59 protein-coding genes (1 of these 59 only partly in view) are annotated in these 56,391 nt (G+C 56.7%); 25 read left to right on the top strand and 34 right to left on the bottom strand.

What is annotated here, in order from left to right; all coding sequences use genetic code 11:
• Window positions 1-331, top strand: the 3' end of a protein-coding gene (locus BM205_RS00300; RefSeq protein ID WP_092411689.1) for a universal stress protein. The gene continues 506 nt to the left of window position 1, outside the view; the window shows 331 of its 837 coding nt (coding positions 507-837); the start codon falls outside the window, past its left edge; the stop codon is at window positions 329-331.
• A gap of 102 nt (window positions 332-433) precedes the next feature.
• On the opposite strand, the gene BM205_RS00295 is transcribed toward BM205_RS00300, so the two are convergent.
• Together BM205_RS00295 and wrbA are read right to left on the bottom strand one after the other, a co-directional pair.
• Window positions 434-967 carry a DsbA family protein gene (locus BM205_RS00295; protein WP_254783668.1) on the bottom strand — a complete coding sequence of 178 codons (534 nt, stop codon included), beginning with the start codon at window positions 965-967 and terminating at the stop codon, window positions 434-436.
• A 57-nt stretch (window positions 968-1,024) separates the two neighbouring features.
• Window positions 1,025-1,645, bottom strand: a complete 621-nt coding sequence (gene wrbA / locus BM205_RS00290; protein ID WP_092411687.1) for an NAD(P)H:quinone oxidoreductase — start codon at window positions 1,643-1,645, stop codon at window positions 1,025-1,027.
• A 332-nt stretch (window positions 1,646-1,977) separates the two neighbouring features.
• Here wrbA and BM205_RS00285 point away from each other — a divergent pair, with 332 nt between their 5' ends.
• Entirely contained in the window at window positions 1,978-3,591 is a 1,614-nt protein-coding gene (locus BM205_RS00285; RefSeq protein WP_092411686.1) for an MFS transporter, read from the top strand.
• A 59-nt stretch (window positions 3,592-3,650) separates the two neighbouring features.
• Here the strand turns inward: BM205_RS00285 and BM205_RS00280 are convergent, their stop codons facing one another.
• Together BM205_RS00280 and BM205_RS00275 are read right to left on the bottom strand one after the other, a co-directional pair.
• Window positions 3,651-4,244: a TVP38/TMEM64 family protein gene (locus tag BM205_RS00280; protein ID WP_254783667.1), complete on the bottom strand. Its 594-nt coding sequence runs from the start codon at window positions 4,242-4,244 to the stop codon at window positions 3,651-3,653.
• Between the two features lie 28 nt (window positions 4,245-4,272).
• A complete protein-coding gene (locus BM205_RS00275) occupies window positions 4,273-4,593 on the bottom strand; it encodes a DUF190 domain-containing protein (RefSeq protein WP_092411685.1) in 321 nt (106 codons plus the stop codon).
• Between the two features lie 221 nt (window positions 4,594-4,814).
• On the opposite strand from BM205_RS00275, the gene BM205_RS00270 reads away from it, so the two are divergent.
• The 6 genes from BM205_RS00270 to BM205_RS00245 all read left to right on the top strand — a co-directional run bounded on the left by BM205_RS00270 (window position 4,815) and on the right by BM205_RS00245 (window position 9,596).
• Window positions 4,815-5,027, top strand: coding sequence for a hypothetical protein (locus tag BM205_RS00270; protein ID WP_092411684.1), 213 nt, complete (start codon window positions 4,815-4,817; stop codon window positions 5,025-5,027).
• Window positions 5,028-5,144: 117 nt separating this feature from the next.
• Complete coding sequence (locus tag BM205_RS00265) at window positions 5,145-5,903, top strand: alpha/beta hydrolase family protein (protein ID WP_092411683.1); 759 nt, start codon at window positions 5,145-5,147, stop codon at window positions 5,901-5,903.
• Between the two features lie 66 nt (window positions 5,904-5,969).
• Window positions 5,970-7,094 (top strand): MlaE family ABC transporter permease, encoded by a 1,125-nt coding sequence (locus tag BM205_RS00260; RefSeq protein ID WP_092411682.1) that lies wholly within the window; start codon window positions 5,970-5,972, stop codon window positions 7,092-7,094.
• 1 nt (window position 7,095) lies between these two features.
• Window positions 7,096-7,908: an ABC transporter ATP-binding protein gene (locus BM205_RS00255; protein WP_092411681.1), complete on the top strand. Its 813-nt coding sequence runs from the start codon at window positions 7,096-7,098 to the stop codon at window positions 7,906-7,908.
• Between the two features lie 40 nt (window positions 7,909-7,948).
• A complete protein-coding gene (locus tag BM205_RS00250; RefSeq protein WP_092411680.1) occupies window positions 7,949-8,878 on the top strand; it encodes an MlaD family protein in 930 nt (309 codons plus the stop codon).
• A gap of 88 nt (window positions 8,879-8,966) precedes the next feature.
• Window positions 8,967-9,596 (top strand): malonic semialdehyde reductase, encoded by a 630-nt coding sequence (locus BM205_RS00245; protein ID WP_092411679.1) that lies wholly within the window; start codon window positions 8,967-8,969, stop codon window positions 9,594-9,596.
• A 74-nt stretch (window positions 9,597-9,670) separates the two neighbouring features.
• On the opposite strand, the gene BM205_RS00240 is transcribed toward BM205_RS00245, so the two are convergent.
• From BM205_RS00240 to BM205_RS00225, 3 genes are all read right to left on the bottom strand, one after another.
• Window positions 9,671-11,053, bottom strand: a complete 1,383-nt coding sequence (locus tag BM205_RS00240) for an FAD-containing oxidoreductase (protein WP_092411678.1) — start codon at window positions 11,051-11,053, stop codon at window positions 9,671-9,673.
• Between the two features lie 98 nt (window positions 11,054-11,151).
• Entirely contained in the window at window positions 11,152-11,376 is a 225-nt protein-coding gene (locus BM205_RS00235) for a hypothetical protein (RefSeq protein ID WP_092411677.1), read from the bottom strand.
• A gap of 396 nt (window positions 11,377-11,772) precedes the next feature.
• Window positions 11,773-12,804 carry an MBL fold metallo-hydrolase gene (locus BM205_RS00225; protein WP_092411676.1) on the bottom strand — a complete coding sequence of 344 codons (1,032 nt, stop codon included), beginning with the start codon at window positions 12,802-12,804 and terminating at the stop codon, window positions 11,773-11,775.
• Window positions 12,805-13,042: 238 nt separating this feature from the next.
• Here BM205_RS00225 and BM205_RS00220 point away from each other — a divergent pair, with 238 nt between their 5' ends.
• On the top strand, window positions 13,043-13,837 hold the full coding sequence (locus BM205_RS00220) for a type IV pili methyl-accepting chemotaxis transducer N-terminal domain-containing protein (RefSeq protein ID WP_092411675.1): 795 nt from the start codon (window positions 13,043-13,045) through the stop codon (window positions 13,835-13,837).
• Between the two features lie 95 nt (window positions 13,838-13,932).
• Here BM205_RS00220 and BM205_RS00215 read toward each other — a convergent pair whose 3' ends face one another.
• From BM205_RS00215 to BM205_RS00200, 4 genes are read right to left on the bottom strand one after another with little or no spacing between them, the layout of a single operon-like run.
• Entirely contained in the window at window positions 13,933-15,171 is a 1,239-nt protein-coding gene (locus BM205_RS00215) for a pyridoxal phosphate-dependent aminotransferase (protein WP_092411674.1), read from the bottom strand.
• Window positions 15,168-15,818 carry an RraA family protein gene (locus BM205_RS00210; protein ID WP_092411673.1) on the bottom strand — a complete coding sequence of 217 codons (651 nt, stop codon included), beginning with the start codon at window positions 15,816-15,818 and terminating at the stop codon, window positions 15,168-15,170. The genes BM205_RS00215 and BM205_RS00210 overlap by 4 nt, the downstream gene beginning before the upstream one ends.
• Window positions 15,815-16,480 carry an RraA family protein gene (locus BM205_RS00205; protein ID WP_092411672.1) on the bottom strand — a complete coding sequence of 222 codons (666 nt, stop codon included), beginning with the start codon at window positions 16,478-16,480 and terminating at the stop codon, window positions 15,815-15,817. The genes BM205_RS00210 and BM205_RS00205 overlap by 4 nt, the downstream gene beginning before the upstream one ends.
• Window positions 16,477-17,145 carry an RraA family protein gene (locus BM205_RS00200; RefSeq protein WP_092411671.1) on the bottom strand — a complete coding sequence of 223 codons (669 nt, stop codon included), beginning with the start codon at window positions 17,143-17,145 and terminating at the stop codon, window positions 16,477-16,479. Before BM205_RS00200 ends, BM205_RS00205 begins: the two co-directional genes overlap by 4 nt.
• 115 nt (window positions 17,146-17,260) lie before the next feature.
• Here BM205_RS00200 and BM205_RS00195 point away from each other — a divergent pair, with 115 nt between their 5' ends.
• On the top strand, window positions 17,261-18,184 hold the full coding sequence (locus BM205_RS00195; protein WP_092411670.1) for a LysR family transcriptional regulator: 924 nt from the start codon (window positions 17,261-17,263) through the stop codon (window positions 18,182-18,184).
• 33 nt (window positions 18,185-18,217) lie between these two features.
• Here BM205_RS00195 and BM205_RS00190 read toward each other — a convergent pair whose 3' ends face one another.
• The 5 genes from BM205_RS00190 to BM205_RS00170 all read right to left on the bottom strand — a co-directional run bounded on the left by BM205_RS00190 (window position 18,218) and on the right by BM205_RS00170 (window position 22,784).
• Complete coding sequence (locus tag BM205_RS00190; RefSeq protein ID WP_092411669.1) at window positions 18,218-19,495, bottom strand: aminotransferase class V-fold PLP-dependent enzyme; 1,278 nt, start codon at window positions 19,493-19,495, stop codon at window positions 18,218-18,220.
• Between the two features lie 111 nt (window positions 19,496-19,606).
• Window positions 19,607-20,335 carry an amino acid ABC transporter ATP-binding protein gene (locus BM205_RS00185; protein ID WP_092412588.1) on the bottom strand — a complete coding sequence of 243 codons (729 nt, stop codon included), beginning with the start codon at window positions 20,333-20,335 and terminating at the stop codon, window positions 19,607-19,609.
• 88 nt (window positions 20,336-20,423) lie between these two features.
• Window positions 20,424-21,179: an amino acid ABC transporter permease gene (locus tag BM205_RS00180; protein ID WP_092411668.1), complete on the bottom strand. Its 756-nt coding sequence runs from the start codon at window positions 21,177-21,179 to the stop codon at window positions 20,424-20,426.
• Window positions 21,180-21,181: 2 nt separating this feature from the next.
• A complete protein-coding gene (locus BM205_RS00175; RefSeq protein ID WP_092411667.1) occupies window positions 21,182-21,880 on the bottom strand; it encodes an amino acid ABC transporter permease in 699 nt (232 codons plus the stop codon).
• A gap of 82 nt (window positions 21,881-21,962) precedes the next feature.
• Window positions 21,963-22,784, bottom strand: a complete 822-nt coding sequence (locus BM205_RS00170; RefSeq protein WP_092411666.1) for an ABC transporter substrate-binding protein — start codon at window positions 22,782-22,784, stop codon at window positions 21,963-21,965.
• A 250-nt stretch (window positions 22,785-23,034) separates the two neighbouring features.
• On the opposite strand from BM205_RS00170, the gene BM205_RS00165 reads away from it, so the two are divergent.
• A complete protein-coding gene (locus tag BM205_RS00165) occupies window positions 23,035-23,997 on the top strand; it encodes a LysR family transcriptional regulator (protein WP_092411665.1) in 963 nt (320 codons plus the stop codon).
• A gap of 9 nt (window positions 23,998-24,006) precedes the next feature.
• Here the strand turns inward: BM205_RS00165 and BM205_RS00160 are convergent, their stop codons facing one another.
• The 10 genes from BM205_RS00160 to BM205_RS00115 all read right to left on the bottom strand — a co-directional run bounded on the left by BM205_RS00160 (window position 24,007) and on the right by BM205_RS00115 (window position 34,503).
• Window positions 24,007-24,591: a peroxidase-related enzyme gene (locus BM205_RS00160; protein ID WP_092411664.1), complete on the bottom strand. Its 585-nt coding sequence runs from the start codon at window positions 24,589-24,591 to the stop codon at window positions 24,007-24,009.
• Complete coding sequence (locus BM205_RS00155; RefSeq protein ID WP_092411663.1) at window positions 24,588-25,139, bottom strand: CMD domain protein; 552 nt, start codon at window positions 25,137-25,139, stop codon at window positions 24,588-24,590. The genes BM205_RS00160 and BM205_RS00155 overlap by 4 nt, the downstream gene beginning before the upstream one ends.
• Window positions 25,136-26,440 carry an acyl-CoA thioesterase/bile acid-CoA:amino acid N-acyltransferase family protein gene (locus BM205_RS00150; protein ID WP_092411662.1) on the bottom strand — a complete coding sequence of 435 codons (1,305 nt, stop codon included), beginning with the start codon at window positions 26,438-26,440 and terminating at the stop codon, window positions 25,136-25,138. The genes BM205_RS00155 and BM205_RS00150 overlap by 4 nt, the downstream gene beginning before the upstream one ends.
• 1 nt (window position 26,441) lies before the next feature.
• The gene (locus tag BM205_RS00145; RefSeq protein ID WP_092412586.1) at window positions 26,442-28,022 is read right to left on the bottom strand and encodes an ABC transporter substrate-binding protein; all 1,581 of its coding nucleotides are present in this window, start codon (window positions 28,020-28,022) and stop codon (window positions 26,442-26,444) included.
• Window positions 28,023-28,075: 53 nt separating this feature from the next.
• Window positions 28,076-29,080, bottom strand: a complete 1,005-nt coding sequence (locus BM205_RS00140; RefSeq protein ID WP_092411661.1) for an ABC transporter ATP-binding protein — start codon at window positions 29,078-29,080, stop codon at window positions 28,076-28,078.
• On the bottom strand, window positions 29,073-30,089 hold the full coding sequence (locus tag BM205_RS00135; protein ID WP_092411660.1) for an ABC transporter ATP-binding protein: 1,017 nt from the start codon (window positions 30,087-30,089) through the stop codon (window positions 29,073-29,075). The genes BM205_RS00140 and BM205_RS00135 overlap by 8 nt, the downstream gene beginning before the upstream one ends.
• The gene (locus BM205_RS00130; RefSeq protein WP_254783666.1) at window positions 30,086-31,045 is read right to left on the bottom strand and encodes an ABC transporter permease; all 960 of its coding nucleotides are present in this window, start codon (window positions 31,043-31,045) and stop codon (window positions 30,086-30,088) included. The genes BM205_RS00135 and BM205_RS00130 overlap by 4 nt, the downstream gene beginning before the upstream one ends.
• Window positions 31,042-32,016, bottom strand: coding sequence for an ABC transporter permease (locus BM205_RS00125; RefSeq protein ID WP_092411659.1), 975 nt, complete (start codon window positions 32,014-32,016; stop codon window positions 31,042-31,044). Before BM205_RS00125 ends, BM205_RS00130 begins: the two co-directional genes overlap by 4 nt.
• A complete protein-coding gene (locus BM205_RS00120; protein WP_092411658.1) occupies window positions 32,013-33,503 on the bottom strand; it encodes a flavin-containing monooxygenase in 1,491 nt (496 codons plus the stop codon). The genes BM205_RS00125 and BM205_RS00120 overlap by 4 nt, the downstream gene beginning before the upstream one ends.
• Before the next feature lie 64 nt (window positions 33,504-33,567).
• The gene (locus tag BM205_RS00115; RefSeq protein ID WP_092411657.1) at window positions 33,568-34,503 is read right to left on the bottom strand and encodes a LysR family transcriptional regulator; all 936 of its coding nucleotides are present in this window, start codon (window positions 34,501-34,503) and stop codon (window positions 33,568-33,570) included.
• A 288-nt stretch (window positions 34,504-34,791) separates the two neighbouring features.
• Between BM205_RS00115 and BM205_RS00110 the strand changes: the two genes are divergently transcribed.
• The 4 genes from BM205_RS00110 to BM205_RS00095 all read left to right on the top strand — a co-directional run bounded on the left by BM205_RS00110 (window position 34,792) and on the right by BM205_RS00095 (window position 40,257).
• Complete coding sequence (locus tag BM205_RS00110) at window positions 34,792-36,042, top strand: IscS subfamily cysteine desulfurase (RefSeq protein WP_092411656.1); 1,251 nt, start codon at window positions 34,792-34,794, stop codon at window positions 36,040-36,042.
• A gap of 412 nt (window positions 36,043-36,454) precedes the next feature.
• Window positions 36,455-38,677: a hypothetical protein gene (locus BM205_RS00105; protein ID WP_175511100.1), complete on the top strand. Its 2,223-nt coding sequence runs from the start codon at window positions 36,455-36,457 to the stop codon at window positions 38,675-38,677.
• On the top strand, window positions 38,667-39,305 hold the full coding sequence (locus BM205_RS00100; protein WP_092411654.1) for a hypothetical protein: 639 nt from the start codon (window positions 38,667-38,669) through the stop codon (window positions 39,303-39,305). The genes BM205_RS00105 and BM205_RS00100 overlap by 11 nt, the downstream gene beginning before the upstream one ends.
• A 7-nt stretch (window positions 39,306-39,312) precedes the next feature.
• Window positions 39,313-40,257 (top strand): urea transporter, encoded by a 945-nt coding sequence (locus tag BM205_RS00095; protein WP_092411653.1) that lies wholly within the window; start codon window positions 39,313-39,315, stop codon window positions 40,255-40,257.
• Window positions 40,258-40,267: 10 nt separating this feature from the next.
• Here the strand turns inward: BM205_RS00095 and BM205_RS00090 are convergent, their stop codons facing one another.
• From BM205_RS00090 to BM205_RS00075, 4 genes are all read right to left on the bottom strand, one after another.
• The gene (locus BM205_RS00090) at window positions 40,268-40,462 is read right to left on the bottom strand and encodes an alpha/beta fold hydrolase (protein ID WP_254783665.1); all 195 of its coding nucleotides are present in this window, start codon (window positions 40,460-40,462) and stop codon (window positions 40,268-40,270) included.
• A 421-nt stretch (window positions 40,463-40,883) separates the two neighbouring features.
• The gene (locus BM205_RS00085) at window positions 40,884-41,255 is read right to left on the bottom strand and encodes a DUF427 domain-containing protein (protein ID WP_092411652.1); all 372 of its coding nucleotides are present in this window, start codon (window positions 41,253-41,255) and stop codon (window positions 40,884-40,886) included.
• A gap of 34 nt (window positions 41,256-41,289) precedes the next feature.
• Window positions 41,290-41,685, bottom strand: coding sequence for a VOC family protein (locus BM205_RS00080; RefSeq protein ID WP_092411651.1), 396 nt, complete (start codon window positions 41,683-41,685; stop codon window positions 41,290-41,292).
• Between the two features lie 91 nt (window positions 41,686-41,776).
• Window positions 41,777-42,892: an ABC transporter substrate-binding protein gene (locus BM205_RS00075; protein ID WP_092411650.1), complete on the bottom strand. Its 1,116-nt coding sequence runs from the start codon at window positions 42,890-42,892 to the stop codon at window positions 41,777-41,779.
• Window positions 42,893-43,165: 273 nt separating this feature from the next.
• On the opposite strand from BM205_RS00075, the gene pcaC reads away from it, so the two are divergent.
• The 6 genes from pcaC (at window position 43,166) to BM205_RS24725 (ending at window position 47,807) form a co-directional block, all read left to right on the top strand.
• Entirely contained in the window at window positions 43,166-43,555 is a 390-nt protein-coding gene (pcaC, locus tag BM205_RS00070) for a 4-carboxymuconolactone decarboxylase (protein ID WP_092411649.1), read from the top strand.
• Window positions 43,552-44,469, top strand: a complete 918-nt coding sequence (locus BM205_RS00065) for a glycine betaine ABC transporter substrate-binding protein OsmF (RefSeq protein ID WP_092411648.1) — start codon at window positions 43,552-43,554, stop codon at window positions 44,467-44,469. The genes pcaC and BM205_RS00065 overlap by 4 nt, the downstream gene beginning before the upstream one ends.
• 44 nt (window positions 44,470-44,513) lie before the next feature.
• Entirely contained in the window at window positions 44,514-45,671 is a 1,158-nt protein-coding gene (locus BM205_RS00060) for an ABC transporter permease (protein ID WP_175511099.1), read from the top strand.
• Window positions 45,664-46,596: an ABC transporter ATP-binding protein gene (locus BM205_RS00055; RefSeq protein ID WP_092411646.1), complete on the top strand. Its 933-nt coding sequence runs from the start codon at window positions 45,664-45,666 to the stop codon at window positions 46,594-46,596. The genes BM205_RS00060 and BM205_RS00055 overlap by 8 nt, the downstream gene beginning before the upstream one ends.
• Entirely contained in the window at window positions 46,593-47,357 is a 765-nt protein-coding gene (locus BM205_RS00050; RefSeq protein ID WP_254783664.1) for an ABC transporter permease, read from the top strand. Before BM205_RS00055 ends, BM205_RS00050 begins: the two co-directional genes overlap by 4 nt.
• Before the next feature lie 243 nt (window positions 47,358-47,600).
• Window positions 47,601-47,807, top strand: coding sequence for a SymE family type I addiction module toxin (locus BM205_RS24725; protein WP_092411645.1), 207 nt, complete (start codon window positions 47,601-47,603; stop codon window positions 47,805-47,807).
• Window positions 47,808-48,154: 347 nt separating this feature from the next.
• On the opposite strand, the gene BM205_RS24720 is transcribed toward BM205_RS24725, so the two are convergent.
• Window positions 48,155-48,292, bottom strand: a complete 138-nt coding sequence (locus BM205_RS24720) for a Mor transcription activator family protein (RefSeq protein WP_371326449.1) — start codon at window positions 48,290-48,292, stop codon at window positions 48,155-48,157.
• 169 nt (window positions 48,293-48,461) lie between these two features.
• Between BM205_RS24720 and BM205_RS00035 the strand changes: the two genes are divergently transcribed.
• Window positions 48,462-49,898: an IS1182 family transposase gene (locus tag BM205_RS00035; RefSeq protein ID WP_092411643.1), complete on the top strand. Its 1,437-nt coding sequence runs from the start codon at window positions 48,462-48,464 to the stop codon at window positions 49,896-49,898.
• Window positions 49,899-49,975: 77 nt separating this feature from the next.
• Here the strand turns inward: BM205_RS00035 and BM205_RS00030 are convergent, their stop codons facing one another.
• Both BM205_RS00030 and BM205_RS00025 read right to left on the bottom strand, forming a co-directional pair.
• Window positions 49,976-50,296, bottom strand: coding sequence for a GYD domain-containing protein (locus BM205_RS00030; protein WP_092411642.1), 321 nt, complete (start codon window positions 50,294-50,296; stop codon window positions 49,976-49,978).
• Window positions 50,297-50,684: 388 nt separating this feature from the next.
• Window positions 50,685-51,557 (bottom strand): LysR family transcriptional regulator, encoded by an 873-nt coding sequence (locus BM205_RS00025; RefSeq protein WP_092411641.1) that lies wholly within the window; start codon window positions 51,555-51,557, stop codon window positions 50,685-50,687.
• A gap of 195 nt (window positions 51,558-51,752) precedes the next feature.
• Between BM205_RS00025 and BM205_RS00020 the strand changes: the two genes are divergently transcribed.
• The 3 genes from BM205_RS00020 (at window position 51,753) to BM205_RS00010 (ending at window position 55,689) form a co-directional block, all read left to right on the top strand.
• Window positions 51,753-52,826 (top strand): alkene reductase, encoded by a 1,074-nt coding sequence (locus BM205_RS00020; RefSeq protein WP_092411640.1) that lies wholly within the window; start codon window positions 51,753-51,755, stop codon window positions 52,824-52,826.
• A 236-nt stretch (window positions 52,827-53,062) separates the two neighbouring features.
• The gene (locus BM205_RS00015; protein WP_092411639.1) at window positions 53,063-55,072 is read left to right on the top strand and encodes a DEAD/DEAH box helicase; all 2,010 of its coding nucleotides are present in this window, start codon (window positions 53,063-53,065) and stop codon (window positions 55,070-55,072) included.
• A 128-nt stretch (window positions 55,073-55,200) separates the two neighbouring features.
• Window positions 55,201-55,689, top strand: a complete 489-nt coding sequence (locus BM205_RS00010) for a GFA family protein (RefSeq protein ID WP_092411638.1) — start codon at window positions 55,201-55,203, stop codon at window positions 55,687-55,689.
• A 46-nt stretch (window positions 55,690-55,735) separates the two neighbouring features.
• On the opposite strand, the gene BM205_RS00005 is transcribed toward BM205_RS00010, so the two are convergent.
• The coding region (locus BM205_RS00005; protein ID WP_139227185.1) for a porin at window positions 55,736-56,391 on the bottom strand (656 nt) is incomplete at its 5' end.

The following is a 56,391-nucleotide window of genomic DNA, read 5'->3' as shown; positions in this document are numbered from 1 at the left end:
TGCGGTTCATGACGCCATTCCATTGCTCAAGCGGGCCGAGATTGTCGAAGTTGCGGTCTTCAATCCAAAATTCCAGGCAGGCGTTCATGGCCAGTTGCCTGGCTCCGATATTTCCCTGTACCTGGCTCGCCACGGTATCAACGTTGACGTCAGGGAAGAGGTGATTAAATCCGATATCGGCGAAGCATTGCTGTCACTCACCACCAGCTTGAACTCCGATTTGCTGGTGATGGGGTGCTATGGACATTCTCGATTTCGTGAAACATTGCTGGGCGGTGTCACCCATACTATTCTGAAATCGATGACATTGCCGCTGCTCATGTCGCACTGAAATGGATGTCATGCAAGGACTGACAGGGAAAGCCGTGCTTCAGGCGCATCCTCGACGTGAGGATGCGCTGGCGGCCCTGCTCGACGACTCTATGCCGTGCCTTCAGGAGCGCAACGCTCTGTCGATTGCCGCCTCAAGGTGCTCCATGCCGAAGGTTACGTCCTGCAATTCACCATTCACAAAAAACGCTGGCATCGATCGGACCTGGCTTTTTATCCCACCGTCCTGGTGCTCTCGAACCCGCTGTAGATAAATGTGGTCATTCAAATCGTTATCGAAGCGTGCCGGGTCAAGCTCGAGCATGGCGGCGTACCGTCTAAGCGCGTCGAGTTTCAGGTTGTGCTGATGTTCAAACAGCAAATCGTACATCGGCCAGAATTTGTGTTGGGCGCCAGCAGCTTCGGCCGCCTCGGCAGCAAGTTCCGCATTAGGATGCCAGGCCGTCAGCGGGAAATGCCGAAACACGAATTTGATGCGGCCGTCGTAACGGTTAACCACGACCTTCATGGCGCCGTATGCTTGACGGCAGTATGGACATTCAAAATCGCCATACTCGACGACCGCCACCTTGGCTGTCGCCGGCCCGAGGATATGATCCGTTTGATTTACGGGAATTGTCAGCATGAGATCCTCCAATCCAGGAATCCAATGAGGCCGGCGCCTGGTTGACGCGCATTGTGGTGGTTGGCCAAACTACTTCGCCGCCAATTTCTTCGCGATCTCAGCTACGTGCCGGCCCTGGAAACGCGCTATGGCGAGTTCGTTGGCGCTCGGCCGCCGCGATCCGTCGGCTTTGGTGAGCGTCGAGGCGCCGTAGGGTGTGCCGCCGGTAATTTCGTCCATGTTGAGCAGCCCCTGCTCCGAATATGGCACTCCGACAATCACCATCCCCTGATGAAGCAACGTGCTGTGGAAGCTGGTGATCGTGGTCTCCTGGCCGCCGTGCTGGGTCGCAGTGCTGGTGAAGACGCTGCCGACCTTGCCGACCAGGCCGCCGCTCATCCACAGCCCGCCGGTCTGGTCGAGGAAGTTGCGCATCTGGGCGCACATGTTCCCGAACCGGGTCGGGGTGCCGAAAATGACCGCGTCGGCGTCCTTCAGTTGCTCCGCGGCGATCACTGGAATATGTGCAAATGGTGCACGGGCCGCCTTGGCGCCGCTTTTTTCGAGTATGTCGTCAGGCACCAGCTCGGCAACCTGGTACAGCGCAACGTCTGTATCGGCGACCTCGCGTGCTCCGGCAGCGACGGCTTCGGCCATCTCGTAAATGTGTCCGTACATACTGTAGAACACCACCTGTATCTTGGTTGTCATGGACGCTCTCCTTTAGATGCTCAGCCTATTCTTCGGTCGCCGTAGCTGTGTTACAGATTTACTCATTTTTTACCTCTGAACTCATGACAATTTCCCATCTTTTCAGGGGCGAAGATCCCTTCAGGCACTTCAAATTGTCCGAGTTAAGTGTAGCTACTGAAGAGCATAATGCAATGCGGATTTCGCCGTTAAGGCAGTTATCGGCGGCGATCCTGCGACACTGGCGATCGACGTATTCAGATCGCCGGCTCCGAATTCCGGTTATGGCTTTCCGCACAAATCACAAATTAGGCTATGCTTGGCGAACGCCAGCCCATGCGGGAGTGATGACAATGGCTGTATCGCCTGCCCGCCCTCGCGACGAGGGCACAGTCGCCGACACTGCGGCGGATTCGCTGTGCAAGCGCAGCGCGCGCCCGTGGGTGCTGGCGGCCACCATACTTGCCTCAAGCATGGTGTTTATCGATGGCACCGTGGTCAACGTCGCCCTGCCTGCCTTGCAACGCGCATTCAACGCCAGTGCTACCGATGTGCAATGGGTGGTTGAGTCCTACGCCCTGTTCCTGGCGGCGTTGCTGCTGGTTGGCGGGGCCGCGGGCGACCGGTTCGGGCGGCGGCGCGTATTTGCCCTTGGCGTCGGGTTATTTGCTGTCGCATCTGTCTGGTGTGGCCTGACTGGCAACATCATGCAATTGATTTTCGCCCGGGCGGTGCAAGGAATCGGCGGCGCCTTGCTGGTTCCCGGCAGTCTGGCCCTCATCAGTGCGTCGTTTCCTGAAAACGAACGCGGCAAAGCGATCGGAACCTGGTCCGGTTACACCGCCATCACTGCCGCGATCGGACCGGTGGTCGGCGGTTTCCTGATTGAGCATGTTTCGTGGCGCCTGGCATTTCTGATCAACGTTCCGCTCGCCTTGCTGGTCATTTTCCTGACGTTCAGGTACGTACCGGAAAGCCGCGACCAGCGCGCCTCGGGCAGCCTGGATTGGACCGGCGCCGCGCTGGCCAGTATCGGATTGGGCTGCCTGGTCTATGCTTTGATTGAATCGTCAAACAAAGGCTGGGGCGACGTGACCGTGATTGCCACGCTGGTTCTGGCTGTGCTGATGATCGCCGTATTCATCAGCGTCGAGTTGCGGCATCCAGCCCCGATGCTGCCACTCCGCCTATTTCACTCCCGCAATTTCAGCGGGGCGAATTTGCTGACACTCCAGCTGTATGCGGCGCTTGGCGGTGGCCTGTACTTTCTTCCGTTGAACCTGATCCTGGTGCAAGGATATTCTGCGGTCGCGGCTGGCGCCGCGTTGCTACCGTTTGTGCTGCTGATGTTTTCCTTGTCACGGTGGAGCGGCGGACTGGTTGACCGCTATGGCGCCAAGAGGCCGCTCGTGATTGGCCCGACGATTGCGGCAATCGGATTCGCCTTGTTCGCGGTTCCCGGTGTAGGCGGCAGTTATTGGAACAATTACTCGGCCAATTACTGGGCTAATTATTTTCCGGCGGTACTGGTGCTTGGATTCGGCATGTCGATCAGTGTCGCGCCGTTGACCACGACGGTCATGAATGCGGTCGACCAGAGTCTTGCCGGCGCCGCATCAGGGGTCAACAACGCCGTCTCGCGCACCGCCGCCCTGCTGGCCATCGCAGTCTTCGGGATTGTAATGAACCTGGCATTCAATGCCAACCTGGACCGCCATCTCAAGACCCTGCATATTGCCCCGGAAAAATTACAGGCGGTCGAGGTGCAGCGCGCCAAGCTTGCTGCAATCGCTTTGCCGCCAGAAGCAAGCGGCCAGGAGCAGACAGCCCTGAAAAACGCCGTTAGCCAATCGTACGTATCGGGTTTCCGCTGGGTGATGTTACTTTCGGCGTTTCTGGCCCTGGGGAGTGCCTTGAGCGCCTGGATGTTGATTGGCAATCGCCCTCAGGAAGAACAAAAAACCTGAGTATTTCGCGGTTCTCTTTGATGCAGAAGATCTTGAACGGACTCTAAGTCGCAATGCCCTCAAGATACATGCAGCACCTTGCCAATATAATCGAAGAATATGCAATACAACATGATCGGTAATGGCAAACCGAGTATGGTGCCTATCAGGTATTTATAAAACTTCACGCCGGACAAAGCCAACGCGTAATTAAGGGCAGGAACAGTCTGAAACAATACCCTTAACAACGCGACGCTTTTAATCGGATACGCATCCAGGCTACGGAGTAGCCTCAACGCATAACGGTTATTCAATTCTCGTATTGCATCGCCGCCGACGAAACGTATTGTCAGGAAAGTAAATACACAAGAGATAATTGCCGCGATATAGGTCGCCAGGCCACCCCAGGATTTTCCCAGGGCCAGTACCGCCGCCGCGAGAAATATCCAGCCGGGTACCTGAATCAGGTTACCCAGGCAAAACAGCAAGACAAAGATCAGCAAGCCGCTGATTTTATTGTCGACGATCTGTTGATGAAGAAACGCTAAATTGAAATGCCCTCTAAGGCCGGAAATTTGAAATACGGCGAATAGCACCGCTAAAAACAGAGCAACGATCAACAGCCGTTTGTAGCGGCGCATGGCAGGCTCTCGCAGGTTAATGTGGCTGAACATGGTAACAATCTACAATACATTTCGGCATTCAATCCGGCAGGCCGATTTTGCCATACTCAACCGGTAACTTGACATAGAACATATGCACTCCCTCTTGCCGCAAAAACTCAAATAAGCGATCCGACTCGTCTTCACTCACTACCATGGTGACTTCCACCGGTTGATCTGCAAGTTCGAAGAAATGCGCCGAATGGAATCTGCGGTCGTGCCCGTAGCCGATAGCGCCGGTAAAAACGGTTGCCCCCCGGATACCATGCGATTGAGCGACGTCAAGCAGCCAGTTCGACAGCTGCTTACCCTTGTGGCGCCGATCCTGCTGGGTAAAAAATTCTAACTGGAAGCCTTTCATATTACCTCCGCTAAGAGGATGGTCCCGCTTTCAGTATAGTTGGCACTCGTCTAATATGAATCGGTAGCAAAGTAATTTGTCAGGGATTTGCGTGTGTCAATATGTTGCATTTATACATTATTTGGCAATCGTGTCTTAAAAATCAAGATCCCACAACTATCCTCCGGCTAGCCCCGGGCTATTCCATCTCATGACGTTTCATCGAATAAGGAGTTAATGCGATGACTACAGAAATGAAACATCATCACCTTCGTGATTATTGGATCCCCTACAGTGGCGGCATGGGCAATTGGCGAAAGGTTTTAAGATTTTTTGTGATGTTGATAGCGCTCTGCCTGGCTATCGTCATCTCTTTTGATGCCAACATCTTGCTGACGGATCTTTTGCGGTGGATCGGCACTGATTGCGTATGGTGCGAGATTGTCCCGACTTGATCATTTCGAGAAATTATCAGCGTTGAGGCGTAATATCGTGCCATCGCACCCGAATTTATATTCAATGCATTTATATTAAATTTCCCGACCCCGACTCAGATTGGCGGAGAGTGGCGAATGATAAGCGAACGCACTGATTTCGTAGGCGCTTACGGACAAAAGCTGGCGGCGCGGCTCGATGCGCCGTCAGGAGAGCCGCACGCCTTTGCCCTGTTTGCGCATTGTTTTACTTGCGGCAAGGATATTTTCGCAGCCAGCCGCATCGCGCAGGCTCTGACCAGCCATCACATCGCCGTACTGCGTTTTGACTTCACCGGCCTCGGCGCCAGCGAAGGCGAATTCGCCAACACCAATTTTTCATCGAATGTAGCGGACCTGATTGCCGCCGCCGACCATATGCGCCAGGTTTATCGCGCTCCGGCGCTGATCATCGGCCACAGCCTTGGCGGCGCTGCGGTACTGTCCGCTGCCGCCGACATTCCGGAAGTCCGCGCGGTCGTTACCATCGCCGCTCCCAGCGATCCGGCCCATGTCACCGGGCTGTTCCGGGATCAAATTGGCGAGATCGAAGTCAACGGCGAAGCAGAAGTGCAACTATCCGGCCGGCGCTTCAAAATCAAGCACCAGTTCCTTCAGGATGCGCGGGAACAGCAATTGAATCACAAGATTGCCCACCTCAGGAAAGCATTGCTGGTAATGCATGCGCCGCGTGATACCACCGTCGACATCTCGAACGCCATGCATATCTTTACCGCGGCAAAACATCCCAAGAGTTTTCTATCGCTCGACGATGCCGATCATCTCCTGACGCGCAAGCATGATGCGACCTATGTGGCAAATATGATCGCAGCGTGGAGCCACCGTTATGTTTCTTGATATCTTATCCAAACACTGGCTTCACATGCCAGCGGCGAACGGCTTCATTAGAGCGCTGCCCTAGACATGGCCATCACCATGACGCCGCCACGTCTGCTGCGCGTGACCGATACCGACGGCACCAATCGGATTGAAGTCAGCGGCACCTGGCTGTTGCGCGTCATTTTGCCGGATGTCGCTACCTTGCGGCCGCAGTTGACGCAATACGCCAAAGACCGCACTGCCAGGTGGGACCTGCGTGCGATCCAGCAACTGGATGCCGCCGGCGCGCTGTTCCTGTGGCGCATGTGGGGCCGGCGGCGGCCTGACATCTTGCTCAAACCCGAATACGAAGAGATGTTCGCCAACCTGGCCGCGAAACCATTTTCACCGCCGCCGCCGGTGCCACGCGATCGGCTGGAATTGCTGGTAAAACTAGGGCAAGGTTTTTTAACGTTCTGCAAGAGCCTCCGTGCTATCACGATCCTGGCAGGCAATCTGCTGCTGGATTGCCTGTACCTGCTGCGTCATCCAGGTGATATCCCGTGGCGCGAGATCTCCGCCAACATCCATCGCACCGGCAGCCAGGCGCTGGCCATTACCGCGCTGGTCGGATTCCTGGTTGGCGTGGTGCTGAGCTATCTGTCGTCGATCCAGTTGAAAAATTACGGCGCCGACGTCTTCATCATCAATATCCTGGGATTAGGCATCGTGCGCGAACTAGGCCCGATACTGGCCGCCATCCTGGTGGCCGGACGTTCCGGCTCTTCGATGACGGCGCAACTCGGCGTCATGCGCGTGACCCGCGAACTCGATGCCTTGTCAGCCATGGGTATTTCGCATACCCAGCGCCTGGTGCTGCCAAAAGTCGTGGCGCTAGCCATCACCCTGCCTCTGCTGATCGTCTGGAGCGACATGGCCGCGCTGCTCGGCGGCATGTTGTCGGCCTACTTGCAGCTTGATATCGGTTATCGGCAGTTTCTGCATGGCCTGCCTGCCGCAGTACCGATCGCCAACCTGTGGCTAGGCCTGTGCAAAGGCTCCGTGTTCGGCATGCTGGTTGCATTAATCGCCTGTCACTACGGATTGCAAAGCCGGCCAAACACGGAGAGCCTGGGTGCCAGCACTACGGATTCAGTCGTTACTTCGATAACTATCGTGATCATTGTGGACGCGATATTTGCAGTGATTTTTTCGAACGTAGGTTTCTGACATGAGCGCCACCGACAACGTCATCGATATCAGCGCCGTATGGACGCAATACGGCGATACCGTCATCCATCGCGATCTCACCTTAAGCGTGCGTTACGGCGAGGTGATGGCGATCATCGGCGGTTCAGGCAGCGGCAAGACCACCCTGTTGCGCCTCATGCTCGGGCTCGAAGCTCCCAGCCGCGGCGCCATCAGAGTGTTCGACGTTCCCTTGCAGGGTTGCGCAGTCGCCGACCTGCGCCAGACCCGCAACCGCTGGGGCGTCCTGTTCCAGGAGGGGGCGCTGTTCTCGGCACTGAGCGTGTTCGACAACGTCGCTTTGCCGCTGCGCGAACTCAAGGCACTGCCCGAAGACGTGATCCGTGAACTGGTGATGATGAAACTCGACCTGGTGGAAATTGACGCCACGAGCGCCAACAAGATGCCCTCCGAACTGTCCGGCGGCATGGTCAAACGCGTCGCCCTGGCCCGCGCGCTGGCGCTCAATCCGGAACTGTTGTTCCTCGATGAGCCCACCGCCGGCCTCGATCCGGAACGCAGCCACGGCTTCGTACAGCTGATCGAATCACTGCGTCGCGCGCTGAATCTCACCGTGGTCATGGTGACTCACGATGTCGACACCCTGCTGGCGTTATCCGACCGGGTGGCCGTGCTGGCCAACCAGCAACTGCTGACGGTAGGCCCGCTGTGGGATATCGTGCACCACCCAGATCCATTCGTGCAGAATTTCTTCCTCGGCCACATCAAGCGCTGCGAGCAGGAAAACGTCAAGGATTTCCGCGACAAGATGGCCGTCGGCCTGAGCGTTGCCTGAGTGTCGCGTAAGTGTTACATAAAGTACGAGGAGATGATCAATGGAAAACCGCGCACACGCCCTCTCCGCCGGTCTGTTCCTGGTGCTGCTCTGCATCGGATTGGTATTTGTGGCGATCCGGTTGAACGGCGATACCGTCGATCAGCAGGATTACCTGCTGTTATCCAGGACGCCGGTGTCAGGCTTGAACCGCAACGCGCCGGTGCGGCTGCGCGGCGTGGATGTCGGCAAGGTCAAGGATATCCGATTTTCCCCGACCGACCCGCATGTCATCCTGATCAAGATCGGACTCGACCAGGGAACCCCTGTCAACCAGGGTACTTATGCGCAACTGAGTTACCTGGGTATCACCGGACTGTCTTTCGTGCAACTGGACGACGACGGTAGCAAGCCGGGAAAACTCGTGCTCAATCCAGACGAGATCGGTCGTATCGAGATGCGGCCATCGTTTTTCGATCAGATCGGTGATTCCGGCCAGGAACTGCTGCGCGACACAGGCCAGGCGGCAAAACGGCTGAACAAACTGCTTAATGACGACAATCTGGAAGAATTGTCGCTAACGATCGTGAACCTCAAGACCGCTTCGGGCCGGATCGCCGACCTCGCCGCCGAACTGCAGCCGACGTTCAAGAAGCTTCCTGCCATCAGCGACCGCACCGACAAAGCCCTGGCGCGCATGGATCCCTTGCTGTCTAATTTAACCAGCCTCACGCAAGAAGTCCGCACGCGCGTGGATACCCTGGACCGGATCGGCAGTACTGCAGACAATCTTGGCCAGACCAGCCAGGATTTAAAGGATACGTTGCCGCAGCTACACGTCATGATCAACGATTTTTCGCATAGTTCCCATGCGCTGGATCGCGTACTATCGAATGTCGAGCAGCAACCGCAAAGTATTCTATTTGGAAAAAAGCCGCCACCGCCGGGGCCGGGTGAAGTGGGATTTGCGGCACCGGCCGAGATACATTGATTTATCTAATTCATGCCAACTATACTGGTGTGTCGAAAGCACAAATACGTCCAACCCGAAGAATCCGACCAACTGTGAGGTGATCACCATGACCCAGCAACTAAACGAAGACGGACTCGACCTTCTGTTCTTTAAAGCCCGCACGCACAATGCCTGGCTGGACAAACCGGTAGGCGACGATATTCTGCACCGCCTCTATGACGTGATGAAATGGGGCCCGACCAGCGCCAATTGTTCACCGGCGCGTATTCTGTTCCTGCGTACGCCGGAAGCCAAGGAACGGCTGCGGCCGGCGTTAGCACCAGGAAATGTGGACAAGACCATGGCAGCCCCGGTCACGGCGATCATCGGCTACGACGGGAAATTCTATGAGCAGTTGCCAAAGCTGTTTCCACATGCCGACGCCCGCGCCTGGTTCGCGGACACGCCGGAACTGGCCGAAGTTACCGCAAGGCGCAACAGTTCGCTGCAGGGAGCCTATTTCATGCTGGCGGCGCGCGCCTTAGGGCTGGACTGCGGCCCGATGTCAGGATTCGACCAGGTGAAAGTGGATCACGAATTTTTCCCGGTGACGAAACCACTGAATTTCGAATATGAATATTTCCCGGACAGCCACATCAAAACCAATTTTCTGTGCAACTTGGGTTATGGGGATCCGGATAAGCTGTTCCCACGCAGTCCTCGACTCGATTTCGACGAGGCATGCAAATTACTTTGATTGATTCGGGGCGAGAATTTATCCGTTTTTCGCTCCGTTTTTCGCTCCGTTTTTTGCATCGCATTTTGCATCGTTTACGGCGACAACGGCTTCAGGTCGCCCAATAACGTCGGCACCAGTTCCGAAACAGTCGGATGAATGTGCATTGCACGCTGGATGGTTGTGTATGTCGCACCGGCATACATGACATCCAGGATCGAATGGATCACTTCATCGCCTTCAATGCCAAGCAACATTGCGCCAAGAATTTTTTTTGTTTCGGCATCCACCAGCACACTCATATATCCCTGGGTTTCGCTACGTTCACGCGCGCGCCCGACCCTGGTCATCATCATCGTACAGACCAGTGCTTTGCGGCCGGAGGCACGCACTTCCCGCTCAGTCATGCCGATCCGGCCCAGCGGCGGATCGATGAACAGCGCATACGCCTGAATACGATCGGCTACGCTGCGTGAGTCATTATCAAGCAGATTGGCGGCCACGATTTCATAGTCGTTATAAGACGTATGGGTGAATGCCCCGCGGCCATTGACGTCGCCCAGCGCCCAGATTCCCGGCACATTGGTGCAAAGTTTGTCATCCACCACGATATACCCGCGTTGATCGGTCTTGATGCCCGCCTTATCGAGACCGAGATCATCGGTGTTCGGTATGCGCCCGACCGCGAGCAGCAAATGAGAACCTGAGATTTCGTACGATGCTTCATTGTCGTTCGCGGTAATCACTACCGCATCGCCACGCTTTTCGACACGTTGAATTTTGGCGCCAAGCCGGATTTGAATCCCGTCGTGCTCCAGGATGTCGCGAATACTTGCCGATACCTGTTCATCTTCCCGCCCTATCAGCCGCGGCCCGCCTTCTATCACTGTGACCTCGCTGCCGAAGCGGCGATACATTTGAGCGAACTCCAGGCCGATGTAGCTGCCGCCGACAATCACCAGGTGTTGCGGCAGAAAATCCACCTCCATCATGCTGGAGTTGGTCAGGAAATCAATGTCGTCCAGCCCGGGTATATCGGGTATCGCGGCGCGTCCGCCGACATTGATGAAAATTTCGTCCGCTTCCAGCAACTCGCCATTGACCCGTACGGCGTGCGGACTCTCAAAACAGCCATGCCCTTCGATCACCGTAAGATTGGGGGTATTTTTTAGCCAGTCGGCGACACCTTCAGTGGATTGCCTGACGATCAGATCCTTGCGCGCCTTGACGCCCGCCATGTCGACCCGGACCGGACTGTCGATCAGCACGCCGAATTCGGCGGCACGACGCGCCATGTGCGCCACGCGAGCACTCGCAATCAGCGTCTTGGTAGGTATGCAACCGGTATTGACGCAGGTCCCGCCGAAACGATTGCGTTCTATGATGGCGGTCTTGCGACCGGCTTGCGCGAGCCGTACAGCCAGGGAAGGACCGGATTGCCCGGTGCCAATGACGATTGCATCGTATCGCTGGACCATATTACCCCCCGTTTGCAGGTTGACCGCCGCAGTACGTTCACGCCGATTGAATCAAGATGAAACTCTATACCCATTCCCTTGACATTGTTCGCTGCGTGTCACGACTCTAACTGGGAGGGTGGGAGCCATTTTTTATGGTCAATCATCCATTTGACTTTGCGCATGACTTCTTTGCGCGCAATTTCCTCTTGCTCCATTGGCAAGTCAACGCATTTGCGAATTACGCCATCTTCGATTTGGAAGGACCAGGTCCATCGCCCTTTTATTTCCTCATAAACTGTGACCGAGTAACGGATGCCTTTGTATTCAAATTCATGTGTCATGAACGCCTCCTTGATCGAAAGGCAATCCTAACATGTCCGGAATCAGGTATACATGAGATTGAAGTGATCGAAAGAACATACGAGCTCGGGAGCGAGCGCATGGAGGAAGCTTGGCGCATCGAAAATTTCACCTGGCGCACTCGCCGCGGCTCTTTAGCACTTGGCCGTGATGCACACCTATTCCTTATTCTTCCGAGAAAATTTCTGAGCGGCAATTCTCCTCAAAAGCATTGATCAAACTGATCAGGCGCTCCATGCGAGCTTGTTCCAGCGGGGTTGTCTTACGCCCCCACATCAAATCGAATTCAGTCACGAGCAATAGGTACTCGCTCTCGCACACAATGGATTTATCTATTTTTTCCTCTGGCAAAATCGTAGCTCTATTTCTATTCCGGGTCAGACAGACTGTTCCCGCCACCAGCGGCGCCCCGCCTGCGGCGTCGCAAGGCTGAGCAACTCACCCATCTGCGGCGTGCTTATCGGCACTCCGTGCTGTTCGGCCAGCCAAACGATGCGCTCGAAAGGATCCTGCCAAGCATGCAGGGCAAGGTCGAAGGTGCCGTTATGCACCGGCAGCAAATGCTTGCCGCCCAGATCTAGATGAGCTTGCAGAGTCTGCTCCGGCTGCATGTGCACGTCTGGCCAGTCATGGTCATAAGCCCCGGTTTCTATCATGGTCAGGTCGAATGGCCCATAGCGGTTGCCAATTTCCTTGAAACCTTCGAAATAGCCGCCATCGCCGCTGAAAAACAGCCGCAGATCATCATCCAGTATTACCCAGGAAGCCCACAAAGTCTGGTTGCCGTCGGTAAGGCCGCGCCCTGAAAAATGGCGCGCCGGTGTCGCCACCATTTGCAGGCCGTCGACCCGGGTACTTTGCCACCAGTCCAGTTGCTGCACCTTTTCTGCCGGCACACCCCATTTGATCAGCGTGTCCCCTACTCCCAACGGCGTCAGGAAATGCTCTACCTTGCCTGCTAGTTGCAGGATTGCGTCGTGATCCAGATGATCATAATGGTCGTGCGACAAGATCACCCCTTTGATAGGAGGCAGTTCGGCGATGCTGATTGGAGGTTGATGAAAGCGTTTAGGGCCGATCCATTGGAAAGGAGAGGCGCGCTCGGAAAACACCGGGTCAGTCAGCCAGAATTCGCCGCGCAACTTCAACAGCATGGTGGAATGCCCCAGGCGGAACAGTGAACGATCCGGCGCGGCCAGCAATTGCGCGCTACTGATCGCTTGCACTGGAATCGGTTTGGCCGGCACGGTTCCGGCTGGCTTGTCGAACGTGAAGCGCCACAGGATTTGCAATATCTTCCACAAGCCGTTTTTGTGCATAGGACGACGATTCCGGAACTTGCCGTCGCGCCACTGCGAAGATTGCGGTTGAATATTCGCATCGAAAGCCTTGAGCGTTTCACTTGCCATGCTGCTTTTCCTGGTTTGAATGCCGGTTAGTTGACGATTCCGTGCTGCTGTCGGGTACCAAATATTTATTACACTACACAGTGTAGTTTAAATCAAGGAAAAGTAAACTGGCAAGTGCAAATAATTTGTAACAAGCCGCAGCCATCTGATGATTGCACGCCCCATTTTGGTGACTGAAATCAGGCATGAAATTTGCAACTTGGAAACAAACATCAATTAATAACGGGGAGCAGCAAAAATGGATAGAAGAAGTTTTCTTGGCAAGACGATTGTCATAGCCGGTAGCCTGGGCGTGTTTTCCTATACGTTGGCGCAGATTCTCAACATCAACGACGCCATCAACAAGTCGGGACGACAAAGGATGCTGTCGCAGCGTTTGGCCAAGGCCTATTTGCAGCTAGGACAAACGATCGATGCCGAGCGCTCCAGGAAAATCCTGGATACCTCTCTTAACCTGTTTGAACGTCAGCTTGCCGAGCTCCGCACTTTTGCGCCAACTAACGATAACAAGCTGGTATTGGCCGAAATGGAGAAAACCTGGCTTAGCTACAAACAGGTACTGGTCGGGAAAACGCCTAATCAGCAAGACGCCAGAAACATCATGGCCATCAATGAAGAGCTACTCGCGATGGCGCAAACTGCCACGGTACAACTGGAAAAATATTCCGGCAGCACAAGCGGACAATTGGTAAACATCTCTGGACGCCAACGCATGCTGTCGCAAAGAATGGCTAAATTTTATCAGGCGCTGCAATGGGATGTGGCGCCGGCCGATGCCATGGGCAAACTGGAGCAGGCGCGCAAGGAGTTCACCGCCGGCATGCAAATCCTGAACAGTTCATCCGGCAACACGGCAAGGATCCGCGACGAACTGCTCCTGGCGCAACAGCAATGGATGTTCTTTGACGGCGCATTGCGTCAAAGCGGAGATCAAAGAAACCATCAGCAATATGCGATCAACGTCGCCACCACAAGCGAACGGATACTGGAGGTAATGGATGGCGTTACCGGGTTATATCAGCAACTTGGCTGACAAACAATTAGCAAGTCCAGTCCAATTGGCCTCAGGTTTATCTTCAAGCCTGAGTCCAGTCTTAACCCAAACGATGCTGCAAGCTTTGCTGTTCTTCAAATCGACTCATCACCATGCTCGGCACTAAGCGATCGACAGAAACGCGTGATAGCCTGACATGCCTCACGCAGCGAGTCGTTGTCGAGCGCGTATGCGATGCGGATGTACGGCGCCAGGCCAAACGCGCTGCCGTGTACAACAGCCACGTCGGCCTCATCCAGCAAGGCGTGGGCAACATCCTCGTCCGTATTCAATAACGTACCTGCTGGCGTCCTGTGTCCGATCAGACCAGCACACGAGGCAAAGGCGTAGAACGCACCACCAGGTACTACACACTTCAAACCTGGAGTGTCGTTAAGCAGCTGTACCATCAGGTCGCGCCGCTGTTCGAATACCGCCCTGCTCACACTGATGAATTTCTGTGGCCCCGTCAATGCGGCCAGCGCCGCGTGCTGCGAGATCGAGCTGGCGCCCGAAGTTTGCTGCCCTTGCAATTTTTCCATTGCATCGAGCAGCCAGCGCGGCCCGGTCCCGAATCCGATGCGCCAGCCGGTCATGGCGTACGCTTTGGAGACACCGTTCATTGTCAGCGTTTGCGGCCGCAGGCGCGGCTCGATTTGGGCGATAGTATGAAAATCTGCATTATCGAAAATCAGATGCTCGTAGATGTCGTCTGACAGCACCAGCACATGCGGGTGGGCCAGCAGCACATCGGCCAGCGCCGCCAGTTCATCGCGGCTATAGACTGCACCGGTCGGGTTCGACGGGGAGTTGAGCATCAGCCAGCGTGTGCGCGGATTGATTGCCGCCGCCAATGCTTGTGGCGTCAATTTGAAGCCGCTATCCTCGCCGCAGGCCACGATAACCGGATTCGCACCGCACAACTGGACCATTTCCGGATAACTGACCCAATACGGCGCAGGCACGATCACCTCATCGCCTTCATTGAGGGTGGCTGCCAATGCATTGTAGATAACCTGTTTGCCACCGCTGCAGACGATAGTATCTTGCCAGCTGACATCGAGACCGTTTTCGGTACGAAATTTAGCCGCCACGGCTTCACGCAGTGCACGCATGCCGGCGACCTGTGTATATCGGGTGTGTCCGGCGCGAATCGCCGCCACCGCAGCGTCGCAGATGTGTGCCGGCGTGTTGAAATCCGGTTCGCCGGCGCTGAGCGAAATGATTTTGGCGCCCGCCGCACGGCGCGCGGCGACCCTGTCCATCATACGATAGGTGGCCGACGGCTGTGCCTTAGCCAGATTGGCATTCAAGCGTTCAAGATTCTTGCTCATGGCTGTTTTCTCCATTCGGTCAAATTCATCAATTCCAGCGTGCTGGCGCCTTGGGCGAGTTGCCGCATCATCTCGGCTTCCTTCGCGAGACGCGCTTCTCCAGCAGTGATCGTACGTTCCGCTTCGGTCGCCGGTATGATGATCACACCGTCGTCATCTGCCACCACCAGGTCGCCTGGGACGACCGGCACGCCGGTGAACATTGTGGATTCTCCGACCGAAGGCGCACTGGCCTTCACGGTACCGCGCACCGAGATACCGCGCGCAAAGACCGGAAAACGCCGCTTCGTCATGGCAGCCACGTCGCGTACGCCGCCATCGATCACCAGGCCGACCACACCGGCAGCCTCGGCGGCGACGGTGAGTACCTCTCCCCAGTAACCAGCCACAAAATTACCGGTCCCGACAACCAGAACCCAGCCGCGCGGCACGCGTTCCATGGCAATGTGGATGGACAGGTTGTCACCCGGCGAGCAAACCAGCGGGTAAGCAGGTGCCGCGATGAAGGCGCCGGTCCAGATACTGCGCACCAACGGATCCACCGAGCATGACAGGCCCGAGGCCTCGTAGAGTGTGGAGCTGCCGAGCACACGCGCCCGCGCCGCGAAATCCTCCGGTAATGCCGGCAACGATGGCTTGGTATTCATGACGCTTTCCTTTGCAGTGTGTGATAACCCAAGGCCTCGCGTGCCGCCTTGAGTGTTTTTCCCTGAGACAGTTGCGTCCGGATTTCCGCTTCGACTGTCTCGATCTGGCGTGCTACCGTTGCCACTTCGCGCGCACGATCACGCGGAACGACGACTACACCATTGGCGTCGGCGATCACGATGTCACGCGCGCACACCCGTGCAGTGCCGATGGCTACGGGGACATTGATTGCTTCGACCTGGACCCGGTCTTTGCCGGTGCGCATGAAACGGCCTTTGCTGAATATCGGATAAGCGTCGCCCAGTGCCTTGTTTACATCGCGGCAAACGCCGTCGATGACCGTGCCACCTATCTGCCTGACGCCCGCGTACTGAGTCATGATGTCGCCCCATACGGTGCAGTCGGTGCGGCCGCCGTTATCGATTACCACTACATCGCCGGCAGCGACATCTTCGATGAAGTCGCCAACCGTGCCCGCCGGCGTGCTAGCTGGAACATATTTGACCGTGAACGCCGGGCCGACCACGACTTTTGAGTAGTTATCGAGCGGTGCAATGCCAAGGCATTGACCAGGCAGGCCGAGCTTGTCCAGGGCGTCCGAAACGCCGGGAGTGTCCAGACCGTCGAACAGAGCGACCAATTCTTGATCTTCGTGATTCATTGTTTGTTTCCTTCCTTGATGGCGTTGAATTCTTTGTCGTGCATCACGTCTGCCACCGAACGTCCCGCGCGAACTGCCTGCACCATGCCGTCCTGACGATGAGCGATGCGTTCACCCAATGCGATCACCTCTTCGATATGTGCGGCCGGCACGAACACGGTGCCGCAGTTGTCGGCGATGACATAATCGTCCTCGTGTACTGTCACTCCAGCGACGCTAATTGCTTGTCCGGAGGACAGTTGCACTACCCGGTTGCGGGCGCTGATCATGGTGACGCCGCGTCCGAACAGCGGGTAACCGATGGACTCGCTGCCATCGATATCGCGGCTCAAGCCATCGATCACCGAGCCGCGAATCTGCTTGTACTGTGCCGCGTTGGCCAGGATGTCGCCCCAGCAGGAGATGCCGTCGACGTCGCCGGCGATGACCAGGATGCGGTCGTCTGACTGGATTTCTGCGATAACCGGAGAAATAAGATGCACAGTCGGCTGCGAACCTGTCTTTGGCCCCAGTTGAATTGTGCTGGCACGGCCGACGATCTTCGGACAATTCCACAGCGGGCGCAGGCCGAAGGTCGCACCGGGAAGGTTGAGGAAATCCAGGGTATCCGACACCGTATTGGTGTCCAGCGTGGCGAGGCGGTCAAGCAAGGTGGCGGCAGTCATGTCAGTTCCGAAATGTGGTTGCGTTGCCGCTACTTTCGGGCTTAGAGTTCGATATGTAAATTCCGAAGAGTGGAATGGTTTGATACGCTAAACCTATCGAATATAACGAGCAGACATGATCAATTTCCGGCTTATCCGTCATCTGTGGCTATTTCTGGCCGTCGCCGAGGAAAAACACTTTGGACGGGCAGCCAAACGCCTTGGCATGTCGCAACCGCCGCTTACCGAACAGATTCAGGTTCTGGAGCAGGCTTTAAAGGTGAAACTCTTCGAGCGCTCGCGGCGCGGAGCGCAGCTGACACCGGTAGGAGCGGCCATCTTGCCCGCGGTACGGAAATTTGCCGAGCAGCTGGAACGGCTTGAACTGGCGGTGCGCGAAGCTACTACCGGTCACACCGGAGTGCTGACCATTGGCGCTATCACGTCGGCAATGATGGATGTTTTGCCGCCGTTGATTGAAAACCTGAAGGCTGACTACCCGCAGCTCACGGTGTCCGTCAAAGAGATCGATAGCGTCGATGCGATTCCGGCGCTCGAAGCCGGCGATGTCGATCTGGCCTTTGCCCGGCTGGAAGGCGACCTGGGGGCGACAATCCAATCCTTGCCATTGATGCAGGATCGCCTGGCGGTGGCGCTGCCTCGATCCCATGCGATGGCTGGCATGCCGCGCATCCGGCTGGCGTCGCTGGCGGAAGAAGATTTTGTCATCTTCTCGCGCCAGGTTAGCCCGGTGTATTTCGACAGCCTGGTGGCGTCTTGCCGTGCTTGCGGATTTTCTCCCCGTATCGTTCACGAAGTTCGCACTGTGGCCTCTCAGATCGCGTTTGTCGGCTGCGGCCAAGGTATCGCGCTGGTGCCGTCTGCATTGAAAAAGCTGGCGCCAGAGAATGTAGTGATACGCCCACTCAAGGAAAATGTGAGTGTGGTGACAACCGCGATGGCTTGGAGCACGGCGCGAAATAACCCGTTGGTGGATGCCGTCGTCGCGGCGCTGCGGGGCGGCAAGATCGACGCGAAACCACGCAAGCGGCCGACCTGAATCGACCGTCTCCGCAGTTGTGTCCGATCGAGATCAGGACGCCTTACGTAATTGCGCTGTTACCTGAAGAAATTTATCGATGTCTTGCGCTGAATTGCAGTGCAGCGGCGATATCCGCACGGCGCCATCCATATCGAACGATTCAAGCATCCGCTTTGAATAGATACTCGACGATGCGCGTTCATAAACGATAACTCCCCTCTTTTCATATTCCCTGACGGCCTGGGTGTGATCCAGGTTGTCAATGCCGATGGCAACGATCAAATCGCGTTTTGCCAGATCTTCATAGTCCAGGAATACCTTGACGCCGTTCAAGCGGCGCAGGCCGGCGGTTTCAGCAGTGCCGTTGAGCATTCTCGACAGCAGAGCCCTCTCGTGCAGCGCAATCTGGTTAATCCCGCTCACGAAAAGTGCACGCCTTTCATCGCTATCGGTAAATTTTCCGCCGAGCCAGCACACGTAATCGACGATTTCGGTAACAACGGAAAACTGCCAAGGGGCCGCGCTGCCAAGATCCCAGAAATTTTCCTTCTTGCCGCCCAATTTATGGTGTGGCAATACCGACGCTCGGTCAGATAACCATGAAATGCCTGATCCGCGGCAACCAAAGAACTTGTAGGGAGCGATGTTGATGCCATCGACCGGAGTTTGCTGCAGGTCGATTACGCCATGGGGAGCATGCTGTACCGCATCCACCAGAATAAATAAATCAGGATTGATCCGACGCGCCGTTTTGACGATATTTTCGATATCGAACTTGGCGCCAGAGATATTGGAGGCATACATCACGTTCAAGAGACATGTATCCCGATCTATCAATTTTGCGATCTCGTCGACGTCCACGCCACCAGTAACCGGATTGCTCTTGGCGACGCGAAGTTCCTTGCCAAGCTTTTTGGCGTAGAACGTCATCGCATCAAATGCCGACGGGTGCTCCAGCACGGTGGTCACCATATTGGTGCCGCTGACATTTTCTGCGACCGCCCTGACCATGTCGAACATCGCTGCGGATGCCGTCAGGGAGGAATAAATGCTACCGCCGGTGGCGTTCAGGATCGTCCTGACATCCGCGGTTCCGGCTGCCTGCATTTTCTGCAGGGACAACGCAGTCTGGTGAATCCGTTCAGGGTTGTCTGGAATCGAGTCTGCCTTGGCAAATTGTTCAACGGCTTTCTTGAGTCGGAAGGAACCGCCGGCATTGTCAAAATAGAGCCGTTCACGGTTGTCGGGATCACTATCGACATAGTGGAACCGGCTCTTTATTTCCTGCATCAACTCATCCGAAAAAAATACTCCCTGGTTCAAATCCATGGCCAACATTTCCTTTTAAAAAGCGGTCGATCCGGCATTGCGGCGACCTGATTCAAATACAATTTTCGATAAGCGTCGATTGCGCCTGATCTTTTGTGCTGGAATGAGTCTTTAGTGAGAGCGCAGATCAGACAGAAATTTCTGAGCGCGCTCGCTTTGCGGCCGCAAAAAGAAATCTTCAGGTGTTCCGGTTTCAATCAGCCGGCCTTGATCCATGAACCAGACGTGGTCGGCAACTTCGCGCGCGAACCCCATCTCATGCGTGACGCAGATCATCGTCATGCCGTCGCGCGCCAGGCTCTTCATCACCTGCAGCACTTCACCCACCATTTCCGGATCGAGTGCGCTGGTGGGCTCGTCAAACAACATGGCCGGTGGATTCATGGCCAGCGCGCGGGCAATCGCAACCCGTTGCTGCTGGCCGCCGGAGAGTTGGCCCGGAAAAGCATCGGCCTTCGCCGTCAGGCCAACGCGTTCCAGCAGTTCGAAGGCGTGGCTTCGGGCTTGCGCGCGCTTTGTGCCGAGCACATTGACTGGCGCCATAACAATGTTGTCGAGGACGGACAGATGCGGAAAAAGATTAAAACTCTGGAACACAAAGCCAACCCGCGCACGAAAGTGGTTCAGGTCGAGTTTCGGGACGTAGATATCTTGTCCGTCAAAGACAATCTTTCCCTTTTGAATCTCTTCCAGCCGGTTCACGGTACGTATCAACGTTGATTTGCCGGAGCCCGACGGGCCGCAAACAACAACCACTTCGCCCTTTGCGACTTCGGCCGAGACATCCGCGAGCGCGTGATAAGAGCCGTACCACTTGTTTACGCAGTCGAAAGTGATCATTTTCGCCATGCTGTCACGGTCACGGTCACTGTTGCTGTTGTTGGAGGTCATAATTGACATGATTGAAATATTCCAGTTTCAAGATCCATCATTCGATTGCTTGCGCCATCACGAGACTGGCGTCTTGTGCGGCCAATTTTTTGCTGCCGATGCCTGCACGTTTATTGGTGATGCGCTTTTCCAGGAAATGCGCGAACTGCGACAGCGTGAAGCACAGCAAGAAATAGATCAGCGCCAGCAGCATGAATACCGGGAACGGCTTGGTCAGCAAAGTAGAGTTGACCTGATTGGCAGCAAAGGTCAGCTCGTTGACACTGATGACATAACCTAGAGAGGTTTCCTTAATGGTGGAAACAAACTGGCTCACCATCGCCGGCACCATGTTGTAGAGCGCCTGCGGCAAAATAATTTTCACGGTGGTTTGCATGTAGCTCATGCCAAGCGCCATTGATGCCTCGGACTGTCCTTTCGGCAATCCTTCAATGCCTGCACGAATGACTTCGGCAAGGTAGGCAGCCTGATAGATGACCAGCGTCACCAGCATCGTGGTAAAGCCGCTGACCGTCCTGCCAATCAGCAAAGGCACAAAAAAATACACCCAAAAGATGAACATGACCAAGGGAACCCCACGCACCACGTACACCACGACCGTGGCGGGCAGGCGGATCCATCGGATGGGGCTGACGCGAGCGATCGCCAGCAGGATGCTGATCGGGAACGCCAGCGCCAGTCCCGCAATCGACAGGATCAGCGTAATTGCCAGGCCGCCGAGAGGTCCGTTGGGGTACTGCCCGATAAGCAGCAAAAGCCAGTTGTCGCGCAAGATGTCGAAAATGTCGGTCATGATTACCTGGCCTTGATGCGGTAGTGATGTTGAAGTCCTGCGCCAGCTGCCATGATCAACAGCGATATCGCGAGATAGATGGAAGTAGCCACAATATAGATTTCGACAGTCTTGAACGACTGGGCTTCAATTTCGCGTGTGGCATAAGTCAGCTCGGCGACGCCGATGGCCATTGCCAGGCTGGTATTCTTGAACAACAGCACGGTGTGGCTGATCAGCGTCGGCAACGCAATACGCACTGCTTGCGGCAGGATGATCAGGCGAAACGCTTTCAGATAACTCAATCCCAACGCGCGTGAAGCTTCCAGCTGCGATTTCGGTATGGAGCGAATCCCGCTTCGGATATCTTCGGACATGTAAGCCGCCATGCAGGTGCCAACGGCGATGAACGCGAAAATGAATTCGCTGTGCTGGGCGTTAATCCAGTGCTGGACGGAGAGAGGCAGCAAGGTCGGTACGCCGAAATACCATATGAATATCTGCACCAGCATCGGTACGTTGCGGTGGTACTCCACATAGACTGAAACAGCACGCTCGGCCCACCGGTTTTGCGTCATGCGGATCAGCGCCAACAGTGTTCCGAGCGCCATTGCCAGCACCCACGCAAAAGCGGTTAGCTGAAGCATCGTACTGACACCCTCAACGATCCATCGCCGATACGCTTCGTCCAGCAAGATCGAAAAATCAAGCTTCAGGTTCATGGAAAAGAGGCCTTATGAAATAACCTGCAGCGATCCCGCAATGCGGGATCGCTATGATTGCGAGATTGCCCCAGGTACGGGATTAACCCTTGATCGGTGCGATTTTGAAGCCGCGGTGCAGCTTGTACGGTGTGTTAGCGCCAAGCCACTTGTCGAAGATCTGAGCCGCTTCACCGGATTTCTCCATCGATTCAAGCGTACTGTTTACCTGCTTTATGAACGCTGCCTCGTCTTTACGCATGCCGATCCCCCATGCCTCGTTTAGCACTGCTGGTTCGAGGATGTCGATCGGGGTTGTGGTGGTTTCAGTCTGTTGCTTGAACTTGAGCAGCATCAATTCAGAGACCGCAAAACCATCGACCTTGCCTTGCTGCATGGCCATAAAAGCGGCTGGCGGATCTTGGAAGGTCACTGTTGTAGCAGTTGGGATGGCGGACCGGACTGCCATTTCAGAGGTAGAGCCCTTGGGTGCGCTGACCCGCTTGCCGGCGAGGTCTGACGGCGTCTTGTAACCATCGGACCGTTTCGTGGCGACCTTGGTCAAGCTGACGTAATAGCTATCGCTATAGGCGATTTGTTGAGCACGTTCCGCTGTCCAGCCAAGATTGGCGGCAAGCAGGTCGACCCGGTTTTGCTGGAGTTCCGGGATACGGGCGGCGACGGAGATGAGCTTCAGTTCAAGTTTCACGCCCAGGTTCTTGGCAACGGCCTTGCAAAAATCCACGTCGTAACCCTGTACCTCGCGGGTAGTCGGATTAGGGAAACTAAACGGTTCAGCAGTCCCGAGAGTGCCGCAAACGAGAGTGCCCTTTTGCTTGATGTCGGCAAGTTGGTCTGCTGACGCCGAAGCGCTGAAAACCGATAAAACAGTGGCAATCAAGGTGGCGCTTTTGATGTTAAACATGAAGTCTCCCGTTTAAAGTCGATTTATGGTGGATAAATGATTCGAACAATTAAGCTAACTAAATAAGCCAAATAGATAAACCAGGCGTCCCCGCCCCCGCAGGGCTCCTTGTCACGAAGCGTTTATCGATATGGGAATAATAGAATGTCGCAATAATATAAAAAAGCGATATTTAATTATGAATTATCATCGCTTTAAGTGATGCAATGGTGATCTAATATACGTGATCAAACACAGGAGATGAATAGCCATGTTTTCCTTCAAGCAACTGGAAGCTATCTACTGGATAGCGCAGCTAGGTGGTTTCGAAGCTGCCTCCAGGCATCTCAACACCACGCAGTCAGCGATATCCAAACGCATAAAAGAACTCGAATCGGCTCTCAGCACAGAACTGTTCGACCGTAATTACCGGCAGGCGCGATTATCGGAAAAAGGGGAAGAAATGTTGCTCATCGCCAAGCGCCTGCTGGAGCAACGGGATTTGGCGATCGAGCAGTTCAGCACGCCGGAGATCGTGGAAAGACGATTACGGATTGGGGTCACCGAGTTGACTGCCATGACCTGGCTCCCTCGTTTGGTGCGGCTGGTCCGTACGCATTACCCCAAAGTGGTGATCGAACCCGATGTCGACCTGAGTGTAAATTTGCGCGACAAGTTATTGGCCGATGAAGTCGATATCATCATCACTCCCGACGCTTTTGCGGAAGCCAGGTTTTCCCTGATACCGTTGGCCATGGTCAGGAGCGTCTGGATGTGCAAACCTGGTTTGCTGCCCACATCGCGCGTATTGCGAATGCACGAACTGGCGTCACACACGATCCTGACGCAAGGCAATATGTCGGGGACCGGAATCATTTATGACCGCTGGTTCAAATCCCAGACCATTTCTTCCGCCAACTCAATCAGTTGCAATAGTCTGGTTGCGCTGATCGGATTGACGGTATCGGGACTGGGGGTCAGCTACCTGCCAGAGCAATGCCTGAGTTCTTTGGTAGAGCGAGGCGCACTCGAAATTGTGCAAACCTCCCCCGCTCTACCGGAGATTTCCTATGTCGCCCTCTACCGGGGTGAGCGCAAAAGCGTTTTCATTTCGTCGATCATCATGCTGGCGCAGGAATGCTGCGACTTCTCCGATTTGTTTCAAACCGATGAAGTCGATACTGACGAGATCGGTTTGAAAGTCAAAGGGAGATCAGCCGTAGATTTGTTTTAATGCGAAAATTTAAGCTGGAAACACCGGCTCACCCAGATTCAGCATCAACCGGTTGGCCCATGCAAAAATTGCCACCGAGTGAATCAGGTCGAGGATTTCCAATTCGGTCAAACCAGCTTCTTGCAGTGCCTGGACGTTGGCGGCACTCAGTTCGCCAGGCGTATTGGTGAGTTCGGCTGAGAATTTCGAAATCGCCTGCTCGCGCGCATTGATTCCGGCTTGGTACGGATCGTCGAAAACCTGTTGCACGGTGTCGTTACGTTTTGCCAGCTGCTCGAAGCGTTGCGCGTGGACCGATGCGCAGTAGACGCAGCCGTTGATACGCGAGACCACCATCGCACCCAGCTCGCGCTCGGCCCGCGACATGCCGCCCGGCGCGTACATGATGGCATTGAAAGCCACCGAACGCTGGCGCAGGATATCCGGCTGGTGGCCGAGGAACAGGTAATAGTCCGACACTTTGGCCTTGGGATGACTTTCTTCCAGCACCTTGATCTGGTCGGCGGTGGCGTTCTCGATATCGATCACGTCCAGCCATGCTTTCCAGTCCAGTACTTCATTGGTAAATCCATGCGACTTGATGATCGTGTTCATGCGAGCTCCTTGGACAACGACGGTGTGGCCAATTTCGTGGCCAGTTCCATGGCTTTCAACCCGGCAACCACGCGCACTTGATATGAAATGAAAGCAATCAGTTGCGACAGCGCCACCACTGCTGGCGTGCTGATGCCGGCGGCGGGTAAGCTCTTCAGTGCTTCCTGATCACCCTCGACCGGACGTTGCGTCAACGCGCGCGTATAGATCAGCATGGCGCGCATGCGGCCGGCCGGCAGTTGTTCCGGCTGCCCTTCCGACGCGGCTGTCAATTCCTGCACATCTACAGCCTGCGACACCAGCCGCTCGCGGTAATGCCCTGCCAGATCGCTCGCACCGCTGAGGCGGCAGGCATATAGCGCCACCAGCAGCCGTTCGTCCAGGCCGATATCAGCCAATGCCGGATCGAACAGTGTGTCGTAGCTACCTTGCGTCGCAACGGCAACCTTTTCGCGCTGATAGCGCAGAGCGTGGGTGCTGCTGCCCGGCTGCAAGCCGACCAGCTGATCGATGACATCATTTCCGATGTCGTATGTTTGCGTCGTCATGAGTTTTCCTTTTTAGATGTGTGCGCAGCGACCGCGCGTTGCAGGAACGCCAGTGCCTGTTGCCAGGAATGGCGGTCGGCTTCGGCATTTGGCGCCGGCTGGCCGCCACCGGTGCTGATCCGTCCCGAGACCGGGTGGGCATAGCTCAGCTGGGTGGTCGGGACGTACGGAAACAGGATTGCATGCCCCCCATCCGGATAGTCCTGCCATTCGACCGGATACGGATGCGCCACCTCTTGCAGCTTGTCTCTGACCATACGGGCATACACGCTGGACGGCCAGGAACCGTCATCGCCGGCTGACAGCAGCAATACCGGCGCCTGGAGTTTCTCCACCGGGATACGTGCCCGCTGAACCGCTTCCTCATCCTGCAAGGCAGTTAGCATCGCCAGCGTGTGACGATGTGGCGGCGGGCCCTGGTCGAACGGCAGCCAGCTGGCGGTGCGATTGTTTTCCCATTGATGCGGTAAAGGCTTGCCACCCAGGAGCCAGGTCGGCCCTTCGCGCCCGATTGCCGGATCGGCGGCGTTTTGCCCGCTATGCACCAAAGCACTCGGCACGTAGGCCAGAACCGCCGACACTTGTTGCGGGAAGGTGGCGCCGAGCAGCAATACCAGTTCGCCGCCACGCGACTGGCCGCTGATGGCGACGAAATCCGACTTAGGCTTGACGTTGCGCCTTATCCAGTCGAGGCCTCTCTGAAAATATTCCAGAGGTGTGTTGGAAATATAGTCCGACAGACCGGGCGCCTTGAAATACGCCAACGCCAAAGCCGCATAACCGCGCGATGCGTACAAAGCTGCGCGTGCCTCGTTGATGCCGCCGCCGGAGCCGTTGAGTATCATTACTGCCGGATGCGGGCCCTCGCCGGCCGGCAGGAACAACGTGCCGACCAGCCCCTCTTCGCGTAATGGGCGACGTACCACCCCTTCCCCGCACAGGCGTTGCACCAGCTCGGCGGAGACACTGCCATCGGCCACCGTGGCAAGCAAGACGGTAACGAGCGGTTGCTGGACATCGGTGTTGAACACTTCACGGCGCCCGGCCTGCTCCGGCGCTTGCGACCATAACAAGCCCATCGCCGAAACGCCCGGATAGTCGCCGTCGACCGCTGCCGCCAGCGTCAGATCCACCTGCCCCTGGGCGTCGGCTACAAAGCGGGCACGGCTGCGCCAGGAAATGCCCGCGCGCAGCGTGCGGCTGCTGATCTCCACCAGTTCGCCAGGGACAGCGCCGCTGAAGACGATGCGGCGCGGAACGTCGATCAGGTCGTCAGACGGCGTGACGCTTAGTTCAAGCATCTTATTTCTTCCCGTCCTGGGTCACCATCATGGCGGTGGTGCGATCGCTGCTGACCGGTGTAACTTTCAGGCCTTTTTTTGCCGCCCAGATATTCTGATAGTGATACAGCGGAATCACGCCGGCATCGTCGGAAACGATCTTGGCCGCCTGGCGCAGGATCGCTTCGCGCTTGGCGGTATCGAATTCGGCGGTGGAATCGGTAAGCGCCTTGTCTATCGCCGGATTACTGTAATGGCCCCAGTTCGAGGCGCCCAATCCCTTTTTGCCATCCACGGTCGCCAGTACATTCACCAGTGCATAGCTGGCTTCGCCGGTGCCATTGCCCCATGCCAACATGCTGACTGCGAATTCGTTCTTGTTGGCGCGCGCCGCGTAAGATGACCAAGGCAAGACTTCAACCTGGGTCTTGATGCCGACACGGGTCCAGAACTGGGCAATCGCCTGGGCGGTTTCCGGCGCTTGCGGATAACGGTCGTTAGGCACATGGATAGTCAGCTTGAAGCCTTGCGGAAAGCCAGCCTCGGCCAGCAGTTTTTTGGCTTGATTGACATCGTTGGGAATGTTCTTGATGTCCGGGTTGTAGCCGAAGGTATCGGCCGGCATCCATTGATTGGCTTCGGTAGCCGCACCTTGCAGGATACGGTCGACCAGCGCCTTGCGATTGATCGCCAGCGTCATGGCTTGCCGCACGCGAACGTCGAGCAACGGATTCTTTTCCAGCGGCTTGCCGTTGTTATCGGTGATGTATGGATTGGCGCCCTGATGGAAACTAGGTTGCAACAGCAATACGCGCAAACCGTTATAAGGAAAAACCCTGACGTTCGGCGACTGCTTGAGCTTGGCCAGGTCCGATACCGAGACCTTGTCGATCACGTCGACATCGCCGGACAGCAATGCCGCGGTGCGTGCAGCGGCATTATTGATGTAGCGGTAGTTAACCTTTTCCCATATTGGCTTGGCGCCCCAATAGTCGTTGCTGCGCTCCATGACGACACGGTCACCCGGCGTGTAGGCAACGAATTTATACGGGCCGGTGCCGACCTCGGCAACGCCGCTGTTGTAATTCTCGGTGCTGGATTTTTCACCGATATGCTTACTGACGATATGCACCGACGCCAGGTTCAGCGGCAGATCGGGATTAGGGATGTTGGTCTTGATAATCAACGTCAACGGATCCTTGGCGGTCACCGATTCGACCGTGCGCAAGTAACCGGCGAAAGTCGCCACGCTACCCGGCACACTACGTGCGCGCTGATACGAGAAAATCACGTCGGCAGCAGTAAACGGCGTGCCATCCTGCCACTTGACGTTATTGCGCAGCTTGAACTCCCAAGTCTTGGGATCGATATTCTTCCAGCTCACGGCCAGACCGGGTTGCAGCTTGTTGTAATTGTTTTCTACCAGCAGATCCCAGAAATGCAGGTCGACGGAACGGTCGCCGGCATGATTATTGAGTTGCGGATCGAGCGACGACAAGGGATCGGCGAAAGCGATATTCAGCGTCTGTGCCTGAGTTTGAGCGCTGGCGGCTGCAGCCAGCAAAGTGACGGCCAGCAGGCTGGAAAGAAGCGTTTTTTTCATTTGCATCGTCCTCGGTTGGTATTCATGGGAGTAATCGGTTGATCGGTCACGTCTCACACATCGTTCAAATGACAGGCGCTGCGGTGTCCGAGCGCGATTTCTTTCAAGATCGGCACTTGTTCGCGGCAACGTTGCATGGCATGTGGACAGCGCGGATGAAAGTGGCAGCCGGATGGCGGATGCAAGGGGCTCGGAATTTCACCCTTGATCGCAGTAAACAGCTTGTTGCGCGCCTGCAGCCGCGGCACTTCGGCCAGCAAGGCCTGGGTGTACGGATGATTAGGACGCGCAAACAAGTCATCGACCGGCGCTGCCTCGACAATTCGGCCCAGATACATGATCACGACCCGGTCCGAGACATGCTCGACCACGCCCAGGTCATGGCTGATGAACAGATAAGTCAATCCCAGCTGCTCGCGCAGATCCATGAACAGATTCAGGATCTGCGCCTGGATTGACACATCCAGCGCCGCCACCGCTTCGTCGCACACCAGCATCTGCGGTTGCACCGCCAAAGCGCGGGCGATGCCGATACGCTGGCGCTGGCCACCGCTGAACTGATGCGGGTAACGGTCGCGCAGTTGCGGATCGAGGCCGGCGCGCTGTAGTTGGGCGCAAACATAATCGTCAAGCCCTGCGCGATCGACCTTGCCATGGATCAACGCCGCTTCGCCGACGATCTGATCGACCCGCAGCCGCGGATTCAGGCTGGCGTAGGGATTCTGGAAAATCATCTGTATCTTCAACCGGGCGTCGTGTTCGCTGCGCGCGCTTAAGCCGTGGCGATCTTCGCCGTCAACCAGCACCTGCCCCGCCGACGGCGGCAGCAAACCGCTGACGATACGTCCCAGCGTCGATTTGCCGCAACCGGATTCACCTACCAGGCCGACTACCTCGCCGGGCATGACATGCAAATCGATGGCATCCAGAGCTTGAGTCACGGCGGCGGGCCGCATCCAGCCGCGCGCCTGCAGTGCAGATTCAAACGGCCGCGGCTTGCGTTCGCCGAAGCGCTTGCCAACGAGTCTGGTTTCTACCAACGGTGTCTGTTTATCCATAATGTTGCTCCGCGGTGGTTGCCAGCGTATCTGCTGCTGTCGCCAGCGCCGGGTGGAAACAGCGCAACAGATGGCCGCTGACCGGCTCGGTGGTTTCAGGACGCTGCAGGCAGAGCTCGCTGGCGCGTTCACAACGCGCGGCGAACGCGCAGGCCGATGTCAGGTGCAGCAGATTCGGCGACATGCCAGGAATTTGACGTAAGCGTTGGCCGCGCCGGTTATTGCTAGGAAGGCTGCCGATCAGTCCCTGCGTATAAGGATGCAACGGCTGGTCCAGCACCTCCGATACCTTGCCTTGTTCCACAATGCGGCCCGAATACATGACGGCGACCTCATCGGCCAAACCGGCTACCACCGAAAGGTCATGGGTAATCCAGATCAGCGCCGTGCCGTGCTGGCGTGCCAGGTTTTGTACTTCGGACAAAATCTGCGCCTGGATAGTCACGTCCAGCGCCGTGGTCGGTTCGTCAGCGATGATCAGGTCCGGCTTGTGCAGCATGGCAATCGCAATCGCCACCCGCTGGCGCATGCCGCCGGATAGCTGATGCGGATAGGCGCGCAGCCCCTCTTCCGGGCTGGCGATGCCCATCATGCCCAAGGTCTCGCGTGCCAACTCCCACGCCTGCGCCTTGGTGCACTTGCTGTGCGCCAGTACGGCGTCGATCATTTGCGCCTCGACCCGCAGCACCGGGTTGAGCGTCATCATCGGATCCTGGAAAATCATCGCGATGCGGTTGCCTTGCAGCTGGCGCAATGCGCGCTTATCCAATGTCAGCAGATCCTGTCCCTGGAACAGTATCTGGCCGCCAACCACGCGCCCAGGCGGATCCAGCAAGCCCAATATGGAGAAACCGGTAACGGTCTTGCCCGAGCCGGATTCACCGACCAGGCCCAGGATGCGGCCGCGCTCCAGACGTAACGACACATCGTCGACCGCCGGCAGCACGCCTTCGCGGGTAAAAAAATGGGTGCGCAGGTTGCGCACTTCCAGTGTCGGCGGCGTGCTCATTTTTGCCACCTCGGATTCATCACGTCGCGCAAGCGGTCGCCGACCAGGTTGATGGCGACAATCACGATCAGCAAGGCGATGCCCGGATAGAAGCTGATCCAGTATTCGCCTGCCAGCATGTATTGATAGCCGTTGGCGATCAACAGCCCCAGCGATGGCTGGGTAATCGGAACGCCCAGGCCGAGAAAGCTCAGCGTAGCTTCCAGCATGATGGCGCGAGCAATCTGCAAGGTGCCGACCACGATCAGCGGCGGCAGGCAGTTCGGCAAGATGTGGTGCACCATGATGCGCCAGCCGGAGATGCCCAGTCCACGCGCGGCTTCGACATATTCCTTTTGCCGCTCGACCAGTGCCTGGCCGCGCGCGGTGCGGGCGTAGTACGCCCACTCCAGCACCACCAGCGTCGCCATCACATTGATGATGCCCTTGCCCAGATAGGCCAGGATCAGCATCGATACTAATATTGAAGGGAACGACAGTACCAGGTCGGCCAGACGCATCAGCAAGGTATCGACCTTGCCGCCGGCATAGGCTGCCAGCAAACCGACCAGGGTGCCGATCACACCGGCAATCAAGGCCGAACCGACACCGATGCCGACGCTGATGCGCAAGCCGTAGAGGATACCGGAATACAGGTCGCGGCCCTGGCCGTCGGTGCCCAGCCAATAGGTAAACGTGCCGAGGCCGTTGGCGGTGCCGGGCGGCAGACGCGCATCCAGCACATCCAGCTGCATCAGGTCATAGGGGTTTTGCGGTGTCAGCCAGGGTGCGGCCAGTGCCGCAATCATCAATGCCAACGCCACCGACAACCCCAGCATGGCCGACTTCGACGACAGGAAATCGCGGACGATGCGACGCCATGGCGATTCACGGCGCGGTGGCGCCACAGTCAGCACTTGTATCTTGTCCAGCGCGTCCGGCAACGCTTGCGATACTTCTTTGGTCGACGCGCTCATGCCTTGAGCTCCACCCGCACACGCGGATCCAGCAGCTTGTACAACACATCAACCAGCAGGTTAAGCATGACGAACAGGCAGACAATCACCATCATATAAGCCACGATGACCGGCCGGTCGAGCGCATTGATGCTATCCAGGATCAGCTTGCCGGCGCCGGGCCAGGCGAAAATGCTCTCGGTCACGACAGCGAAGGCGATGGTCGATCCCAGCTCCAGACCGAGTACGGTCACCAGCGGAATCATGGTGTTACGCAACACATACGACAGCACCACCCGCAGCGGCGACAAGCCTTTGGCGCGGGCGAATTTGACGAAATCCATCGGCAGCACCTCGCGCACATTGGCCCGCGTCAGCCGGATCACCAGTGAAATCTTGAATAGCGACAGATTCAGCGCCGGCAAGATCAGGTGACGCAAGCCGTCGGCAGTCAGCCATGACCATTTGACGCCGAACAACGTCGCCGTTGCACCGCGGCCACCGGAAGGCAGCCAGCCGAGCGTGACGCTGAAGGCCATGATCAACATCAGGCCGATCCAGAAAGTCGGCAGGGAAAAGCCCAGGATACTGCCGGTCATTATCATCTTCGACAAAGGATGGCCAGGGAACAGGCCAGCCAGCAAGCCAAGTGGAATGCCGATCACCACCGCCATGATCAGCGCCGCGAAAGCCAGCTCCAGGGTTGCCGGCAGCCGCTGGAAAATCAGCATGATCGCCGGTTCGTTGTAGACGAAGCTGTTGCCCAGGTTGCCATGCACCGCGCCATTCAGAAAGCTCAGGTACTGGCGCCAGATCGGCTGATCCAGCCCAAGCTGGTGGATGATGCGCAAGCGGTCGACCTGATCTACATCCTGGCCGATCAGGATGTCGACCGGATTGCCGATCATGTGCAAGCCGAAAAAGACGATCACCGTCATCAGCAATACCACCATCAGCGCCTGCAGCAGGCTACGCAAGATCGCACCGGTCATTGCCGTTCCTCCGGCGCCGGCTCGGCCGCTGTCCATTCGTCGCCCATCAGTTCCGGTTCGTCGTAGGTCTGGATATTCCGGTAGTGGGCGTCGATGTTTTCGCGATACAGTAAAGCAGCAATGCCCTGTGCCAGCCGCTGTGCGCCGTCGCTGATCGCCGGGATATCGCCGGACAGGCTGCCGTGGCTGAGCGCGGCCGGATAGCAGAAGCAATGGATGCGTTCCAGGCCGGGCAAGTCGCCTGGTTTCTTTTGCTGAAATTCGAACGCCGCACCCAGATCGGGAGAATCCGCCAGCTCCTCGTCTTCGTCGCCAGGTGGCGGCGTATAACGGTCGCTCCAGTTACGGATGTGCGGCGCAATGGTGGAAAATTCAGGCCGTTCGGTCCAGTCGATGCGGAAGCCGGTCGAGAAAATCAGGAAATCGAGATCGAACACGCCGCGGGTGGTTGCCACCCGCATGCCGGTTTCGCCGACGGTAATATCGTTGATCGCCGCACCAAAGATGAAACGTGCGTTAGGAGATCTGGATACCCGCTGCACGCTGGCGCTGGGTGGCGGCGTCTGCTGGACATTGATGTAGTGACGGATGCGCCACTTCCATTCATCAGGTAAATACAGATGGCCGTTGGTCAGGCCCGGATTGCCGGCGCCCTTGCCTTTATTGACACGTGGAAATTCCTTGCGACGGATTAGCAGGTCGACCTTGGCGGCGCCCGCTTCCAATGCCGTCGCCGCGCTGTCCATCGCCGAAGCGCCGGCGCCGATCACGCCTACACGCAGGCCGGCCAAAGACGTGTAATCCAGGTCGTCGGCAGAATGCGCCCAGCGCTGGCGTGGCAAATTCGAGGCCAGCGGCGGCAGATGCGCTCCGCCCAAGCCATCGCGACCGGTGGCCAGCACCACTCGCCGCGCCAACACCGTTGAAACACCGGCGGGCGTGAAGATACGCAGCTCCACCACACCGTCGCCGCGCGGCAGTATGGCCTCGACGCGATGTTCGTTGCGCACTTCAAGCGCCATGACGCGCCGGTACCAGCGCAGGTAATCCATCCATTGCAGGCGTGGAATCTTGTCCAGCGCCTCCCAGGCTTCCAGCCCGAACTGCGCCTCGTACCAGGCGCGGAAAGTCAGTGCGGCAAACCCTAGCGCCGGGCCGGTGAGTTTTTTCGGTGAGCGCAGGGTTTCCATCCGTGCCGTGGTCGCCCACGGCCCCTCGAAACCGGCTGGCGACTGATCGAAAATCACCGCGTTAATCCCCAGGTGGTTCAGCGACACCGCCGCAGCCATGCCGGCCTGGCCGCCGCCGATGATCGCCACATCCAGCACTGGTTCGCCATCAAGCGTCAGGGACGGCACCCAGGATTTTGCCGGCAAATCCAGCCACGCGAGATCCTGCTGCAGACGCGCTTCCAGTGCCGCCAGCCTTGTTTCCGGCGAAGAGTTAAGTTGGCTCACCGAAGCGCCTCCTGGTTGATTTGCTGACATGTCAGTTGTTTGTGCATTGGCTTCGGTGCGGGGCTTACGTTAATCTTCAGGTTAATCGGTCGGCTTACAACAAATCGTCATGCTGGTCGGCATCGCGCTTGACGAAACCGTGCAAGATATTCCGGGCGGCGCTCTCCAGCGCGGTGATCAATGCCTGCGTCACGCCATCGATCGGCTTGCCGTAAGGAGTGACGACGCCGAAATAGAACGGAATATTCACCGCCAGCGGCTTGACCGCGAGGCCGGTTATCGGCATGCCGAGCGCCGTCATCGGCTCAACCAAAGCCACACCGAGGCCCGCATGGGCGGCCATGATGGCGTTGAACGAGGTATTGGTTTCTATCGCCACATCCAAGGCGCTGCCGTTGCCGAGCGCACCGTCGATGCGCTGGCGCAGCCGGTAGCGGTTCGACATCGTGATCAGCCGTTGGCCGCGCAGCATGTCAGCTGTAATCTCATTGCAATCGGCTAGCGGGCTGTCGGCGCGCAGCACTGCCACGCAAGGCGCCTCGCCGATCCAGTGCAAATCCAGTCCGCGATGGGCTACCGGCAGGCTGGTCAAGCCGAGGTTGACGGTTCTATGTAGCACCGAGTGCACGACTTGCTCGGCTGAAGCGCTGCGCAGATGGATATGTTCGGGCAGGCATTGGCCTTGGGATTCCACCAGTTTCAAGGCCGCCGGTGCGATCGTCGAAGCCAAGGCCGGCGTTGCCACTACATGGATGGGTTGCTGTTCGTCGCGGCCGATTTCCAGCGCCCGTTCCCGTATCGTGCGCAAGCCTACCAGCGAGCGCTCTACCTCTTCATATAGCAGGAACGCCTTGTCGGTAGGAGTAACGCGGGGGCCGTTGCGATCGAACAGCGCGTAGCCGAGTTCGGTTTCCAGGTCTTGAACCGCCTTGCTGACGGCCGGTTGTGAACGGCCCAGGCTACGCCCGGCGCCAGTTACGCTGCCGATCGTCATTACTGCCGAGAATGCTTCCAGCTGATTCAAGTCCATAGGGATTCGCTATATACGTTTATCGAATTATATGACTGTATGTATTCGATTTAAGTATAATCATTTCGCATAAGCAAATGCAAAAGAAATCGATATGGAAATCGCTAAATGTGTAAATCGTTAATTCAGTGCTGCAAGAGCCGACACCACGGTCTGCTGCTAGCCGCGCAGAGCGATTCATCGGCATCCCAAGGACGATAAATGCATATAGAAATTGAATAATATTTGTTTTTCAAATAACATTTTCATCGTAAGGTAACGTCAATTCCTTTTTTCGGATTTCACGCCATGAATGCATCCAGTGCCTGTACTACCGCCGTTTCCGATAACTCTTCTGCTGCGGGCAGCAGCGGCGCAGCAGCGACTGCGGCCTCCGCCCCTCCACTGCAACTCCCCATCTATCTCGATTATTCGGCCACAACTCCCGTCGATCCCGCGGTTGCAGTCAAGATGTGCGAATACCTGACCGAGAAATTCGGCAACCCGGCCAGCAGTTCTCATACCTTCGGCTGGGAGGCCAAGGCAGCGGTTGAAAAGGCGCGCAAACAGGTAGCTGCGCTGGTAGGTGCGCAAGCCAATGAGATCGTCTGGACCTCGGGTGCAACCGAGTCCAACAACCTGGCGCTGAAAGGCGCCGCCCATGCCCTGCGCGATAGCGGCCGTGGACGCCACCTGATCACCATGAGCATCGAGCACAAGGCCGTGCTCGACACCATGCACACGCTGGAGCGTGAAGGTTTCGAAGTGACTTATCTGCAGCCTCTGCCAAACGGCTTGATCGATCTGGCGGCATTCAAGGCGGCGCTGCGCGCGGATACCATCATCGCCTCGGTCATGATGGTCAACAACGAGATCGGCGTGATCCAGCCGATTGCCCAGTTGGGAGAAATCTGCGCCGAAAGGAATATCGTGTTCCACGTTGACGCGGCGCAGGCAGCGGGCAAGGTTGCGATCGACCTGAAGACATTGAAGGTAAATTTGATGTCGTTCAGCGCCCACAAGATTTACGGGCCGAAAGGAATCGGCGCGCTGTTCGTTCGCCGTGATCCCGCGCTGAAACTCGAGGCGCAGATCGATGGCGGCGGCCATGAGAACGGGATGCGTTCCGGTACCCTGGCAACCCATCAAATCGTGGGCATGGGTGAAGCGTTCAATCTGGCGGCGCAGTTGCTGGAGAGTGAAAGCGCGCGGGTAAGCAGCTTGCGTGATCGCTTGTGGGATGGCTTGCGCGATTGTCCCGGCGTGGTGCTCAATGGCGACCGCGAACAACGCGTCCCGCACAATCTGAACCTCAGTTTCGAACTTGACGGCGCCACGCCGATCTCGGCGCAATTGTTCGATATCGCGGTCTCGGCCGGCTCCGCCTGCAATTCGGCCAATGCCACGCCATCCTACGTTTTGTCCAGCCTCGGGCGATCGGATGCGTTGGCGCGCAGCGCGATCCGCTTTTCATTCGGCCGCTACACGACCGAACAGGAAATCGACTATACGATTACGACGTTGCGGCAATTACTGCAGCCTCAAACAACTGCACGATAGAAATCCGTTGGGTGGGCACGCCTTTGTGCCCACCCAACGCCCCCATCTAAAAAAATCATCCGACGCACACTTCATCAAGTGATGTTTCTGTATGGAATCCTCATATTTTTTATCAACCCTAGTTTTACTTTTTGGCATCGCCTACTCTGCAGTCGTGGAGAAAGAAAACATGCCGGTGAATGAAAAAGCGCAAGTTGGTTGAAGAGATGTTTTGGATGGAGCAAAAACGGTTGGGGGACTGTGCAGCGGGCGACTCATCGGGTTACAGGAAATCCGGGCGCTAGCTTTGTACGTATAGAGCCCGAAGGCATGCGTGCCTCTCAGCAACCCGGTGATGCTCAGGGGGACTCCAGCCGTGAAAATATATATCAGTGGGCTATACTGCGGCCCGAATCCTTCTTCGGGAGTGGGCGTGGCGCGGTCCCTGCGCCTGGCCTATCCTGATGCCACTCTCATTGGCGTCGATTACTCAAGTCGCAGCAGCGGCATCCACGCGCCAGTGTTTGACGATGTCTGGATTCAACAGCCGTGGGCCCGGCTTGATCTCGACGCTTATGCCGCCAGCCTCCGCGATCACCTTGAACCGGAAGATTCTTTCTGGATCTCTTGCCTGGACCTGGAAATTCTCTGGATGGCGCAAGTCCTGGGTCCGCATCCCAGGCTCCTGACACCGTCCGTCGATGCCCTCGATCGCATTACCAAACCTGCCGTCCCCGCCCACAAAGGGCTTCCCGTCAACATACCGCCTTTCATTTCCACCACTGAGCAGGACTGGGCACTGAACACCTTCTGTCGCCGGCATGGATGGAAGATCTGGCTCAAGGGGCCTTACTACGACGCAGTACAGGTTAACTGGTGGCCGTCTTTTTTGGCGTTACGCACAGCTTTCCAGTCAACCTGGGGAACCGAGAATCTGTTTTTGCAGGCGCACGTGCGCGGCCTGGAAGAGTCGGTCAGCTTCAGCGCCTATCAGGGGCGTCTTCTGGAAGCGGTACATATGGTCAAGCGCGATATCACCCTGGAGGGCAAGACATGGGGCGGACATATCGAAGATCCTGTGCCGGAGTTCCTCGATCCCCTCAGGGACATTGTCAGCGCTTTGAAATGGACCGGTGGAGCGGAACTGAAGATGATCCGCAATCCTGCCGGAGAACTTTTCCTGATGGAGATGAACCCCAGGTTTCCCGCCTGGATCCATGGCGCTACCATAGCCGGACGAAACCTGGTGGGCCGCCTGGTCGAAGCTGCCAGCGGCATACCCATGTGCCCGGCGGAGCAGCAATCAAACGAGTTCGCCCGCATCGTACTCGAAATGCCGGTGCGCGCCGGCTATCCGATCCCGCCCCTGCAGGAGCCGCTTAACGGCAGCCAGCATCACGCAGGGAAATATCCGTCGGGGATGCCGATGCTGGCGCAACGGCTGCAGGCAATGCGCAGCCTCGACCGCCCGGCTGCAACGCTAGAGCCGGAGCCGCTTCCAAGCCCTGCTGCCGTACCTGCCAGTTTCATCGAAGACATCCTGGGCGCCAACCTCGATAACGTCCAGACGCCCCATCGCATCCTTCTTCCCCGCACCGCCGCCCGAAGTTTCAACCAGCTTGCGGTAGCGGCAAGCGCCGCATCATCCTCCGCTTGCGCAGTGCGGGCGGCCTACAGCATCAAGACCAATCCGGATGAGCGCCTTATCGAACTTGCCCGTAATGCGGGCTTTCTGGCCGAGGCGATCAGCGAGCTCGAAGTCGGCCAGGCGCTCAACCAGGGGTTCCTCCCTGAACAGATCATTCTCAACGGTCCCGCCAAGGCTTGGCCGAATCCGACATCGGCGTACCCGGTGCATGCGATCTTCTGCGATTCAGTCGATGAATTACGGCAAGTAGTGGAGCGAGTAGTGAGCGGTGACGATTTCGCGGAATTCATCGGCGTCAGGCTGCGTGGTCCGCAGTTGATCTCCCGTTTTGGCATCCCGGTTTATTCACGCCTGATTTTCCACGAGATGATCGACCTGCTGCGGGCGCTCCCGCGCCGTGTCCGGCTGGGCTGTCATTTCCACATCGCCAGCAGCAATTTCGGATTTGGACAATGGTGGCAGCTCTACGATTCTTCATTGCGCTGCGCGAAATCCATCGAATCCTGTACGGACCGATCGGTGGAATGCGTGGATATCGGCGGCGGCTGGTTCCCGGATGATTTCGAGAGCGAACTGGTACCGAAACTCGGCGATGCCGTCCGCCAGGCACGGGAAGCGCTGCCAAACCTCCGTGTGTTCGTACTGGAACCAGGCCGGGCCATGGTCCAGCATTCGATGGCGGTCGCGATGCGCGTGCTCGAAGTGCGGAACTATATGGGGTATCCGAAAGACATCGTCGTCGACGGCTCGATAGCCGAACTGCCGCTCGCATGGCAGTTCCCGCATCGGATCCTGGAGCGAGACAGCAAGACCGGTGAATGGCAGCCAATGCCGCGCGGCATGGCCAGGATACTGGGAAGACTCTGCATGGAAGACGATATCGTCGCTCCCAATGTCCAGCTGCGGGCGGACATCAAAGAAGGCGAGCTACTGGCGATCTGCGATGCCGGCGCTTATGAAAGCAGCATGGCCTACACTTTTGGACGAGGTAAAAGCAATGGACTCTAAGCTGCCGCTGGCCGACCAGCTCACCATCGACTTCTGGCACACCTACCCGGCCTCTTACATTTCGCACCACGGCCGGGACTGTTGCCATGTAGCCAGAAACTGGCTGATCAACCAGGACTACAATCTCGACTCGGTGAGAGGAGACGGTCAGCTGTTGTCGGCGCCGCGCTGGATTCCCGAGCGTTATGAATGGGGTCCCAATTCCTGGCCGCTGTTCTGGTGCGACGCTATCGCCATGTGCAGACTCGACTGCGGCGCCCTGGCGGCGTTTTCCCGTGAAGTCTACCTGTCGCGCGGAGTAAAAGCCGCACCGGTGCAACTGATCCAGCGCCTGTCCAGCCACGCGATCAGCCAGTTGCGCAAGATATGGCGCGATGGTCCCGGTTACCTCAACTGGCTGGCTGAAGACAAGATATACCACGAAGCCGTGGCGGTCAGCCTTGACGGCGTCAGGATCCAGATTTGGGACGCTACCAACGGCTGGTGGATACAACCGGTGCAGATCGATGGCTATGGCGCGGTGCTAAAAGTGAAAGTGAGCCCGCTTGAACCCGATCCCCAGAAAATACTGCATTGGGGAAACCGGATAGTGGTGCCTGGCGCCTGGACCGATATCTGCGCCGAATGAGGACGCCATGGATGGCTTGCGGGCCCTTTTTTTCGGCGTCAGCCAAAGTGTGTTCCAGCAGAACGGATACACAGGGCTGATTCTACTTTCCGGTGTCTTCCTCAGTTCACCCTGGGTCGGCCTAGCGGCGTTGCTGGGTGTGCTCACCAGCACCTTGCTTGCATGGGCGATCGGTGCCGAGCGCAGCCTCATCCTGGCAGGGGTCTACGGCTTCAACGGCTTTTTCTCCGGTCTCGCGTTGGGTTCTCTCTTCAGTCCCACGCCGGAACTCTGGGCTGTCGTGGCGCTTGCGGGTGCGCTGTCGGCTGTCTTGACTTACGCGTTCCTGCGGCTTTTGCGCCGCATGGGCCTGCCGACGCTCAGCGCCCCTTTCGTTTGCGTGCTTTGGCTGATTCTGCTGGCAGTCGTGCATATCGGTCGCCTCGCTTACGCCCAAGGTCCTGCCATCGGGATCAGCGGTCAATTGCTACCGGATGCCGCACGGGTATGGAGCGATCGATTCAACAACGGCCACTATCTGCTCAGCCTGATCCTGAACGGAACGCTGCGAGGAGTCAGCCAGATTTTCTATCAGGACGACCTCATTGCGGGCTGCATCTTCCTGCTCGGCATATCTGTGAGCTCGACCAGGGCTGCCATGCTGGCGGCAGCGGGCTCCTTGACCGGCGCCGTGGTTGCCCTGCTCATCGGCGCACCGGACGCAGTTGTGTTCCACGGCGTATACGGCTTTAACGCCACTCTTAGCGCACTTGCCGTGGCGACGCTCATTCCGAAGCCCGGCTGGCAGCCGGTAGTTGCGGCACTTTTGTGTTCGGCAGCCGCAGCGATCGTTACCGGCGCCATGTTGCCGTTATCGCGATTCGCCGGCTTGCCGGCGCTGAGCGCGCCATTCTGCGTTGCTTCCTGGATGTTCTTGCTGGCGCTGCAAAGACGCCGTGCCAGCCCGGGTTGAATGCACCACGTCAGTTCTTGTCGAGGAAGGTCTGCACCGCCTTCATAGTCTCGGCAGGTGCCTCTTCCATCAGCCAGTGACCGGAACCGGGCACTACAACTTCAGTGACATTAGTTGCGGCGTTGCGCATGACTGCAGCTTCGTTGGCACCGAAGGACTTCTCGCCGCCAATTGCAAGGACCGGCATGCTGAGTTTGGTCTTCACGGATTCGGCATTATCCTCAGCATCTTTACGGATTGACTGAAACTGGGCAAAGGCCGCTTTTGATCTTATTGGTGGGTATCTATGTGGGGTATCAAGGCTTGCACGCATTAAATTGATTTGTTTGCTCAGACGCTGTGCGAATAATGAACACTCGCATATAACGTGTCGGCCTTTTAGGCGCCGGCAAATTTTTCCAAATGAACTTTAAATAACGCTAGATGCAGATCCGGACAGGCGCCGCCATGAACACAATCGCACCTTCGCTCGTCGCTTCCGCATCCCGCTTCGGGGCACCCTCTTGGCAACCTTCCTCTACGCCCTCGCGCTCATCGTCCGCTGGGCCTGACCCTTGCTTCACGCGGACCCGCCTGCGGTTGGCCTTTCAGGTCAAACCGGGTTCGAGCTACTACAGATTGTTGGATTAATCCTCTATGGCGTCGACGCGATCGCGGTAAAACGCGAGATGATCTTTAATCTCTGCCACAGCCGCATAGGGTGTCTCATAAGTCCAGACTGCATTCACGGAACGCTCACCACCGACAGGAATACTGTAATAAGAACACTCCCCTTTGTAGGGACAGTAGGTGGCATGGCCGGTCGATTTCAGCTGGGACATGTCAACATCCTCGCGCGGGATATATTGCACCGCCGGGTATGACGCCTCCTGCAGCGTTAGCGCGTGGCTGGTCTCGGCAATGACGCGCCCCGCAACGATCACACGAATCCGCGCCGGATTCGGCGTGATCGTGATCGGATGATCCGGCCCGGGGATCTTTATCGTTTTTTCGTTCATCGCATCGAACTCCTTGCTGTTATTGCATTGGATGTCAGGCGGAACAGTTGAACATCCATTGGACCCCGAAGCGATCAGTCAACTTGCCAAAATAATCACCCCAGGGCTGAACGGCAAGCGGAGTGGTCACCGTCGCCCCTTGCCCCAAACGCGCGAATAGCTGGTTTGTCTGCTCGCGGCTATCGGTCATCAGGATATGGGCAGAGCCGCGCATCGGTTCGGCGTCGTCGTTGTCTGAGGCATAAAAAAGTACCCCGGGCCCTTCGAACCTTGCGTGCATGACTTTGCCACGCATCGCCTCGTTCTTCAGAGGCATATCCGCGGCGCCGTGGCGCAGAATTTCGACTACATGGCCAAGCCCGCATTGCGTGTAGAAATCGAGAGCCTGCTCGCATGTCGTGGTGAAGAACAGGTAGTTTGATTGCTGCATCGTCAACACTCCTATGGATTGTCTCGCAAGCCCGGGCAGGCAGGCGCCGGCAAGTTTTCCTCGCTTACCAAACCTCAATCCCTATCCTACATCAACGCAGGATCGACCCATGCTTGCCGATCATGATCATTTCCACGAAGTTTGATCCGTCATGATCGGTCGGAGAGTACGACACCCTCACCCCGCCCAGGTCAAAATTCCGTAGCGTCTCCAATGCGGCCACCAGTTTTGGCCTGGTCGGATTGGGGCCGGCCCTGCGCAGGCCCTCCGTCAACAGCTTCGCGGCGACGAAACCTTCGAATGTCGAATAAGAAGCCGGTGGCGGTTTAGCCATTCCTTTCAAGACGCTCTGGAATTCCCGTGCCGCGCCTGAACCATAATTTTTCGGGTAGGGCATCACTTGCATCACGCTCACGCCGCGTCCGTCATCGCCCAGCGATTCGAAGAAAGTTTCGGAGCTGACATTGGAGAGCATCATGAATGCAGGGTGAAGTCCCAGCTTGCGGACTTGTTTGACAAAATCGGCACAGGCCGAGGGCGTGCAAGCCATCAGCACCGCTTGCGGGTTGGCCGCCACGATGGCGTTGACGGCCTTGTCGATTTTCAGATCCTTGCGGTCATAGCTCACGGTCACTACGGGATTCAGTTTATGGGCCGCCAGATTACGTTCAAAACCTGCCAATCCATCCTTGCCGAAGCTGTCGTCCTGATACAAGATGGCCACCTTGCTGATTCCCAGGGAACCGAACAATTCAACCATTTTCGCCGTTTCGGCCTGATAACTGGCGCGCAGATTGAACAGATACGGATTGAATGGCTTGTGCAAGCTTTGTCCGCCGGAGAACGGTGCGATCATCGGTACTTTCTCGGCCAACAACAATGGCAGGACGGCTTCCACCGTCGGCGTGCTGCGATAGCCGAACAGCGCCAGCGCGTTGTCCTCCTTTAACAGCTTCTCGGTATTGAGCCTGGTGGTTTCCGGCTTGCGCTTATCGTCATAGGACTTAAGCTCGATCTTCCGTCCATATACGCCACCCTGTGCGTTGACCCAGGCGAAGTAAGCCAGCGCGCCTTCCATGTTTTCCTTACCGGTGGCTTCGCCCGATAACTCTACGGATTGTCCAATGACGATCTTTTCCTGTGCGTTGGCAATTGCTGCGGATGCCAGGAACAAAAGCGCGGCGGACGCTGCGATAAGCGTTCTCATGATTGTTGTCTCCCTGATTGTAATTATTTTCGCTCGACAATACTCTTCTAAAGCTTGCAATTAGCTTTCAATTTATTATCTAGTCGATTCTTATAAGATTTGAGTGAAACAAAAAAAGCGTATATTTTTTTGAAAACTTTTTGCGCAAACTCGCAATAAAAAGTATAAATTACTTTATAAACAATATATTACGAATAATTCATAATGTATTACATTATATTTGCAGTATTCGCAAAGATCGTACAAATCGTATAACGCAAACAGGGGGAATGCATGGACAAGCAATTCGAAGATGGTTTGCAAATACGCAAACAGGTGATGGGCGAGGAGTTCGTGGCCAAGGCTTTCGCCAATGCCGATGACTTTACACGGCCGTTGCAGGAATACATCACCCGCAATGCCTGGGGCACAGTCTGGTGCCGGGATGGCCTGGACCTGAAAACCCGCAGCCTGACTACGCTGGCAATGCTGACCGCCCTGGGTCGCACACAAGAACTAAAGGGGCATGTACGCGGCGCCCGTAACAACGGTGCTACGGTAAAAGAAATACAGGAAGTGCTGCTGCACGCAACCGTGTACTGCGGCGTACCTCTGGCAGTCGATGCTTTCCGTGCGGCGCAAGAGGTTTTGTCTGAAATGGCGGCGGCACCGGGGGCCCCATGAGTATCTACCGCCGCCTGCTCGGCGCGGCCTTGGTCGCGATCCTGCTATCGCCTTGCGCACAGGCGGCTGAGCCGGTTCGCGTCGGCTCCAAGATCGACACCGAAGGCGCCTTACTGGGCAATCTGATCCAGCTGGTGCTGGAAGCTAACGGCATCAAGACCGTCAATCGTCTGCAGATCGGCACCACCAAGGTGGTACGCAACGCCCTGCTCTCCGGCGAGCTGGATGTTTATCCGGAATACACAGGCAACGGCGCCTTTTTCTTTTCCGACGAAAAGAACCCGGCCTGGAAGAATCCAGAAAATGCTTATCAGTTAGTGAAAAAACTGGATTTTGAGAAAAACAAGCTGGTATGGCTCACCCCTTCTCCTGCCAACAATACGTGGCTTATCGCGGTTCGCAAGGATATGGCGCAGGCCAACAAGCTCAAGACGCTGGCTGATCTCGGTCGCTGGATCAACCAGGGTGGCCGCTTCAAGCTGGCGGCCTCGGCCGAATTCATCGAGCGTCCGGACGCCTTGCCGGCGTTTGAAAACAGCTACGGATTCAAGCTCAAACAGGACCAGTTGCTGACCTTGGCCGGCGGCGATACAGCGGCAACGATCAAGGCTGCCGCGGAACAGACTTCAGGCGTCAATGCAGCGATGGTGTACGGCACCGACGGCGCGATAGCCGCGCTGGGCCTGGTCACGCTCGACGATGTGAAAGCCGTGCAGCCGGTCTATGCGCCAACTGCGGTCATCCGCGGCGACGTGCTGGCGCGCTATCCGAACATCCCGGACTTGCTGAAACCGGTATTCATGTCGCTAGATAGCCCGACCTTGCAAAGACTGAACGCGGGCATTGCGATCGAAGGACGCGACGCTCGCAAAATCGCCGGCGATTACCTGCGTAGCAAAGGTTTTATCAAGTGACCATGGCGCATCCGGCGAAACTGCCATGGCGACCAGGCGACAGCATGCTGTCACTCGCCAAGCTGCAGAACCCGGTGCACCTGTTGCTGGTTATTGTAGCCATCGTCGCCGGCGCCAACCTGCCCTTGCTGACTTACGCTCCCAACCGCCTGCTTAGCGGCCAGGGCATTCTTCTTAGCCAGCTTGCCGCTCGCTACTGGCTGCTGGCGATTCCCGCGTTACCGTTGCTGCTTGCACCGTGGCTGCGACCTGGCCGAGCCAGCTATATTCTTCTGATCATCGCGGCGGCCGCCCTGAGTGGTGGCCTGCTGGCGTTAGCGGGACACGAAGCACAGCTCCGCACCAGAGAAATCGATTCCTTGGTGCGGGTCTCGTTCGGGGGCGCGTTCTGGTTATTGTTGCTGACCGCCTGGCTGCAGCTGGCCGAGGCGCTACGCGGGCTTGTCCTGTCGTTGCCGGCGCGGATAGCGGTAATACTGGCAGCGTTGATGCCGATTGTGGCACTGGCAGCATCCGGGTACCTGGACCATCTGTCGCTGCTGAAGGAATACCAGAATCATCAGGATGCCTTTGACCTGGCACTGTTACGCCATGTCCAGCTGGTAGCTTTTTCCGTACTGCCTGCGGTTCTGATCGGCGCTTTGCTCGGCACGCTGTCTTTTCATAGCCGGCAAGCGCGCAAGCTGCTGTTCCCAGTGTTGAACGTCATACAAACCATTCCCTCGATAGCCTTGTTTGGCTTGCTCATCGCCCCGCTGGCGCTGTTGGGCAGCCTGTTTCCGCAATCTGGCATTGGCGGCATCGGCCTGGCGCCGGCGTTGCTGGCGCTGACATTGTATTCACTGTTGCCGATGACCCATGGCACCCTGGCGGCACTTGAGCAAGTGCCGCCATCCGTACGCGAAGCGGCGAGCGGTATCGGCATGTCGCCGTGGCAGATATTCTTTCGTGTCGAGCTGCCGCTGGCTTTGCCAGTATTCCTGTCAAGTATCCGTGTCACGACAGTACAGGCGATCGGCCTGGCTGTGGTGGCGGCGTTGATCGGCGCCGGCGGGTTTGGCGTCCTCATGTTCCAGGGCATGTCCAGCAGCGCGCTGGATCTGGTTTTGCTGGGAGTCATCCCGGTGATTTTGCTGGCTATCGGCGTCGATACTTTATTCAAGGTAGCGATCTCTGTCTTGAGGAGACAAAACCGTGATTGAAATCAGCGAAGTAAGCAAATCATTCGATGGCCGGCAAGCGGTCAGCGAGCTGAGCCTGACGGTTGAAAATGGCGAGTTTGCTGTATTGATCGGCACTTCCGGCTCTGGCAAGTCGACCATGCTGAAGCTGCTGAATCGCTTGCTGGAGCCGGATAGCGGCAGCATCCGGCTGCACGGCAAGAATATTGCCGAACACGCACCGGAACAGTTGCGGCGCCGCATCGGCTACGCGATCCAGTCGGTCGGCTTGTTTCCGCATTGGACCGTGGAGCAGAACATCGGCGCCGTCCCGGCATTGTTGAAATGGCCAAAAGTACGCATCCGCGACCGCGTCGGCGAGCTGCTGGAACTGTTGCATCTGCCACCTGAAGAATTCCGTCATCGCTATCCGGACCAGCTTTCCGGCGGCCAGCAGCAACGGGTGGGCGTGGCACGCGCTCTGGCGGCCGATCCTGATGTGCTGCTGATGGACGAACCCTTCGGCGCGCTTGATCCCGTGACCCGCGCCAGCCTGCAACAGGAACTGGCCAATATCCACCAGGTATCTGGCAAGACGATCGTATTGGTGACGCATGACATCGACGAAGCCCTGGCCTTGGGTGAACGCATCATCCTGATGGATCATGGACGCATCGTGCAACAAGGCGCGCCGCGGGATTTCCTGCTATCGCCGGAGAACGACTTTGTGCGTGAATTCGTCGGCCAGAGCGATATCGGTGTTCGTCTGCTCGGCCTGGACCAGATCGCCGACCGGGTGCGCGCCCAGCCTGTCATCCCCGGCGAACCGATTCGCAGCAACAGCACGCTGCGCGAGGCGCTGTCGGCCTTTATCACCCGCAAAGAACACAGCCTGCCGGTGGTAGATGAACACGGCCTGCCTGCGGGAGTGCTGCATTTCGCCGATTTGCTGGAGCCTCCGCGGTGAGACGGCTCTATCGTTATCGCTGGCTCGCCATCAGTAGTCTTTTGCTGCTGGGGCTTACCTTTGGCATGCCGCTGACAGCCCCCCTGTTCGCCAACGCCTTTCCCGAGCTGGCCCGCCCTATGTACATGCAAGACTCGTTTGCCACGCTGGTACTGGCGCATTTGAATATCGTGTTCCTGTCTGGCATCGTCACGGTACTGGGTGGCGTGGCCGCAGGTATATTCGTCACCAGGCCGGCGGGACGGCCGTTCCGGTCATCACTGGAAACGGTGCTCGCTATCAGTCAGTCGTTTCCTCCGGTGGCGGTGCTGGCAGTTGCTGTGCCATTGATCGGCTTTGGCAAAACCCCTGCCCTGATTGCGCTTGTCATGTACGGTGTGCTGCCTGTGGCGCAAGGAGCGATAGCCGGTTTGTCATCGATCCCGCCGTCGATTCTGGAAGTTGCGCGCGGCATAGGTATGGACCGCTGGCAAATCCTGCGCCGGGTCGAACTGCCGCTGGCGGCGCCGGTGATACTGGCCGGCGTGCGCACCTCGGTAGTGATCAATATCGGTACGGCGGCAATTGCATCTACCGTCGGCGCCAAGACACTCGGACTGCCGATTATCGTCGGCCTCAGCGGATTCAATACAGCCTATGTGATCCAAGGTGCGTTACTGGTTGCGTTGCTGGCGATTGTGGCCGATCAGTTGTTTGCCCTGCTGTCACAACGCTGGGCGCCACCGGCTGATGCCTCCTTGCGTAGCGGAGAAGGAGCATGATGTCCGCACTGCCGATACATGCGAATCTCTTGCAGCTCTTTGCTTATGCTCACAAAGCCAAGTATCTGCATTTTCTTAAAAATCTATCGACGCACGATAATGATGTATTTAAAAATTGGCATATGCTATTTTTAAGAATGCGTTCAGATTAAAGAACGTTTTGTAGGGCAGTAAATAGACGCGGATCACAGGTGCACGAACACCTATGACCCGCTAACCAATCAACTAAACGGAGTAGTTAATATGGCTAAGCGCAATAGTACGCGAGATACCAGCACATCGATAGTAAACGCGACACAACGACTCAGTGTGTCTTTTTATCAGGACGATGATCCTGAGACACTCTGGATACGCCTGCAAGGCAACGGGATCGAACAAACAGGCTTCAGCCCCAATGCCAACGTCCGCGTCAGAGTCATGGCCGGGTGTTTGATAATTACCGCCGATTAAAATCTACCTGCATCGTCGACACACAGAAAGTCGTTTTCAACCCCGTGCGCTGCACGGAGTTGGAAATGTATTTTCTGGCTGATCTCGAAATACGTACGAGCTTCAAGCGCTCTTTGGTTTGGAGTATTTATTGCCCGCACTAAATTTAGCGCGACAATCTCCCATTAAAACACGCAATTCACCATCCAGAGCAATTGCGTGATGCCATCAAATCCTTGAGGGGGATTGAGACACATGAGAGGAAAAAATGAGAAATTACCGAAACTAGCCGGGAAATATTGGGATATAGAGATGAGAATCTGTAAAAAGGTTACAGAAAGGAGCTTGGATAAAATTGGCTCAACAAATCAATCGAAAAGTCGATTTTGCTGCTTGTTCAGTTCGCGCTCGTGAACCCGCTCTATCAACTTGCGCATGCCGCGCTCAGTCATCTGGAATTTACGGGCCAGCGTGTCATAGTTGGTGCCGGCAAATTCAGCATAGATGAATTGTACTAGCGCAAATTTGATTTGACAGCCAGTGTCAGATCAAGTCCACGGTTGCCCGTTTATGACAGACCGGAATCGACCGAGGCTGTGTGAAAACGCATCCAGTTAGTAAACTATTTTTCGATACGAGCGTCAAATCGATATTGCATATTTGACCGGGGTTTCGATGAAACGCTTTGTCCAGGGAACGGATCGCACGCAGAGCATCCTGCTACCAGAGCAGCTTGAAGATTACGTCAGTGAAGATAACCCGGTCCGAGTCATCGATGTCTTTGTCGACTCGCTTGATCTTGGTTCGCTTGGCTTTGACGGCGCGAAGCCAGCGCGGACCGGACGGCCGTCTTATCATCCCAGCGTGCTGCTGAAGATTTATATCTACGGTTATCTCAACCGTGTTCAGTCAAGCCGGCGCCTCGAACGCGAAGCACAACGTAACATCGAGGTCATGTGGTTGACGAGTCGCCTGGCGCCGGACTTCAAGACCATTGCCGACTTCCGCAAGAACAACGGGCCAGCGATCAACCAGGTCTGTCGTCAATTTGTTCTGATGTGCCGCAATCTCGATCTGTTTACCAATACCGATATCGCCATCGATGGCAGTAAGTTCAAGGCGGTCAACAATCGCGACAAGAACTTCACCGACAGGAAGCTTCAGGCACGAATCGAACAACTCGAAGCCAACATTGCACGTTACCTCGAGGAGCTTGATCGTGCGGACCGCCAGCCGGAATTGGTGCCCGAGGCCCGAGTCTCACATCTGAAAGAAAAAATCGCTTCCATCAAGAAGCAGATCGAAGGATTCAACAAGATCAACAAGCAGCTACAGCAGACACCGGATAAGCAAATATCTCTGACCGATCCGGATGCCCGATCCATGGCCACGAGTGGCCGTGGCACAGGCATGGTGGGCTACAACGTCCAGACTGCGGTCGATACCAGAAATCATCTGATCGTGTCGCATGAGGTGACCAATGTCGGGCATGACAGAACGCAGCTGGCATCGATGGCGGCACAAGCACAAAACGCAATCGGAAAACAAGATTTGACTGTGGTCGCAGACCGCGGCTATTTCAGCGGAACGGAAATTCTCGCATGCGAGAAGCTTGGCGTGACACCACTGGTACCGAAACCTCTGACTTCGGGCAACCGGGCACAAGGTCTGTTCGATAAAACGGATTTCATTTATCTGGCGCAAAGCGACGAGTACCGGTGTCCGGCAGGACAACGAGCTATCTGGCGTTTCACCACAATAGAACACGGGTTACGTTTGCATAAATATTGGTCGTCTGCCTGCCCGGCATGCCCGATCAAGGCGCAATGTACTACCGGTACCAACCGGCGTATAGCCCGTTGGGAGCACGAAGACGTACTCGAGCGAATGCAGCAGCGTTTAAATGCCTGGCCCAATCCTGCCCGCCTACGCCGACAAACCGTCGAGCACCCGTTTGGCACACTCAAGGCATGGATGGGTGCAACGCACTTCCTGACCAAGTCACTCCCACGGGTGAGCACTGAAATGAGTTTGCACGTACTGGCTTACAATCTGAAGCGGATCATCGCAATGCTAGGCACTCATCGGTTGATTGCAGCGATGAAGGCCTGAGGGCCTTTTTGCATCTCTACGAGATGCTGTTCCTGTCAACTGACCTAGCTTGTCGCAGCTGTTAAGCATCTTTTTTATTATCGTCGCGCTTCGTGCAGCTCCATTTTTAAATTGGATCGAAGGCGGACGCACTCACCTGAGAAATGATTTTGCGTTTTTACACAGCCTCGGACATTACCTGCCGCACCGAGGGACAAGCCAAATGCGGTGAAGGTCGCGTCGTCGGGAGCATCGAAGGTCACCACTAAATCGTGGCTCCCCAGCGTCCAGTAAATGTCTTTCATTTCAATGCCGCACTTCTTTGCCATTTCGCGGACAGCAGCAGCTCGCTTAGTGGTGTCTTTCACGGTGCGGATCCCCTGGTATGTGAAATTCGAGAGAACGATGTAAGTTGCCATGATGAGTCTCCTAGTCGGCTGGGGGGAGACTACGCGTTGCCGAGGCGCGCAGAATAAGTTCTTTCGGCAATTAACTTGCCATGCAAGATGGCGTTTGGCGCATGAGCCAAAAAAAGGCCAACCCGGGGCCCAGGCAACAAGGAAAATCGCCTAAATTTTTTATGGATACACCTGCACGGCTGAGCTGTCAATGTTCAAGTTTAAGTTGCAGTGGGGACCTGGTCACCCAGATCGGCTGCGTCATTCTGGTCGACTGACAGGGGCCGATCATTGTTGACGTGAACGATGTTGTTTCGCCGACCTGGATCAAGGTTGAGTTAAATCAGATGAATGAAGGGTGTAGCTGCGTCGCCCCCTTCATTTAAATGCCAGGCGCCACCAGCCGGCGTCACCGCCCCAGACGCTCGCGCAGAAACTCGATGAATCGCTGTGTCTTTGCCGGCAGCAGACGGGTTTCGGTGATGGCATAGACAGGTGTCGGCGTACCGTACCATTCGGGCATGATGCGACGCAGCTTGCCGCTGGCCAGTTCATCGGCGACGACTTCCTCTTGCATCAGGACGATGCCCATGTCGAGCGTTGCCAGGCGGCGGATCATGCCGACGTTGTTGAGCGTGAAGCGCCCACCCACCTGCACTGTGTCGCTTTGCTTTCCGTCATGCAATGTCCACGACCCCGCTTTCAGGATGCCCAGGCACTGGTGCCGCTCCAGATCGGCAGGCTTGCCCGGTTCGCCCGCTCGTTCAAGGTAGCCGGGTGAAGCGTAGAGATAAGGCGTGAACGAACCCAGCGTGCGCGCGATCAGTTGCGAGTTCTCGGGCTCTCCGATGCGGATCGCCACATCGAAAGGCTCGCTGACCAGGTCGACCCGTCGCGCGGTCAGGTCGAAATCGAAGGTGATGCCTGGGTAGAGGCCGGCAAACTCTGCGATCAGAGGGGCCAGGTAGGTCACCGCAAAATCCACCGGAAATGAGGCGCGCAGCACGCCGCCGGGCTGTGCGAGCATTTCGTCAAGCTGCTCGTGCGCCAGCCGGGCTTCATCGACGATGCGCTTGCATCGCTCGAAGTAAATCTGGCCGGCTTCGGTCAGTTCAATCTTGCGTGTCGTGCGATGCAGCAGGCGCAGCCCGATCGCCTTCTCCAACGCGCTGATCCGCCGCGATAACGTCGAGTTCGGCATCCCGATCACCTCACCGGCGCTGCGGAAGCCCTTGGCTTTGACGACCTCCACGAACAAGGCCATGTCGTTCAATAGTTCCACATCTATTGCCTCATTAATGGATCAATGTTATCCAGATTAGCATATTTATCCCAACTGGGAAGCAGTCCATAATTTCCCCATCGAGATTGTGGCTGCTTCCGAGGTATTGGTGGCTCGGACAGACATCCAGGGCAAGGCTCCGCAAAAAGCGAAATCAGCCCTTTTCTTCCATCCACCATATTCAAGGACTCCATCATGAGCAAACTATTCGCCCCCGTCCAACTTGGACGTAACACCCTGCAAAACCGCCTGGCCATGGCGCCGATGACCCGCAGCCGCGCCCAGTTCGACGGCACGCCGGGAGAACTGGCCGCCGAGTATTACAGCCAGCGCGCCAGCGCTGGCCTGATTATCACGGAAGGCACCCAGCCCTCGGATGACGGACAAGGCTATATGGCCACGCCGGGCATTTACACCTACGCCCATGTCGCCGGCTGGAAGAAGGTCGCTGATGCGGTACATGCCAAGGGGGGGCACATCTTCATCCAGCTGATGCACGCCGGGCGCATGTCCCACCCTGACAATACGCCGCATCACCGCCAGGCCCTCGCACCTTCGGCCATCGCGCCAGGCACGGGGATGTTCACGGCTAAGGGCATGCAGGACATTCCCGTACCGCGCGCACTGACAACCGATGAGGTGCGCCAGGCGGTGGCCGGCTTCCGCTTCGCGGCACGGCGCGCCATCGAGGCCGGTGCCGATGGCGTCGAAATCCATGGTGCGAACGCCTACCTGATCCAGCAATTCCTGGCTCCGAGCGCCAATACGCGCACCGACGAATACAGTGGTTCGATCGAGAACCGCGCTCGCTTTGCCATCGAGGTCGCCACCGCAATTGCCGAGGAAATCGGCGCGGACAGGACCGCCATCCGCCTGTCGCCCGGCACGACGATGTGGGGCATCGACGAAGGCGCCGAAGGGCCGAACCTGTACCGCTTCCTGGTTGCCGAACTTGATAAGCTGGGACTGGCTTACCTGCATATCGCGCACCAGGGTAACGAAGCGCTGCTGACAGACATTCGCAAGCTTTGGAGCGGCACATTGATCCTGAACCGCCCGGGCTCCCCGCGCGATAAGATCGGGGCCGACGTGGCTTCGGGGCTGGCCGATCTGGAAGCCTACGGCCAGATGGTCCTTGCTAACCCGGATTTCGTCGAGCGCCTGAAGCACAATGCGCCGATGAACGATGCTAATCGCAACGCTTTCTTCGGCGGTACGGCGCAGGGCTACACCGATTACCCGACCCTGCGTGAAACCCAGGCTGCCTGAGGTTACCAAAAAGCATGTTGCCGCACTGGAATACTGGTGTATTCAACATGCTTTCACGCTCGCTGCTGTGCAATATCCATCAATTCGTCTCGTTCTGCATCACAACAGAGTAAACTACGCATCTCATTTAAAGATTTACGCAAAAAATGAGCTTCCGGGCTCTGTTTTGCGTAGGTCCTGTCATTGTTTCGCGTAGTGCGATTCGACCCAACAAGCACAAACCAGCGAGTGATGTCATGTCTGAAAAACCAGTTCCCCTATTTACCGACCTAAACCTGAGCGAGCCATTGATCCGCGTGCTCAAGGAAGTCGGCTATGAATCACCGTCCCCGATACAAGCGGCGACTATCCCGATCTTGCTCAGCAATCGCGACGTATTGGGACAAGCGCAAACCGGCACCGGCAAGACTGCCGCTTTTGCGCTGCCGATCCTGTCGCGTATCGATCTCAAGCAAACCACACCGCAGGCGCTGGTATTGGCGCCAACCCGCGAACTGGCCATTCAAGTCGCGGAAGCCTTCCAGCGTTACGCCACCCATATTCCCGGTTTTCATGTATTGCCGATTTACGGTGGACAAAGCTACGGTCCGCAACTGAGCGCATTACGCCGTGGCGTGCATGTGGTGGTAGGAACCCCGGGGCGCGTGATTGATCACTTGGATAAAGGTTCGCTGGACCTGTCCAAATTAAAGACATTGGTGTTGGATGAAGCCGACGAAATGCTGCGTATGGGTTTCATCGACGATGTCGAACGGATTTTGAAAGAAACCCCGGCAACCCGCCAGACCACGCTGTTCTCGGCCACCATGCCATCGGTAATCAAGCGCATCGCCAAAACGTATTTGCGTGATCCGGCAGAAATCACCGTCGCCGCCAAAACCGGCACGGCCGATAATATTCGTCAGCGTTACTGGCTGGTCAGCGGCATGCACAAGCTGGATGCCTTGACGCGCATTCTGGAAGCCGAAACTTTCGACGGCATGATCGTTTTTTCACGTACCAAAATGGGTACGGAAGAATTGGCGAGCAAATTGCAGGCACGCGGATTTTCCGCTGCGGCGATCAACGGCGACATCAACCAACAGCAACGCGAACGCACCATTCAGCAACTGAAAGACGGCAAGATCGATATCCTGGTCGCCACCGACGTTGCCGCTCGCGGCCTGGACGTTGAACGCATCAGTCACGTCATCAATTACGACGTGCCGCACGATCCGGAAAGCTATACCCACCGTATCGGCCGTACCGGCCGCGCCGGCCGCAGCGGCGAGGCGATTCTGTTCATCACGCCACGTGAAAGAAATCTGCTGAAAGCGATTGAGCGCGCAACCCGCCAACCCGTCTCGCCATTGACTTTGCCGACTGTACAAGCCGTCAATGACGTCCGCATTGCCAGATTCAAGGAACAGATCAGCGCTACTTTGGCTTTAGGTGCACTGGAAGAATACGCTTCCATCATTGAAGATTTCGAACGCGAACAAAATATACCGGCAGTAGAAATTGCCGCTGCGCTAGCCAAAATGGCACGCGGCAATGAGCCGTTATTGCTGGATAAAAAGCAAAGCGCCCCTGAGCCGTTTGAAGCACGTAAATCAGCACCTGCCAAATCCTGGTCAGATGAAAAACCCGTGCGCGGCGGCAGATTTGAACGTGGCGAACGCTTTGAAAAACCGGCGCCGTCAGAACGCTTTGAACGCACTGAACGAGCACTACGGTCAGATGAATCCGAGCGTCCCGTACGTTCGGAACATAGCGATCGCAGCGAACGTCCGGCTGCTCCTAGAAAAGATCGTGGCCACAATAACGATTTTGACATGGCGCACTTCCGCATTGAAGTCGGCCATAGCCACGGAGTCAAACCTGGCAACATTGTCGGCGCAATCGCCAATGAAGCGGGATTGGAAGCCAAGCATATCGGTCGTATTGAAATCTTTGATGACTACAGCACCCTGGATTTACCAGCTGGAATGCCAAAGGATTTGATGGAGCATCTGAAAAAAGTATGGGTCTCCGGGCAGCAGTTGAAGATTAGCGCTGCCGACGAAGCAATGCCGCATGGTGATCAGCCGGTCAAAAGATTCACCGACAAGCTGGCGCCGGGAAAGTCCGGTGGCGACAGAAGAGTATTTGAAAAAGATGGCGTTAAGAAGCCGCCGTTCAAAGGGAAAAGCGATTTTGCCAGCCGTACCGATGCGGGTCAGGCAAGGCCCGCCAAGCCCCATCGCAAGGGGCCTAAGCCTGCGTAACTGACAACGCTGTCACAACAGCACCGAAGATATAAAATGGCGGTGGTCGCAAGACCAGCCGCCATTTTTTTTATCTGCGCAAAGACCAGGAAGCACTACTTTTCACGGGCGGCAACCAGGAGAGAACCATGAAGCTCAAGGGATCCTGCCATTGCGGCGCAGTTCGCTTCAGTCTGGATAGCGACTCGCCGTATCCTTACCAGCGCTGTTATTGTTCGATTTGCCGCAAAACCCAGGGCGGCGGCGGATATGCCATCAATCTTGGCGGTGACGCCGACACCTTGAAAGTACTGGGGCAAGACGACGTCAGCGTCTACCACGCCAAACTCAAACGGAAAGGCGAACAACGCGCCCATACCAGCACAGCGCAAAGGCATTTTTGCCGGCGCTGCGGCAGCGCGCTCTGGCTCTACGATCCGGAGTGGCCTGAGTTAGTCCATCCCTTCGCGTCTGCCATCGATACGCCGCTACCGACGCCGCCGGAACATACCCATCTGCTATTAGCCGACAAAGCACCGTGGGTAGAGGTCAAGGCCGGTCGCAAGGACAAGCAGTTTGCCGAGTTTCCGCGCGAATCTCTGTTTGAATGGCATCAGCGGCTTGGTCTGCTTAAATGACGTGCTCCCCTGCGAGAGCACGTACCACCTTGATTGCTGCTACAACTTAGAACGAGTGACTGATACCGGCGTAACCGCCGTTTTGCGCATGGCCTGGCAACGGGCTATCGAACTCGGTGCCAAAATCGGCATTACCCTTGTTGCGCATCGTGCCAACCGCCGCATACAGCAAAGTCCGTTTCGACAGGTTGTAATTGGCGCCGACCATGAACAGGCTGGCGCTTCCCGCGTCGTGATTGAGCTTGGCGTGGAACGCAGCACCGATCAATGTCCATGCCGGTGTCAGCACGTAGTTGGCGCCGATCCAGTAATGATTAATCTTGTCCGGAGCGCTGGGCGACGCGGTATCCGGGGCCGAGACATTCTCGTATCCGGCGAACATTTTCAACTGGTCCACGGTGAAGGTGCCGCCCACAATCAGATCCTTGGAAGCCGTGTAGACGTCGGTATAACGGCCGTTGGCATCGCGGATAACGTCATAGATGGCGCGCAGTTCGAGGCCGCCGGTGGTGTACACCAGCGAAATGCCGTCGCTGCGTCCATTTTTGGTGGAACCGGCCTGTTCGCCCAGACTGGTTTGCACCGTGGCGTTAAAGCCGCCCCAGGTTGGTGTCTGGTATTCGATGACGTTATTGGCGCCCGGCCAGTTGCGGCCCTTGACCAGATTCTGCGTACTCATGAATTGCTGGCCGGTAGGGTCGA

It is taken from the genome of Collimonas sp. OK307 (assembly GCF_900113705.1).
GTDB lineage: Bacteria > Pseudomonadota > Gammaproteobacteria > Burkholderiales > Burkholderiaceae_D > Collimonas.
The sequence above is the reverse complement of the archived record's forward strand: the minus strand, read 5'-3'. Positions and strand labels throughout refer to the sequence as shown.

Bases quoted from the DNA above. Each gene is read 5' to 3' on its own strand.
- wrbA (WP_092411687.1), bottom strand. From the start codon at position 1,645: ATGACAACCAAGATACAGGTGGTGTTCTACAGTATGTACGGACACATT.
- BM205_RS00285 (WP_092411686.1), top strand. From the start codon at position 1,978: ATGGCTGTATCGCCTGCCCGCCCTCGCGACGAGGGCACAGTCGCCGAC.
- BM205_RS00280 (WP_254783667.1), bottom strand. From the start codon at position 4,244: ATGTTCAGCCACATTAACCTGCGAGAGCCTGCCATGCGCCGCTACAAA.
- BM205_RS00275 (WP_092411685.1), bottom strand. From the start codon at position 4,593: ATGAAAGGCTTCCAGTTAGAATTTTTTACCCAGCAGGATCGGCGCCAC.
- BM205_RS00270 (WP_092411684.1), top strand. From the start codon at position 4,815: ATGACTACAGAAATGAAACATCATCACCTTCGTGATTATTGGATCCCC.
- BM205_RS00265 (WP_092411683.1), top strand. From the start codon at position 5,145: ATGATAAGCGAACGCACTGATTTCGTAGGCGCTTACGGACAAAAGCTG.
- BM205_RS00260 (WP_092411682.1), top strand. From the start codon at position 5,970: ATGGCCATCACCATGACGCCGCCACGTCTGCTGCGCGTGACCGATACC.
- BM205_RS00255 (WP_092411681.1), top strand. From the start codon at position 7,096: ATGAGCGCCACCGACAACGTCATCGATATCAGCGCCGTATGGACGCAA.
- BM205_RS00250 (WP_092411680.1), top strand. From the start codon at position 7,949: ATGGAAAACCGCGCACACGCCCTCTCCGCCGGTCTGTTCCTGGTGCTG.
- BM205_RS00245 (WP_092411679.1), top strand. From the start codon at position 8,967: ATGACCCAGCAACTAAACGAAGACGGACTCGACCTTCTGTTCTTTAAA.
- BM205_RS00240 (WP_092411678.1), bottom strand. From the start codon at position 11,053: ATGGTCCAGCGATACGATGCAATCGTCATTGGCACCGGGCAATCCGGT.
- BM205_RS00235 (WP_092411677.1), bottom strand. From the start codon at position 11,376: ATGACACATGAATTTGAATACAAAGGCATCCGTTACTCGGTCACAGTT.
- BM205_RS00225 (WP_092411676.1), bottom strand. From the start codon at position 12,804: ATGGCAAGTGAAACGCTCAAGGCTTTCGATGCGAATATTCAACCGCAA.
- BM205_RS00220 (WP_092411675.1), top strand. From the start codon at position 13,043: ATGGATAGAAGAAGTTTTCTTGGCAAGACGATTGTCATAGCCGGTAGC.
- BM205_RS00215 (WP_092411674.1), bottom strand. From the start codon at position 15,171: ATGAGCAAGAATCTTGAACGCTTGAATGCCAATCTGGCTAAGGCACAG.
- BM205_RS00210 (WP_092411673.1), bottom strand. From the start codon at position 15,818: ATGAATACCAAGCCATCGTTGCCGGCATTACCGGAGGATTTCGCGGCG.
- BM205_RS00205 (WP_092411672.1), bottom strand. From the start codon at position 16,480: ATGAATCACGAAGATCAAGAATTGGTCGCTCTGTTCGACGGTCTGGAC.
- BM205_RS00200 (WP_092411671.1), bottom strand. From the start codon at position 17,145: ATGACTGCCGCCACCTTGCTTGACCGCCTCGCCACGCTGGACACCAAT.
- BM205_RS00195 (WP_092411670.1), top strand. From the start codon at position 17,261: ATGATCAATTTCCGGCTTATCCGTCATCTGTGGCTATTTCTGGCCGTC.
- BM205_RS00190 (WP_092411669.1), bottom strand. From the start codon at position 19,495: ATGGATTTGAACCAGGGAGTATTTTTTTCGGATGAGTTGATGCAGGAA.
- BM205_RS00185 (WP_092412588.1), bottom strand. From the start codon at position 20,335: ATGATCACTTTCGACTGCGTAAACAAGTGGTACGGCTCTTATCACGCG.
- BM205_RS00180 (WP_092411668.1), bottom strand. From the start codon at position 21,179: ATGACCGACATTTTCGACATCTTGCGCGACAACTGGCTTTTGCTGCTT.
- BM205_RS00175 (WP_092411667.1), bottom strand. From the start codon at position 21,880: ATGAACCTGAAGCTTGATTTTTCGATCTTGCTGGACGAAGCGTATCGG.
- BM205_RS00170 (WP_092411666.1), bottom strand. From the start codon at position 22,784: ATGTTTAACATCAAAAGCGCCACCTTGATTGCCACTGTTTTATCGGTT.
- BM205_RS00165 (WP_092411665.1), top strand. From the start codon at position 23,035: ATGTTTTCCTTCAAGCAACTGGAAGCTATCTACTGGATAGCGCAGCTA.
- BM205_RS00160 (WP_092411664.1), bottom strand. From the start codon at position 24,591: ATGAACACGATCATCAAGTCGCATGGATTTACCAATGAAGTACTGGAC.
- BM205_RS00155 (WP_092411663.1), bottom strand. From the start codon at position 25,139: ATGACGACGCAAACATACGACATCGGAAATGATGTCATCGATCAGCTG.
- BM205_RS00150 (WP_092411662.1), bottom strand. From the start codon at position 26,440: ATGCTTGAACTAAGCGTCACGCCGTCTGACGACCTGATCGACGTTCCG.
- BM205_RS00145 (WP_092412586.1), bottom strand. From the start codon at position 28,022: ATGAAAAAAACGCTTCTTTCCAGCCTGCTGGCCGTCACTTTGCTGGCT.
- BM205_RS00140 (WP_092411661.1), bottom strand. From the start codon at position 29,080: ATGGATAAACAGACACCGTTGGTAGAAACCAGACTCGTTGGCAAGCGC.
- BM205_RS00135 (WP_092411660.1), bottom strand. From the start codon at position 30,089: ATGAGCACGCCGCCGACACTGGAAGTGCGCAACCTGCGCACCCATTTT.
- BM205_RS00130 (WP_254783666.1), bottom strand. From the start codon at position 31,045: ATGAGCGCGTCGACCAAAGAAGTATCGCAAGCGTTGCCGGACGCGCTG.
- BM205_RS00125 (WP_092411659.1), bottom strand. From the start codon at position 32,016: ATGACCGGTGCGATCTTGCGTAGCCTGCTGCAGGCGCTGATGGTGGTA.
- BM205_RS00120 (WP_092411658.1), bottom strand. From the start codon at position 33,503: ATGTCAGCAAATCAACCAGGAGGCGCTTCGGTGAGCCAACTTAACTCT.
- BM205_RS00115 (WP_092411657.1), bottom strand. From the start codon at position 34,503: ATGGACTTGAATCAGCTGGAAGCATTCTCGGCAGTAATGACGATCGGC.
- BM205_RS00110 (WP_092411656.1), top strand. From the start codon at position 34,792: ATGAATGCATCCAGTGCCTGTACTACCGCCGTTTCCGATAACTCTTCT.
- BM205_RS00100 (WP_092411654.1), top strand. From the start codon at position 38,667: ATGGACTCTAAGCTGCCGCTGGCCGACCAGCTCACCATCGACTTCTGG.
- BM205_RS00095 (WP_092411653.1), top strand. From the start codon at position 39,313: ATGGATGGCTTGCGGGCCCTTTTTTTCGGCGTCAGCCAAAGTGTGTTC.
- BM205_RS00085 (WP_092411652.1), bottom strand. From the start codon at position 41,255: ATGAACGAAAAAACGATAAAGATCCCCGGGCCGGATCATCCGATCACG.
- BM205_RS00080 (WP_092411651.1), bottom strand. From the start codon at position 41,685: ATGCAGCAATCAAACTACCTGTTCTTCACCACGACATGCGAGCAGGCT.
- BM205_RS00075 (WP_092411650.1), bottom strand. From the start codon at position 42,892: ATGAGAACGCTTATCGCAGCGTCCGCCGCGCTTTTGTTCCTGGCATCC.
- pcaC (WP_092411649.1), top strand. From the start codon at position 43,166: ATGGACAAGCAATTCGAAGATGGTTTGCAAATACGCAAACAGGTGATG.
- BM205_RS00065 (WP_092411648.1), top strand. From the start codon at position 43,552: ATGAGTATCTACCGCCGCCTGCTCGGCGCGGCCTTGGTCGCGATCCTG.
- BM205_RS00060 (WP_175511099.1), top strand. From the start codon at position 44,514: ATGCTGTCACTCGCCAAGCTGCAGAACCCGGTGCACCTGTTGCTGGTT.
- BM205_RS24725 (WP_092411645.1), top strand. From the start codon at position 47,601: ATGGCTAAGCGCAATAGTACGCGAGATACCAGCACATCGATAGTAAAC.
- BM205_RS00035 (WP_092411643.1), top strand. From the start codon at position 48,462: ATGAAACGCTTTGTCCAGGGAACGGATCGCACGCAGAGCATCCTGCTA.
- BM205_RS00030 (WP_092411642.1), bottom strand. From the start codon at position 50,296: ATGGCAACTTACATCGTTCTCTCGAATTTCACATACCAGGGGATCCGC.
- BM205_RS00020 (WP_092411640.1), top strand. From the start codon at position 51,753: ATGAGCAAACTATTCGCCCCCGTCCAACTTGGACGTAACACCCTGCAA.
- BM205_RS00015 (WP_092411639.1), top strand. From the start codon at position 53,063: ATGTCTGAAAAACCAGTTCCCCTATTTACCGACCTAAACCTGAGCGAG.
- BM205_RS00010 (WP_092411638.1), top strand. From the start codon at position 55,201: ATGAAGCTCAAGGGATCCTGCCATTGCGGCGCAGTTCGCTTCAGTCTG.